The sequence below is a fragment of the Asticcacaulis sp. P2_B1 genome (genome assembly GCF_056404915.1).
Genome location: NZ_JBFUDD010000014.1, coordinates 57,672 through 113,582, shown reverse-complemented (window position 1 = coordinate 113,582; position 55,911 = coordinate 57,672). Strand labels below are relative to the sequence as shown.

Here is a 55,911-nt window from a genome sequence, read left to right as displayed (position 1 = left end):
ATAAGGCCAGGATGCGACGGGCGCAACCTGGAATTACCGCGTTATTGCGCCGATAGGCGTACCGAGGCGCCATCGGAACGTGCGTTGGCGTTACAGGCCGGAGGGTGTCGCCAGGGCCTTGGCGTAGAGCTTGCCGCCATTGCCCTGAATGACGCAGACGGGTTGCTCGTTCCTGGCCAGGCAGGTGGGTGTCGAACCGGCGATAACGAAGCCGCCCTCGTTTTTCCAGCCGCCGGTAAAGCCTGCCGAATAATCGTAGAGAGTCCGCGCCAGCGTTCCCTTGTTCGTGCGCATGACGATCGCTATGCGACCCGACTTCAATCGCACCAGGGCCGGTTTGCCGGAAAGGCCGTCGGGCATCACGTCCGAAACCGCCGACAGCCAGGTTATGGGGTCGCCCGGCGCTCCGAACTCAACGATATGAACGCGGTTGTCATCGGTTGCGACAGCGCAGACCGAATAGGTCGGGCTGATGGTCAGGCAGCCAGGCGGCGCGGGGACGGCGTCCGGCTTCTTCGTCCAATCCACCCAATCCTTGGTGCGATTGCCGCCGAAGCCTTTGGACTGGTAGGCGACGGTTTCCTGATAAAGCCCTGTCTTTCCGTCCCAGACGACGACGCCGTATTGGGTCAAATACACCCCAGGCCCGACGTAGGCCTCTATGGGGCCGGCAATAATCGTGGGGGCGGCGCCGCCGTTTTCGCCATCAAGATCATCCCAAAGGCCGTTTTGCATGCCATCCACACCCCAATAGGTCAGCGAGACCATGGCATTGCCTGTTGCGCCCAGGAAGCCGCAACGCGAGACGCCCGACTTGATAAAGTCGCCTTTATCGTAGTCCTTTGTGGGAACATAGACGCAGCTGGGCTCGGAGGTCGCGCCATTGTTCAACAGCGTCCACGCGCCGGAATCAATCACTGCGAGCTGACCGGGATCAAAGGGTGCGATATAGATGCCGTTATCGCCGCCGCGGGTAATAATATATGATCCGTTGTCGGTCTCGACCATCGAAGCGCCGCCCTTGGACGCGCCATTGGTAATCGGCATCCATCCCGTCATGTCGCCGCTGAAGAAGCCGCCCTTGTAGTAGACCAGCGGTTTTTTAACCAAGACCAGCGGCGGCATCTGCCAGGGTTTCACGGCGCGCACCTTGACGACGGGCTTTTGGGCCGCCCGGGCGCCCGCGGTTTGCGGCCTGCTGTTTTCGAATGCCGCCGCCGGTTGGGCAGCCAGAACGAACAGGCCCATGGTCAAGGCCATGGCGGCACATTTCAGAGGCTTCATGATATCGTCTCCCCGGGTCCGGCAGGCAGGCAAGGCGCGCGCGGCGGACAGGGTCGATATTAGGGCAAAACGGCGTTATCACAAGTGGATTTGGCCACAGGTGTCATGGCACCGGAGACCAGCCCCATATCTAGCCTTCCAGACTTTACGACGGCAGATCGGAGTGCGCCAGACGGGCGAAGACCGTCAGAGCCAGGGCCCAGGCGCCGACGAGCCACAGGCTGTGCAAACCCATGGCATGATAAAGCAAGGCGCCGACAATGCCGCCGACGATCAGGCCCAGCCACAGAACGAGATACGGCATCCAGGCGAACGGCGCGCCGCCGCCGACCACGGCCAGGGCAAGGCGCTGGCCGATCTTGACCAGGGTGCCGGTCATATAGGTCAGGCCGATGACTACGTCGCCGTCGCGCTGGAAAGAGGCGTTTTCGGCCCCCATGGCCAGGGTCAGCAGGCCCATGGCGGTCAGCGGCCGGCCCAGGGCCGATGCACCGGCTGCGGCGGTCAGCAAAAGTGTTACGAGGCTGAGGACGAAGGTGACGCGCAACTTCGGCGGGGCGAAGTGGCCCACCAGCGTGCCCACCACGGTGCCGGTGACGAACAGGGCCAGCAGACCACCCAGTTGCAGCATGCGCGCGCCTTCGCCCGTCATGACGGCAACGGCGAATTGGGTAGAATTGCCGCTCATGAAGGAGACAAAATAGCCGCCCAATTGCAGGAAGCCGATGGCATCGACGCAACCGGCCATGGCCGACAGGCAGACCGCCAGGCCGATGGCGCGACGGCCCAGCGTGTTCACGCCAGCATGTTGCGCTTGTGGGCCGGCAGCGGCTTCTTGCCGCCCGTGGGGGCGGGCGCCGGCGGTGGTGGTGGTGGCGTTTCGGGCGGCGGAGGTTCCGTCGCCGCGGGCGCGGGCGCGATGACCGGGGCGGAGCCAGCCTTGTCGGCGTCGTTCAGGGCCCCGGCGACAATGGCCTCGACCTTGGACTTTTTCTCAGGTGCGCGCTGCTGCCACGGCCACAAGTCCGCTGAGTCTTTTGCCTCACGCGGCGGACGGGTCGACAGCTCGATCTGGGCGGCCTCGATCAGTTGCTTGACCTCGGCCTCGTTGGCCCAGAAGACGCTCAGGTCCTGGAGGGCGTTCCATACGCCGACGAGATGGGCCTCGGTCGGCAGCGCGACCTTGACCTTGGCCACGGGCGGCGTGACGACGGGCTTGGGCTTGTCGCCCTTGATCGATTTGCGGATCTCCTCGACCATCTTGCCCGGCTTTGCGTCGAGCGCCAGGACGAAGCCGAGGCGCGATTCCAGCATGTCGGCGACTTCGCGGCCGCGTTCCAGAATCATCCCGCCGGACGACTTCAAGGCCTTGTCGAGCAGGTATTTGACGCTTTTATAGATGTAGTCGGCCGACGCCTTGCGGCTGTCCAACAGGCCGCGGCGGGCGCGTTGCCGGCCGATATACCAGGCGGCAGCCATCAGGATGCCGAGGACCACGCCCATGACGACGAGGCCGCCCAGGACATAGGGGTCGAACAGGCCGAGGCCGTGGCCATGGTCGTAATAGCCTTCGGGCGGACCGCCGAAGTTTTCGTCGAAATCCTGTTGTTGCAGCAGGGTTATGGCGCGGAAAAAAGTCATGATGGTTTGCGCCCCGTCCGTTGCGGCATGTCAGGCGGCGGTGGCGGTTCCCAGAACGGCGAATCGAGCAGCTGCTGCTGGGCCGCGGTGAAGGCCGTGGTGACGGCGGTACGGTTTTTCCAGTAGTTGAACAGCTTGTGGATCGCTTTCCAGATGGCTTCGCTCTGTTCGAAGGGCGACATTTTTTCCTTAGCCGGCGGGGCATCGGCGGGCGTGGGCGCGGCCGAGGCATAAGGGCCTGGCATGGCCGCCGCGGGATCGGCGGCGCCGGGCAAGACGGGTTGGCCATTATTGACAGCGATGTTGATGACGGTGCCGCCGGCCATGACATTGCCGCCATTCATCATACCGCCGGGCTTGGCATCCTCTTCCTTGACGCCGTCCAGGGCCTTGTACAAGGGCGCCATGGCGTCGTTGAGCTTCTTGCTGAGGGCCAGGCTGGCGGCGAAATTGGCGTCGATGACGGCAAGGGCGTTTTCGGCTTTTTGCATCTGGTCGTCGCGCGCGCCGGCAGAGGCGATCTTCAGCGCCTTGTCGACCTTGGCGACGCGTTCCTTGATGGCGTCCTCGCGCTCCAACCGTGAATATTGGGCATAGGCGCGGCGGAACGCCATGATGATGGCGGCGGCGAACAGCAGCAGCAACAGGAGGCCGAGCCCCCAGGCGAGGAAGTGAAAGTGATACACCGGATCGCTGGGGAAATCGGAAGGAAGTCCGTGTCCGTCGTTCTGATAATCCAACTGCAAGCCCCCTTCCTCCCCCGTGAAGACATCCGTTACACCACGTGCAACAGCTAACCATAAAGGTTAACAGATTGCCAGAGACTGCGCCATCCCGCACACCGTTTTTTGGGAATTGTGTGGCGGGAAGGTCTATGGTGGGGACCTGGAAAGTGACCCCTCCGTCGCCGACAAGCGGCGCCACCTCCCCATTTGGGAGATGGGGAGGAGAGTTTTTAGGTGTTGTTTTGGGCCTGGAGGGCGGCGTCTTCGACGCGGCGCAGCAACTTCTTGAAGGTGTCCACCTCGTCGGTAGTGAAGCCGGCCAGCATGACCTTTTCATATTCGATAGCTGCCGGCGCGACGTCGGCGAACAGGCGCTCGCCTTCCGCGGTCAGAATCAGGTGGTGCGAGCGGCCGTCGTGTTCGTGCGGCGCGCGGGTGATCAGGCGACGCTTGGCGAGGGCCTGGGCGGCGCGCGAAATCGTCACCTTGTCCATGCCGGCGCGCTTGACCAGGGCCTGCTGGGTCGACGGGCCGTCCTCACGCAGAATCGTAATCAAACGCCATTCCGGAATTTTCAGGCCATACAGGCTGTCATAGGCCGTCGCGATCAGTCCGCTGACGGCGTTCGACGCCACAGCCAGCCGATACGGCATATATTCGTCCAGGGTCAGCGAATTATGAGGCATTGAACACGATTCCTTCGTAGGGAGGCTACAAGATGCACGGCTTTCCGCCAATGACAAATCAGTAATAGTTAAGACATTGACTATCTGAACTAACTTGGCATACGAAACTCTACGTAGGGGCGGAAGAATCGGCTTTTTTTATTGCACCGCAAGGTGGCAGGCGACAAGCTGGCGCGAGCCTGTTACACGGGTTTTGAACCTCACCTGGAAAAGTCGTCAAACGTGCTGCGTAAACTCTATAATTCACTCATCAAACTGGCCGCCGGCCGCCATGCCGAGGCGGCGTTGGCGGCCGTATCTTTCGCCGAAGCCTCCTTCTTTCCGCTGCCGCCGGACATCATGCTGATTCCGATGGTTTTGGCGCGCCCCGAACGAGCCTGGCGCACGGCGGCGATCTGTTCGCTGGCCTCGGTGGTCGGCGGATTTCTCGGTTATGCCATCGGCTATTATTTTCAGCCCCTGGGGCATTGGATCCTCACTCTGTTCGGTCACCCGAACGGCCTGGAGGAATTTCGCGCCTTTTTCGCCAAGTGGGGCGTCGCCGTCATTTTCATCAAGGGATTGACGCCGATTCCGTACAAGCTGGTGACCATCGCCGCCGGCCTGGCGCAGTTTTCGCTGTTGTGGTTCTTCGTGGCTTCGGCGGTGACACGGTCCTTGCGCTTCTTCGTCGTGGCCGGACTGGTCAAGCACTTCGGGCCGGAGATCACCGAAATGATGGAAAAGCGCTTCTATCTTGTCTCCTCTATTGTTGTCGGTGTAGTCGTGGTAGGCTTCGTAGCCGCCAAGCTGTTGCTGAAATAAGACAAAGAAACTTCTCCATCGATGACGACGCATAAACCGCACAAATTGGGCCTGAAGCTGCAACTGGCGTTCAGCCGCTGGTGGAGCATCACCGCCCTGGTCATGGCCCTCGCCATGTTGGGGACGGCGTGGTCGTTCCAATTGTTCGGCCACCTCAACCCGTGCCATCTGTGCCTGAAACAGCGCGACGTCTACTGGATCGCCGTCGGCGTCTCCCTGGTCGCCAGCGTGTGGGCCATCTTTACCGGCGCCAAGGGCCCGCCGCGGGTGTTTTCCTTCGTCCTGTTCGCCATCTTCGGCACCGGCGCCGCCATCGCTCTGTTTCACGCCGGCGTCGAGCTGAAATGGTGGCCGGGGCCGGAAAGCTGCACGGCATCGGGCGGCGAGATCAGTATCGACCAGATGGTCGCCTTTTTGAACGGTGCGACAACCAGCGCGCCCCAGTGCGACATCGCGGCATGGCGCATGTGGGGGATAAGTATGGCAGGATATAATGCCATCGCTTCCGGCATTCTCGCCCTGCTCAGCCTGATCGCTTCCCTGCGCTTCCGTCCGAAGCGCAAGATCAGGAAAGAGCCGTAATTTAAGGTTTCTGTCATGACCGCCCAGACCTCGACAGCCAAGACACCTCCCCGCCCCGGCTATGGCGAATCGCGCACCCGGCTCGAGGAAATCCTGCGCGTCGACCACGCCGGCGAGCTGGCGGCCGTGCATATCTATCGCGGCCAGAACGCGGTCTTTGCCGGTACGAAACACGGCGGTTTGGCCGACCAGTTCAAATCCATGGAAGGCGAAGAGCAGACGCATCTCGATGCCTTCGAGACCCTGTTGCGCGACAATCAGGTCCGCCCGACCGTGATGACGCCGGTATGGCGGCTGGCGGCTTTGGGCCTGGGCGTGTCGACGGCGCTTTTGGGGGAAAAGGCGGCCCATGCTTGCACCGAAGCGGTCGAAAGCGTTATCGAAGAGCACTATGCCGAACAGATCGCCGAGGTCCAGGCGTCGGATCCTGAACTGGCGGCGCGGCTGACCCAGTTCCGCGACGATGAAATCGGCCACCATGACCGCGCTGTCGATCACGGTGCGCGCGAGGCGCCGGCCTATCCGTTCTTGTCGGCGATCATCAAGACGGGCTGCCGGCTGGCCATCAGGATCAGCGAAAAAATCTAATATTTCCAGGGGCTGCCATGAGCGACGACAAAGCGGATGGCGACAAGCCCAAGGGCCTGAAAGCCCTGTGGAAACTGCTGGGGCCCGGCCTGATCACCGGCGCCAGCGACGACGATCCGTCCGGCATCGCCACCTATAGCCAGGCCGGCGCGCAATATGGCCTGACAACCCTGTGGACGGCGCTGATCACCTTCCCGCTGATGGCCGCGGTCCAGGAAATGTGCGCCCGCATCGGTGTGGTGACCGCCCAGGGCCTGACCGGCATTCTCAAGACCAGCTATCCGCGTCCCGTCCTGTGGCTGATGGTGCTGTTCAGCTTTCCGGCGATCGTGCTGAATATCGGCGCCGATATCGCCGGCATGGGGGCGGTGTCGAACCTGATCTTTCCACAGATGCCGGCGATCGGTTTCAGCGTCCTGTTCACCGCCTTGCTCCTACTGGCCATCATCTGGCTGCCCTACAGCAAGTTCGCCGCCGTGTTGAAATGGCTGTGCGCTGTCCTGCTCGTCTATCTGGTCGTGCCGTTCCTGGCCAAGACCGACTGGATGAGCGTGCTGAAACATACGGTTATCCCGACGATCGAGCTCAATAAGGACTATATCAATGTCCTTGTCGCCATTTTGGGCACAACGATTTCGCCCTACCTGTTCTTCTGGCAGACGACCATGGAGGTCGAAAACGTCAAGCATGGCAAGGGCGTCCTGATCGACAAGCGCTATATCGACGATGTCGGCTTCGACGTCGATATGGGCATGCTGTTTTCCAATATCGTCATGTTCTTCATTATCCTGACGACCGGCACGGTGCTGTTTAACGCCGGCGTCCATCAGATCGACACCGTCGCCGAAGCCGCCCAGGCGCTGAAGCCGCTGGCCGGCGACGCGGCCTATTATTTGTTTGCCATCGGCATTATCGGCACGGGTTTCCTGGCTATTCCGGTGCTGAGCGGGTCCTTGTCCTATATCCTGTGTGAGGCTTTCGGCTGGCAGGAGGGGCTGGACAAAAAGCTCCACGAGGCGCCGGCATTTTATGCGGTGATCGTGGTGTCGCTTCTGGTGGGGCTGGGCATCAACTATGTCGGCATTTCGCCGATCCAGGCGCTCATCTATTCGGCCATTTTGTACGGCCTGACGTCGCCGGTGATTATCGCCATCGTGCTGCATATTTCGAACAACAAGAAGGTGATGGGAAAGTTCACCAACGGCTTCTGGTCGAACCTGCTGGGCGGGTTAGCGTTCGTACTGATGACGGTAGCGGCCGGGTTTTTGCTGTATTATCAGTTTGTTGGATGATCGGCATGGCGGTTGCGGCCGAGAGGTGAAGGTTTTTATCCGCAGATTTACGCAGATTTCTGCGGCGCTACCGCGCCTTTTCCGGGCTTGACCGGCCGGAATAGGCAACTGACGGAATAATGCGCTTCGCGCGAAGCGCCTTCGATAGGGTCGTTAGCCGCGCCGTCGACCATACAAAGAAGAGGCGCGGTAGCGCCGCAGAAAATCTGCGTAAATCTGCGGATAAAAACCTTAGCGGCCGTCGAAATCGTGGCTGGTGCGCATGTGTTCGAGGATGGTTTCGCGGACCTCGTCGTCGATATGGCCGAGGTCGAGGCAGGCATTGCCGTTTTCCAGCACGCGGACGCGCACCTTTTCGCCCATGAACATGAAGGTCGGGACTTTCGGGCCGAACAGGCGCTCGCGTTTCATCTCGACGTGAACGCCGAGGCAGATGCCGAGGGCCTGTTGCAGGGGTTCGAGCGGCAGGCGTGTCTTGCCAGCGCCACGCGGAAAATGGACGACGCCGAACGATCGCTTGTCGGTTTCGAAGCGCACAGGCGCGAATGCGGACAGTCCGGACCTTCTGGACGACATATTCTATGCCAAACCCTAGCTGCTTACCCCTACGCTTCCAGAAGCGTATCCCAATACAGGTAGTCTATCCAACTTTCGTGAAGATAGTTAGGGGGAAAACGCCGGCCGAGCTCCTGCAACTGATACATTGTCGGGCGGTGTGGATTTTTTGTCGGCATCATACGCGCCTGCTGGGGAGTTTTTCCCCCTTTGCGCAAGTTACACGGCGCGCAGGCGGTCAGAATGTTCTGCCAGGTGCTCTTGCCGCCCTGGCTGACCGGCACGACGTGATCGAAGGTCAGGTCCTGCGGGCTACCGCAGTACTGGCACGAGAAGCGGTCACGCAGGAACACATTGTAGCGCGTGAAGGCCGGCGGCCGGTTTTGGTCGATATAGGTTTTCAGCGACACGACGCTGGGCAGCAGCATCTTCATCGACGGCGAATGGATTTCGATGTCGTAGGTCGAGACCACATCGACGCGGCCTTCGAAGACGGCCTTGACGACTTCCTGCCACGGCTTGGTCGACAAGGGGTAATAGGACAACGGGCGGAAATCGGCGTTCAACACCAGCGCGCGCCAGTCGGACGGGGGACTTTTCAAAACCTGCATGCCGGCCTCCGGCATTTCGGTTGATACGGTATTCGACACTGTTTGAAGACGAGTCTCCTTATCCAGATAGCCACCTGTGGATAGATTGACTCCGATTCCACCAAAAAGGAACGTCAATTTTTCATGACGGTCGTGATTGCGGAAGGTATGTAACAACAATGACCTATCGCACGCGGTTCGCCCCCTCCCCCACCGGCTATCTCCACCTCGGTCACGCATTCAGCGCATTGACGGCGTTCGAAGCGGCGCGGGCGAACGATGGCGCGTTCGTGCTACGTATCGAAGATATCGACCATACGCGCTGCCGGCCGCCGTTCGAGGCGGCGATTTACGAGGATCTGGCGTGGTTGGGACTGAGGTGGGAAACGCCGGTTCTGCGTCAAAGCGAGCATCTGGCGGACTATCAGGGTGCGTTGGACCGGCTGAAGGCCATGGGCGTCCTCTACGCCGATCACAGGACGCGCAGCGGGCAGGTTGAAGCGGCCTTGAGCGCGCCGCAGGAAGGCGATGTCGAGGTCGGGGGCGCCATGGGTAATCCGGCGTGGCGGTTGTCGGTGACGGCGGCTTTGGAGCATTTGGGGCGGCCCGAGTTGCGGTTCAACGATCTTCATGCCGGGCAGCAGGTGGCGCGGCCGGAGATCAATGGCGATGTCATTTTGGGCCGCAAGGATATCGGCGTGGCCTATCATCTGGCGGTGGTGATCGACGATGCGCGCCAGGGCATCAGCCATATCCATCGCGGTACGGACCTGTTCGACGCCCCCCATACCCAGGTCCTGTTGCAGGCGCTGCTGGGACTACCGACACCGGTCTATGCCCATCATCCGTTGTTGTTGGATAGCGAAGGCCGGCGATTGGCCAAACGCAAGGGTTCGAAAGCGTTGCGCGACTATCGCGGCGATGGGATGACGGCGGAGGATGTCCAAGCGATGATCGCGACGGCGCCTAAGGCGTAAAAAAGCCCAATAAAAAAGCGCGGTCCGCTCATCGCGGACCGCGCTTTTCAACTCATATCCTGGCAGGTGCTTAGAGAACCCGGAGATCGACCGCTGCGGTCTTGCCGCGTTCGTTCTGCAGTTCGTAAGCCACCTTCTGACCGTCGGCGAGGCTTTGCAGGCCCGCACGCTGTACAGCGGAAATGTGGACGAAGACGTCGTTGCCGCCTTCGGAGGGCTGGATGAAACCATAGCCCTTTGTTGTGTTAAACCATTTGACCGTACCTTCGGCCATGTGCGCTCTCCTATGGTCTCGAGCTGTTATCGAGGCGTGAGGCTTTGAACCCTCACAAATACAATCAGGTATCTCGGTAGCAGCAGGTCAGGACCAAAGCGCCGGAGGGTACCCCGAACCCTTCAATCCCTTTAGCATAGGCAGCCAGACTAACGGATTGTGGCGGCATTAAGCCGCACGATCCGGATTTGGTCAAACAAAAATACAGCCCGGGAGGCGAATCCGTGCCCGATTTGTCGAAGATTCTGGCTAAAATGTCCCACTTTTCGGAGTTTTTCCGGATTTTATCCGAAAATCCGGCAAGGGCGACCGGCCGTCGAGGGGGGCGCCTAGCCCCTTGCGAGGTAGCCCGCGCCGCGATTGAGCGCTTACTAAAACGCATTTTATCCGATATATCGGCATGAATGTCCGGCATTTCACGTCCCCTGAGGCTGCATGCAATCGTCTACCCTACGTCTCTGGCTGCTGAAAAAGGTGCTGTCCCTGCCCGTTCCGGTGCTGCGTTCGCTGGCGGGCAGCGGTGTCGTCCATGTCGCCGGCCGAACCCTGGATGCCCAGATTCAGTTCCTGTGGCGGACCTGGTTCAACACCACGCCCGGACGGGTGCCGCTGGCCTTAAGCGACAAGAGTCTGGAAGCGGCTCGCCAGGACTGGCAGGATACGGCCGCCTTCCTGGGTCAGCCGTCCGGCGTCAAGGTCAGATACGAGACAATCGGCGACGGGGCGACCTCGACGGTCGGTGGCGGTGCGCCCGTACCCGGCCTGCTCATCCGTCCGGTCCGGATCGCGCCCGACGCCCCTCTTCTGGTCTTCTTTCATCAGGGCGGCGGCGTTCTCGGCGGGGCGCAGCTCAGCCGGGCCTTTTGCAGCGTCTTCGCCCATGAGGCGCGCTGTCCGGTATTTATCCCGGAATACCGGCTGGCGCCGGCTCACCGCTTTCCGGCGGCCCTGGACGATGCCCGCACCGCTTTGGAATGGGCGCAGGCCCATGCCTCACGCCTGGGCGCCACGTCGGGCGAGATCGCGATCGGCGGCATATTGACGGGCGCCAGCCTGGCCGCCCGGTTGTGCCTCGATCTCAAGCGCGACTTCAAACCCCTGCCGGTGGCGCAATTGCTGGTGACGCCCCTGCTCGATTTCAGCGATGCCGGCATCAAGGCGCATGCCAATCTCGGTTTGTGGCCGATGACGGCCGGCGATCTCGATATCATGATCGCCCATTATGCCGGCGCCGGCACCGATTTGACCGATCCGCGGATATCGCCGGCGCGCGAGAGCCTGATTATCGGTCAGCCGCGCACCTTTATCGTGTCCGCTGGTCTCGATCCGCTGGCCGACCAGGCCGAGGCCTTCGTCCATCGTTTGCTAGCGGCACGCACCCGCGTACTGTATCGCCGTTACGATACCCTGCCACTCGGCTTCGACCTGTTTGCCGGTGTCGTTCACGAGGCTCGCGCCGCCGTCATGGACATGGCGCAGAACTGGGTCGAGCTACTGCGCAGCGGTCATGCCGAGCCCGATCTCGTCCAGGACGTGGCGTGACAGATCTGACGCGCCTTTACAGCGACGCGGGCGGCCAGGCCGGCAAGCTTCCGCCGGTCGAAACCTGGCATCCGGCCTTCTGCGGCGATATCGACATGCGCATCGCCCAGGACGGCGCCTGGTTTTACAACGGCAGCCCGATCGTACGCCCGGCCATGGTGCAGTTGTTCGCCCGTATCCTGCGTAAGGAGGACGGGAGCTATTTCCTGGTCACGCCGGTCGAAAAGGTCGGCATTACGGTCGAGGATGTACCCTTTATCGCCGTGGAGATGACGGTTTCCGGCGACGTGCTGACCTTTCGCACCAATGTCGGCGACGTGGTCGAGGCCGATGGCGATCATCCCCTGCGATTCGATGTGACGGAAGGTTTCCGCCCTTACCTGCATGTCCGGCAGGGTCTGGAAGCGCGTTTGAGCCGGCAACTGGCGCAAGACCTGGCGGGCGTGGCCGAAGACGATGGCGCGGGTCTTTATATCCGCTCGGGCGCGGCGATTTTCCGCCTGCCTTCCTTATAAAGCGCGCCGGATATGACGGGCTTGTTCACAGCAGGTTCATAGCCACCATCGTATGGTTGTATCACTGGGGCAATCAAACCAAAGGATTAGCACTGTGAAACATCTTCTCAAAACGGCGGCTATCGCCGTTATCGCCGGGACATTCGCGCTGGGCAGCGCCGCCTCGGCGCAATCGTGGCAAGGCGGTCATCACGACCGTGGTGGCCAGGACAATGGCTACCACCGCGGTCATGACAACGGTCATCGCGGCGGCGACCGGGATAACCGTCGCGACAACGACCGTCACGGCGGCGGCTGGGGCGGAAATGGCGGTTACGAACACCGCCGTTATGATCGCGACGATAATCGTGGCTATAATCGCGGTTATGGTCATCAACAGTCCTACCGCAATTCCGGCTGGCACGACCGTTCGGACTGGCGCCGCGGCGGCTATGTCGCCCGTTATGACTGGGATCGCGGCTATCGCGTCGACTACCGCGGCCACCGCCGCCTCTACAGCCCGCCCTATGGCTATGAATGGCGCCAGGTCGATGACAACTACGTCCTGGCAGCGATCGCCAGCGGTCTGATCGCTTCGATCATTATCAACGACGGATATTAGGACCGAGGCCGGAGCAATCCGGCCTCTTTCTTGTTCCCACTGCGCGACCTCGGTCGATACTTTTTTGAATTTCAGTCTCGCGAGGTATTTAGGCGTGACTTTCCAAAGGTCGCTGTTATCTTTCGCTGCATTTGGAGGGTAATATAATGATCGACAGACGCATTTTTATCGCGGGCCTTACGGCCTGCCTGGCTGGTCCGGCGGTGGCTGAGGACACGACTGAGACGGTCGCCGTCATTCAGTCGCAAGTGGAAGATATTGTTGCTCAATTCATGATCAGTGCCGGGGACCTCGTCAAAGGCTTCGCAACACCGAAGGTCGTGTTGGGCTTTACGCCCGAGTTATCCTGGATCAAGCCTGACGGCAGCGAAGTGCATACGGCGGCATGGGTCCAATGCCCGCCGGAGTTTCAGGGTTTTATCGCATCCCTGCTGGGCGATACTCCACCGATGGCGCCCGGCGTCTTCTTTGGTGAAGTCTTCAATGCTTTTTTGGTGCCGCACGAAATGTCCCATTTCGTCGACGCCAAGCGGGACAATCTGCGCAATGGCGGCCGGCTTTATGACGGCGAAGTCCACGCCAATCGGGTGGCGGTCGCCTTCTGGCTGACTCAACCCGACGGCAAGGCGCGCATGGAGCGCTTGATGTCGGCGGTCGAGGTTGTGGAATCCCATCTCCCCAGCCCCGTACCCGAGGGGCAGGACCGCATCGCCTATTTTGAGGCTAATTATGAAAAGCTGGGCAGCGATCCGGCGGCCTATGGCTGGTACCAGTTTCGCATGTTCCTCGACGCCTGGGCCCTGCGCGACGAACACGATTTTCAAACCCTGCTGGCGGCCGGCGCGTAAGGCAAAACTCACTTCGCTCAGAATCATAGCCGCAACGAAAATTGAAGACGGCGCCGCCTTATGGGGCGCCGTTTTTCGTCGACGATCCTTATAAAATCCTTATGTAAACCTGACAGTGGTGTTCATGGCACGTTCATGGTGAGACTCATAAAATACGCTTCATTGGGGCAATCAAAGTGAAGGATTATCGCCATGAAACATCTTCTGAAAGCAGCGGCTGTCGCCGTCATTGCCGGGACCTTCGCCCTTGGTGGCGCGGCTTCGGCGCAATCCTGGCACGGTCATCACGACCGCGGCCATTACGATAACGGTTACCACCGTGGCGACCGGGATCATTACCGTGACCATGACAACCGCCGTTATGAACACCGCGGTTACGATCGCGGCTATTATCGCAGCTATCAGCCCACTTATCGTTATTCGGGCTGGCACGATCGTTCGGACTGGCGCCGCGGCGGCTATGTCGCCCGCTATGACTGGGACCGCGGCTATCGCGTCGACTACCGCCACTATCACCGCCTCTATGCCCCGCCCTATGGCTATGAATGGCGCCGGGTCGACAACAATTACGTCCTGGCGGCGATTGCGACCGGCCTGATCGCGTCGGTCATCATCAACGACGGATATTAAGACTGAAAACGGCGCTTCCTTTCGGGGGCGCCGTTTTCTTGTTATAAGACGGGATGAACAAGGATCGCCCCACCATTAATATGCCGCCGGCCGAAAAGAAGCGACTGAGCTATGCCAAGGATTGCCGGAATTCTTACGGCAACAACGACAAGGCTGCGCGTAAGGCCATGCCCCTGCGCAAGGCTCTTGAAAACCGGCGTCAACGGCATAAAGGTGATGCCGCACTGGCGCGGATATCGTCAGTAGATGATCGAGTCGCGGACGTGCTTGAAAGCTCAGTGCGGCAGAATGCTTTCCGTGTCGGCGGCTGGACGAAATGTCCTGACACGCCACTGGGCGTAGGCGTCAAAAATAAAAAGGAAGTCATCCTTAGCCGGTATAATGCCAAGGCAGCACGCCGCCTGAAACAGGCTGCCTTTTATGCGATCCTAAAGGGCAAAGGTCTTTAGAAGTCGTCGTATCAAAGACAGAAAGAAAGTACCCCTCATCCGGCAGGCTGAAGCCCGCCACGACACCAGCCGCTCGGCCTCTCCCTTTGAATGGGGAGAAGGAAACCTCAACGCGTCACGGCCTTGGCGATTGTCGCGTCGTCGAGGCCGAGCGCCTGTAACGCCGTCAGGGTGATTCCGGCAGCATCCAGTCCGGCGTCGGCATATTGGTTGGCCTGGCTGTCGTGGTCCTGATAGCGGTCGGGCAGAACAAGCGTTCGGATCTTTAGCCCTGAGTCGAGAGCGCCCTCGCCCGCCAGATAATGCAGCACGAAGGCGCCGAAGCCGCCCATGGCGCCCTCTTCCACCGTGATCAGGCATTCGTGGTGCCGCGCCAGTTGCAAGACCAGTTCACGGTCCAGCGGCTTGGCAAAGCGGGCATCGGCCACCGTCGTCGACAGGCCACGCGCCGCCAGCATATCCGCCGCCTTCATGGCGTCGCCCAAACGCGTGCCGAGCGACAGGATGGCGACCTTGGAGCCTTCGCGCAGGATGCGGCCCTTGCCGATGGCCAGCAGCTGCGCCTGTTCCGGCACGCCGATGCCGGTGGCTTCGCCGCGCGGATAGCGGAAGGCGCACGGACCGTCGTCATAATCGGTGGCGGTGGCGATCATGGCCGCCAGTTCGGCTTCGTCGGCGGCCGCCATGATCATCATTTGCGGCAAGGCGCCGAGATAGCCAATATCGAAGGCGCCGGCATGGGTCGCTCCGTCGGCACCGACCAGGCCCGCGCGATCGATGGCGAAGCGCACCGGTAGGTTTTGCAGGCTGACATCGTGCGCCACTTGGTCGTAGCCGCGTTGCAGGAAGGTCGAATAGAGGGCGCAGAACGGCTTGATGCCCTCGGCGGCCAGGCCGGCGGCGAAGGTGACGGCGTGCTGTTCGGCGATACCGACGTCATAGACGCGGTCCGGGAAGACTTCGCCGAAGCGGTCGAGGCCGGTACCCGACGGCATGGCGGCGGTAATGGCGACGATTTTCGGGTCGCGCCGGGCCTGTTTGATCAGTTCCGAGGCGAAGACATCCGTATAGCTGGGGGCATTGGCCTTGGGTTTGGCCTGTTCGCCGGTGACGACGTCGAACTTGGCGACGCCGTGATATTTATCGGCGGCGGTTTCGGCCGGAGCATAGCCCTTGCCTTTTTGCGTCACGACGTGAACCAGGACCGGGCGGTCATTGATGTCGCGGACGCGCTTCAGCACGGTCAGCAGGTGGTCCATGTTGTGACCGTCGATGGGGCCGACATAGTAGAAGCCGAGTTCTTCGAAAAAGGTGCCGCCGGTGACCCAGGTGCGCGACAGCTCTTCGGATTTGCGCACCATTTCGAACAGGCCGCGCGGCAGGCGTTCGGCGACGCTCTTGCCCCAGCGGCGGACCGCCTGATAGGCGCCGCCGGAAACCAGGTTGGCAAGATAGGCGCTCATGCCGCCCACCGGGGGGGCGATCGACATGTCGTTGTCGTTGAGGATGACCGTCAGATTACGCGTCGTTTCGGCGGCATTGTTCATGGCTTCATAGGCCATGCCGGCCGACATGCTGCCGTCGCCGATAACGGCGATGACCTTGTTGCTTTCGCCCTTCAGGTCGCGGGCGGCGCAGAAACCGAGGGCGGCGGAAATGGACGTCGCCGCGTGGGCGGCGCCGAACGGATCATAGGGGCTTTCGGAACGCTTGGTAAAGCCCGACAGGCCTCCGCCCTGGCGCAAGGTGCGCATGCGGTCGCGGCGCCCGGTCAATATCTTGTGCGGATAGCATTGGTGGCCGACGTCCCAGATCAGGATATCCTTCGGCGTCTCAAATACGTGGTGAATAGCCACCGTGAGTTCGACGACGCCGAGCGCCGAGCCCAGATGTCCGCCGGTCTTCGATACGACATCGATCGTTTCGGCGCGGACCTCTTCCGCCAAGGCGCGGACCTGGGTCGGGCTGAGGTCGCGGATATGGGTGGGGTCGGACAATGTGTCCAATATAGGCGTCTGAGGCATACACACTAACCAGTAACTGGCGGAACTAAGTTTAGCCCTAGGTCAGTTGCGCCGATTGAGAACGAAGTCAACACTATCACGCAAGTATCGCGCTTTTCCGCCGAAAATATCAAGCCGTGACTTGGCCTGGTCGCTGAGAATCTTGACGCGRCCCTTGGCTTCTTCGAGGCCCAGCAGGGTGACGAAATTGGTCTTGCCCTTGGCGGCGTCCTTGCCGCCCGACGCCTTGCCGAGCAAGTCCGGGTCGCCTTCGACATCGAGCAGGTCGTCGGCGATCTGATAGGCCAGGCCGAGATCCTGGGCGAAGTGCATCAGGGCCATGCCATCGCGCTCCGACGCATCGGCGACGATCAGCGGAATTTGAAAGGCATAGACGATGAGCGCGCCGGTCTTGAGGCGCTGCATGCGGGCGACGCCGCCGAGATCGTCATGGACGCCCAGGAGGTCGATCATCTGGCCGCCGGCCATGCCCTGCGCGCCCGAGGCCTGGGCCAGCAGACGCACCAGTTCGCAGCGGACATTGGCATCTTCGTGGGTGTCCTCGTGCGCCATGATCTCGAAAGCCACGCTTTGCAGGGCGTCACCGGCCAGGATGGCGGTGGCTTCGTCATAGGCGCGGTGGACGGTCAGTTGGCCGCGGCGGATGTCGTCGTCGTCCATGCACGGCAGGTCGTCGTGGATCAGGCTATAGGCATGGATGCATTCGAGAGCGCAGGCGGCGCGCAGGACGGAGTTTTCGTCGGCGTCGAACATGCGGGCCGCTTCGAGGGCGAAGAAGGGGCGCAGGCGTTTGCCGGGTCCAAGCGCGGCATAGCGCATGGCTTCGGTCAGGCGCGATTCCGGGCCTTCGCCGCGCGGCAGGAGTTGGTCCAGCGCCATGGTAACCAGGTCGGCCGTCTCGGCCATGCGCGTGTGCAAGGGCGGCAGGTCGGAATTGGCGGCGACTGGGGTCAATTGCGTTCCTATTCGTTTCCAAATTTCAATGAAATTTGGCAAGGGCGACTGCCCGCCCGAGCATATACGAGGTACTCTTAACTAAACTCGGTTGGATTAACGCTTTCGACGGCGCCGGTCTTGGACAGCGATATTTTTTCGACCTGCAAACGCGCGGCTTCGAGTCGCGCTTCGCACAGGGCCTTCAACTCAGCGCCTTTTTGATAAAGTTCCAATGACTTTTCCAGCGGCGCGCTGCCGGATTCCAGTTCGGTGACGATCTTTTCCAGTTGCGCCAGGGCCGCTTCGAAGGACAATTCAGTGGTTTCGGTCATCGGCGTTTCCTCAATTCGTAGCGGCGGCAACCCCAGTATTTAAAGCCCTGCTCGAGAGTCTTTATAAAGCCCATTTTCTTCAGTTCAAGGCTGATCATCAGGTTGAAATAGCCGTGGGCCAGAACGAGGACATCGCCGCCCTCCTCCGCCTTGGTCACGAGGAAATCGGCCATTTCGCGGGCGCGGACGACGGCCTGAGCTCTGGTCTCGCCGGCGCCGTGGCCGTTGAAATACCACCACCAGACCCGGGCGACGAATCCCCAGCCCCAGCTGTTGGGCGACATCTTGATAAAAGACGGCAGGTGCGGCGGCGGCAGGGGTGCTTCGATCAGTTGTGGCATCTCGACGAAACCGCGCCCCTGACAGACGGCGCGGGCGGTTTCGACCGAACGCAGCAGGGTCGAAGAATAGATATAGCGCGCCTCACGGGCAAAGACGTGCAGGATCGGCGGGGGCGTCTGGCCTTCCAGCAAGCCGACGGTTTCGTATTTCGCCCACCAGTCGCGATAACCGCGCCAGTCGAGTTTCACGCGCCGCGACAAGGCCGGCTCGCCGTGGCGCACCAGGGTAATGGCTCCCACGGCGCGCGAGGCGGCGTCAGCGGGACTTTTGCCCTGGTCGATAGAATTTGCGTCGTGCACCCGGCCCCCAAATCATCGAAGCCGCAGGCGGATTCGGTGTTGGCGTGAAAACAGACGCCGTTGGTAACGTCCTTAATCCCGGCAGACAAGTTTTTTATAGTAATAGAATTGTGACCCGCCGGTAGGGTTAGTCCGCGCGTTGCAGTTCCAGATGCACGACGCTGGTGCGCTCGGTGCGGAAGCCGGCCTCGCAATAGGCCAGATAGAACAGCCACAATTTGCGGAAGTTGGCGTCAAATCCCTTGATCCGGCCTTCCTTCCAGGCGTCTTCGAAGCGCTGACCCCACTGTTTCAGCGTTTCGGCATAGTCGTGGCCGAACTTGAAATTGGACATCAGTTTCAAACCGGCGCCCTGAGTTTGCTCGACCAGTTTTTGCGCGGATGGCAGCATGCCGCCCGGGAAGACGTATTTCTGAATGAAGTCGGCACGTTTGCGATAGTCGTCGAAGACCTCATCGGCGATGGTGATGATCTGCAGGCCCGCCTTCCCGCCCTTTTTCAAGACGTCGTGGAGCTTGTTGAAATAGACGCCCCAATAGGTCTCGCCGACGGCCTCGAACATCTCGATCGACACCACCGCGTCATATTCGCCGGTGATGTCGCGATAGTCCATAATCTTGATATCGACCTTGTCGGACAGGCCCAGGCGCTCCATGCGTTCGATGGCGTAATCGGCCTGGGCCTGGCTGATCGTCACACCGGTGACGCGGGCGCCGATGACCTCGGCGGCATATTGGGCGAAACCGCCCCAGCCGCAGCCGATCTCCAGTACATGCTGGCCCGGTTGCAGGTCGACCAGCTTGGCGAGCTTGGCGTATTTGGCGTTCTGGGCGGCCCCAAGGTCCTTGTGCTCCTTGAAGCGCTCGCCGGAAAACAGGGCCGATGAATAGGTCATGCTCTGATCGAGCCACTGATCGTAGAAACTGTTGCCGAGGTCGTAATGGGCGAAGATGTTGCGCTTGCTGCCCTCTTTCGTATTTTTGCGCAGGGCGTGCATGATATTGTTGATCGTGCGCATGACAAAATTGCCGGTGAACAATTGGCCGAGGCGCTCGGAATTGAGAGTCAGGACCTCCAGCAGAGTGGCCAGGTCCGGCGTATCCCATTCGCCTTCGCGATAGCCGTCGCAAAAGCCGATATCGCCCGACGCCATGACCCGTTTCATGAAGTTGAAGTCCTTGACCAGCAGGGTCGCTTCGGGCCCGGGCTCCGGTCCGACCAGCGTCATGTGCTCACCGGACGGAAAGATCACGTCCATGGTGCCGAATTGCCAGACCCGGCGCAGGGTTTCAACGCCCTTGCGCACGGTCATGGGTTGTTTTTGCAGATCGATTTGATTGTCGGACTGGGTGTGCGGCATGAACGGTAACCTTTGGCTGAAGGAACTACGCTCTTATACGACCCGCCGCGTGTGTTGGACGCCGGCGGCACCCATCAAATATGGCTCAGATTTACGATATGACAAGCATAAATGACAAAGGCCGGCGTTACCGCCGGCCTTTTCACAAGGACTTGATTATTATCAGCGTTTGACGACGACGGCGGTGCCGTTATAGGCGATTTCCTTGTCGTAATCGTCGAAACTGGCTGAGCTGGAGGTGCCCGGCGTGATGAAACGCACGCGGAAGACCCGGTTGGCGACCATGCCGTCATAACTGCCGGAACGCGCGCCGATCGTCAGTTCGCCGGTCTTGTCGTTATAGGCCAGCGGAATGCGGGTAAAGCCGCCCTTGACATAGGCATTGGACACGCCGTCGTCTTCATAGAGGCTGAACGTGCCGTCGGCGCCGGTATAGACATTGATGGTCAGGGGCGCGTCGGGCTTTTCATCGACATATTGCGTCACCGGACCGGTCGGGATGAGCGACCCAGCTTTGATGAACAGCGGGATCTGCGTTACGGGGGCTTCGACATCGATGGTCTTGCCGCCGGTCGATGTCTCACCGGTATAGTAGTTGTACCAGGAGGCGCCGGCCGGCAGGTAGACGCTGCGCGAGCGCGCGCCGTAGGTATAGACCGGAGCGACCATGATGGCGTGGCCGAACAGGTACTGGTCCTTGATATCCTTGACCTTCGGATCGGTGAAATCCATGACCAGACCGCGCATGATGGTGCCGGAATTGAAATAGGTGTCGGACGCCGTGGTGTAGATATAGGGCATCAGGCGGTAGCGCAGCTTGTCGTACCACACCATGGCGTCGCGCATGTCGCTGCCGTCGGGCGAGATGTTGAAGATTTCGCGCTTGACCACTTCGCCGTGGCTGCGGAACAGCGGCGAGAAGGCGCCGAATTCGAACCAGCGGAGGTTCAGTTCCTGCCATTCCTTGACGTCGGCCGGCGTCGATACCGAATTGCCGACCGAACGGTTCTCCTGGGCATCGCCGACATCGCCGACCTGGAAGCGGTTTTCCTGGGCATAGCCGCCGATATCGTGGGTCCAGTTCGGAATGCCCGACATGGAGAAGCTGACGCCGGCTGAAATCTGATCGTAGAGATTGTTCCATTCGCCGGCCGTATCGCCCGACCATACGGCCGCTGCATTGCGTTGCACGCCGGCAAAGCCCGAGCGTGTCAGGATGAATTGGCGCTTGTCCGGCTGGTCGCGCTTAAGGCCGTCATACATGGCCTTGGTGTTCATCAGGGCATAGGCATTGTGAACGATGGCGCCCGGCCCCATCTGGGTCGGCGTGATCAGCTTGGCGAAATCGGCCGGGCGCTCGTTGGAATTGACGTCCGGTTCGGTATTGTCCATCCACCAGGCGTCGAAGCCCTTGTCGATCAGCTTGTCCTTCAGCTGACGATAATAGATGTCGCGCGCGTCCTGATTATAGGGCGAATAGTGCGAATTGAGATAGCCCGGCCCGACCCAGTCCAGAGTGCCGTTCTTGACGTTCTGGGTGAACATATAGCCCTTGGACTCGAACTCTTTGTAATTGTCGGTATTGGCGTAGAACTTGCCCCAGATCGAAATCATGATGTGCGCGTGTTCGGCGTGGACGGCGTCGACCATGCCTTTCGGATCGGGGAACCGCTTCGGATCGAAATCGTGCGAGCCCCACTGGTCCTGCGGCCAGTAGAACCAGTCCTGGACCATATTGTCGATCGGCCAGCCGCGGGCACGGTAATCCTTGAGGACGCCCAGCAATTGATCCTGGGTCTCGTAGCGCTGACGCGATTGCCAAAAGCCAAAGGCCCATTTCGGCATCATCGGCGCCTGACCGGTCAGGTAGCGATAGCCGGCGATGGCGCCGTCGATATTGTCGGCACCGACGAAATAGTAGTTCAGGCCGGTGCCGGCTTCGGAGCTCAGGGTCAGGGCATGGGCGTCGGCTGCCGGCAGCGGATTGTCGTGGGTCACCGCGACCATGCCGCCGGAGGGCTGCCATTCGAGATGGAAGCTGACCGGCTTGCCCTTGGTGAAGCTTTGTTCAAAATTGTGGTACCAGGGGTTCCAGCCCTGGCGCCAAACGCTCATGACCTTCTTGCCGCCAATCGTCAGGTCGGCATAATCCGATGAATAGAGCTGCATCTTGTGGACGCCGGAGATGTCCGAGGTCATGGTGCCGTCCCAGACGACCTTGACCTTCTTGCCCTGGGTGGCGGTCTTGCTGAGCGCCGGGTCGGTGGGCCAAAATTCCTTGATATCCTTCAGGTACTGATACTTGATGTCGTCTTCGGTGCGCGTCAAAACCAGCTTGTCGTCGACATAGTAGCGCGCGGTCAGGCCGGGTTTTCCGCCTTCGTCGGCCAGTTTCAAATCGCGGCTGAACAGGGCATAGGGCGTCGGATTGCCCCAACGCGTGATCGAATTATTGTCCCACAACAGGCCGTAATTCTTGTCCGAGACGACGAACGGAATGGCGACGTCCATATTGTGTTGCGACAACAGCAGGTCTTCGCCGTTGAGGTTCATCTGGGCGTTCTGATGCTGACCCAGGCCGTAAAAGCCTTCGGTCGTGCCGGGATTGAACTGGGCATAGGTGGCGACATAGGGTTTGTCTTCGACCGTGACCGGGGTAATGGCGGCCTTGGTCTCGTTGAGGACGGCGACGCCCTTGTCGTTATAGAAGGTGATCAGGCCGGTTTTCAGGTCGATCTTGGCCGAGGCCTTGGGCGCCTTCAGGGTGACGAATCCCTTGGCTTCGGTAACGGGATAGTCGCCGGCTTGCGGCGTGGCGACGGTCATCAGGGACGGAATCTGTTCGCGGCCGGCGTCGTCGAGGGCCAGGACGTGGATGATCGAGTCGTTCATGACCTCGAGCCGGATTTCCTTGGCCGAGCCGGTGTCGGGATGGACGACGACGCCGGTCGCCGTTTTTTCATAGGTGCCGGCATGGGCAGCGCCTGCGAGTAGCGCGGTGGCCGATACCGTGGCCAAAATCCAAGTCATCTTCATCTCATCACTCCGTGATTATCGTTGCTTTTAACTCAGTCGGCCCACCCCACCAGCGGGGAGGTTCAGATATTCTTGATCCTCCCCGCTTGCCGGGGAGGGGGACCGCGCCCGAAGGGCGTGGTGGTGGGGCGCCTTTCTTACACCTAAATCTTACTTGTCGTAGGTGCCGAGGCGGACCTTCAGCACCACTGGCTTGCCGGTGAAGTTCAGGCCGTAGTCGGTTTCATCGCCATTCCACACGCGCTCGAACACCCAGACGCCATTGTTATAGTGGCCTTCTTCGACGCGGTCGAGCACCATGCCTTTATTGTCCTGGCCCTTGGCGAGGCCGAAGGAGATGCGGGCGTTGAGGCCGGTGACGAGGAATTCGTTGTCGGACAGTTTGGCGACCGCGACGCCGCCGCTCGGGACCTCGGAACCTTCCGGATAGCCGTTTTTGTGCTCCGGATCCCATTCCGGCATGCCGAACTGCCACTGGCGATAGGTCACCTTGGCCGACCATTTGGCGCCGAGGTCGAGGTCCTGGGCGGCATGGTCGTCGGGTTCCGAGACGCCCCAGACCTGGCTCTCGAAGCTCAGCTTCGCCCATTCGCGCGCCATCGGGGCGAACACGCCGTAGACACGGGCGAACGGCGCCACCATGGTCTCGTCCGTCGCCTTGGAGCCCAGCGGATAATTCGAATAGCCGGTATAGTCGAAACCGAACGGGTCGAAGCCGATCGCCTGCTGCCCGAGGACCGTATAGATATAACGGGAATAGATGGCGCTATTGCCGCTTTCGGCGACAAACAACGCATTGTCCGGGCGATGATAGAGTTTGAGCGTCGCTTCATAGGACGCTGAGGACGGCGAATAGTGGTCAGGCGCCAGGAGATCGATATGCGGCGCCGCCACCTTATAAATGTCGAGCATATTGTAGGTCGGGCCGCCCGAGGCATAGGAACCGGCCGGCTGTGCCGGGTTCAGCGGATCTTTCAGCGCGTCGTTCATATAGGTCGGTAGCGGATAGACCGCCTTGCCGGCCGCGGCGATGTCGTCGACATAGGTTGCGATCGACCAGGCATGAAAGCTTTCGTCGGCGTCGGCGCCGAAAACCTCATGCCAGTTACCCGGCTGCTTGCCGAGCTTGGCGACCAGGGCGGCCGGAACCGGCTGGTTCATCAGGGCGTCGGCCTTGGGCGAATAGTCGCGAGCGGCGCCATAAACCCCCACCTCGTTTTCGGGCTGCAGGATGATGACTGTGTGTTGTTCGCCGTCGATCGCCTTGATGTGCTTGACCAACTCGACATAGGCCTTCTTATCGGCCTCACGCGTCGAGTCGTAGAGGGGCGACAGCGAATATGACGTCGTGCCGTCCTTATTGGTCAGGCGGGGAAAACGCTTATTGTCGAGCTTGACCCAGGACGGCGTATAGTTGGGGCCGGTGTTTTTCCACGTGCCGAACCACAGGATATCGAGGCGTACATTATGCTGGCGCGCCTGAGTAATGAGGGCATCGACGAAGCTGAAATCGAAATGGCCTTCGGTCGGTTCGATCTGCTCCCACGCCACCGGCATGACCAGGGTATTGGCCTTCATATCGGCGATGGCTGGCCATACCTTGGGCAGCATGGCGGGATAATTGCTGGAATTGTTGGCCTGGCCCGCCAGCATGAGGAACGGCGCGCCATCGACCATCAGGGCGAACTTGCCGTTCTTTTGCACGAGTTGGGGCATGGGTTTGGCGGCCTTGGGGGCCGCGCCGGCCGCCGTGGCCAAGCCAGCCAATGATAGCGCTATCATCGCGCCGCCGAGATATTTCATTGTGAAACTGGCCATCGATCCTCCCAAATGATTATCGCCGCGCGTTCATATATGACACGCTTACTTTACTTGTAAAAATTGTCATACAATAGGTCCGCACCCGGCGACAAGCCACAAATGACGAATCTTGTTTTGTCATATCATTTTTGTGTAAGCTCAGGCCAAGCGTGCGCGAATCCCTCGCCGGCGCGACCAGAAAGCCTCATTCATGCGCTCCGAACACGGCGTCAGCCTGGCCTATGGGCTCCTTAAGACGCTTGGGCAATCGATCGTCACCGGCGAATTCGAGGGCCAGCAGTTTCCCACGGAAGCCGAGCTTTGCGTCCGTTACGGCGCCAGCCGCACCGTCATGCGCGAGGCCGTCAAGATGTTGTCCGCCAAGGGTTTGCTGAGTTCACGCCAGCGCCAGGGCACACGTATCGAGCCGGTCGACAACTGGAACCTGCTCGATCCCGACGTCCTGTTGTGGCTGATGGAGCGCCCCTACTCCAACAAGATCTTCCTTGAATTCACCCAGATGCGTTTGGCCATCGAACCGACGGCCGCGGCCCTGGCGGCCGTTGTGCAGAACCGCAAAGCCATCGCCAATATCCGTGAGGGCCTGGAGGCCATGGTCGCCACAGCCGGCGACGCCGAAGCCGCTTTGCAGGCCGACATCGATTTCCACGTCGCCATCCTGATGGCCTCGGGTAATCCGTTCTTCTGGCGCCTGAAACCCTTGATCGTCAACGCACTCAACCTATCGATCCAGCTGACCAACAAGATATCGGGCCACACCGCCAATATCGCCTCACATGAGGCTATCCTGGTCGCCATAGAAAAGGGTGATTCCGAGAGCGCGAAAAAAGCGTCCGAAGCCATCCTGCTCGAATCACTGAAACTGATCGAGGCGGCCCAGCCCTGAGCCGCCTCTCTGGCCGTTATGCCTTGGGCGTTAGACCTTCGGTGTGACCCGGACCATGACGACGCCATGCGACGGCACGGTGGCTTCGAACTTGCCCTTGACGCCCTTGCTGACCGTCTTCGACCACAGATCCTTGACATCGGCCTTCATGGCCGCCGGCAGGTGCAGGGCGTCCCAATCGACCGACATGGCGTGGCTGTCCGCCGAACGGTTGAGCAGGATGACGGCCTGATCGCCGCCCTTGAGCGGCCGCGCCCAGACTTCGAAATCGCCGTCGTCGGCAATCTTGCGGCCTTCGACGCCCAACGCGTCCTGGTCGATGGCGATGACGTCCTTATTGGTCAGGATGGCGACGGTTTCCGGCGACATGGCCGCCAGATCATTGCCGGAAATCAGCGGCGCCGCCAGCATGGCCCACAGCGAAAAGTGAGCTTGATATTCGGTATTGCTCATGCCGCCATTGCCGACTTCGAGCATGTCGGGGTCATTCCAATGGCCCGGTCCGGCGAAGCTGTCGAGGCCGACCTGCATGTCCAGGATGTCGAGCACGCCGTGCTCCCATTCCTTGCTCTTTTCGTTCTTGATCCAGGCGTCGCTGATGTCGCCGGTGGTGCGCCACATGTGGCCGGTCTCGGCCGCCCACAGCCAGGGCTTCGCCGTGCCCCACTCGCACATCGAAAACAGGATGTCGCGGCCTGATTGGCGCAAAGCATTGGCCATGATGGTATAGCTGGTCTGGGCGTTGGCCGAACCGGTGAAACACCAGTCGTATTTGAGGTAGTCGACACCCCAGGCGGCGTATTGCTTGGCGTCCTGATATTCGTGCCCCATGCTGCCCGGACGGCCGCCGCAGGTCTTTTCGCCGGCATCGGAATAGATGCCGAACTTCAGGCCCTTGGAATGGATGTAGTCGGCCAGGGCCTTGATCCCCGAGGGAAATTTCACCACGTCGGCAATGATATTGCCGGCGTCGTCGCGGCCGGTCTGCCAGCAATCGTCGATGACGACATATTGATAGCCGGCGTCCTTCATGCCCGACGATACCATGGCGTCGGCAACGCCACGAACCTTGGCCTCATCGATCGAGCAGTTGAAGCGATTCCACGAGTTCCAGCCCATGGGCGGCGTGGCGGCCAAGGCGGGTTTGGCGGCCAGGGTCAGGGCGCCGTCGGCATGGGCCGCCATCGGCAGGGCCACGGCGGTAATGCCGCTCAACAGGCACCCGATGAGAAGGCCTGGGGCCTTTAATTTCAATGATTTGAACGCCAACATCAGCCGTCTCCCATAATGTTTGTTTTCGCTAATAAATAATACAATAGGCGGGGACGCAAGGTTTAATGCTGAATGGCCGATTAAATATTTTAATTTGCATTATTCATAAACATGGGTTATTGTATTTTTGAAAACGAGTCTTTGCGGCTTTCCCAAGATTTGTGATCCTCTGATTTAGAGTCCTCCCCTGTCCTTGACTTTGCCCCTCGACCGTTTCGGTCCGAGGGGTTTATTTTTGCTCATACGGCAAAAGACCCGGCTGTTGTAACACAGCCGGGCATAATCAGCTTATTGGCGGGCGATCAGCCTACTGGAAGTCGTCCATCAGGCGCGGCGCCGTCAGACCGACCGGTCCAAGATAGGCGTGCGGCGCCATCGACGATATCAGCGACGGACCATAGCTCAGGGCATCGATATGGATCATGGCGTGGTTAAGAGGCGGCACAACGGGTGCGGCGTCATGGGTGACGGATTCCGGTGCAGCCGCGGCGGAAAAGACCAGGGAATCCAGTGCGGACATATCCGCGTGCGATCTCACATTATGTGTGGCAATGGCGTCGACGATCGCAGCCGTATCGACATGACGGGCCGGCGACCCCAGACTGCTCGCGGCGTTCGATGCCGCGGCATGGTGCGTAAACGAGGTCTGGTGAAATTGCGGTACAATAAACTCGGACAGGCTGCTTTGCCGCGCTTGGACCACGTCCTGCCGCGTCGGGTTCCAATCCAGGATAAATCTGCCAGCAACGCGCAACATGAGCCCCTCCGCCGTAATATGACGTCAATCCTGAAATAATAGGCCAACAATGTTTAAACACAAGTGAAAATTGCAGCCCACATAACGCCGGTCGCGCCCCTAAATACGGCACATATGGTACAGAACGATGCCGCTGGTCGTCGCCACATTCAGGCTGTCGAAACCGCCGCTCATGGGGATTTGCACCGTGGTGCAGGCGGCCATGATGTCCGCCGAGAGTCCTGCCCCTTCGGCGCCGAAAATGCAGGCCAAGCGCTCAGCCGGCACGACAGCATCGAGTGTGGTGCTGCCGGACGGGCTGAGGGCATAGGGCGTCAGATCGTGACGGCGCAGGACATCGACGAGATTCTCGTCCTTGCCCACACGAAAATGCGGGACCTGGAAGACGCCGCCGACGCTGACGCGAATGGCCTTGCGATAGAGCGGATCGCAGCAGGTTGTGTCGAGAATGACGGCGTCGATACCGAAAGCCGCGGCATTGCGCATCAGCCCGCCCATATTGTCGGTATTGGCGATGGCCGACAAAGCCAGGACCCTGATGCGCTTTTTGGCCGTTAACACATCCGTCAAACCCTGCGAGAGTTGGTAACGGCCAAGCGCCAGATAGCCGCGGTGGACGGCAAAACCAGCGACGCTATCCATCACGGTCTGATCGACTACATAGACCGGCGCCCCAGCATCGAGGTCTGAAATATCGAGATTTTTCAAGCGCTCAGGTGTCGTTAATACGCTCGTACACACGCATAGTGGCGAGTGAAAAAGCCGTTCCAGCACGACCTTGCCTTCCGCCATGAACAAGCCTTCCCGCCCCGTCAAGTCGCGATCCTTGACGTCACGATAGAGCGCCAGGCGATCGTCTGACGCGTCCGTGATGGTGATGATGTCTGCCATGGCTTGCCTTTGCCGCGCCTTTGCAATATTGTGATCACAATTCGTCACGATACCCCGGCAGCTTGATCGCTGCGGACCCTGGGTCGCATTTCCTAAATGCTCTGGCTGGTGTCATGATCCAAAGTCAAGTCTCAAACCGATTCCCGCAAAAGAGCCCCGTCATGTCCCACGACAGCTATATGAAGTCCAAGAACAAACGCCACAAGATGGTCTTCGCCAAGCGTGGCGCCAAGGATCTCGAGGAAGCCACGGCGTGGCTGGCCAGCCAGAACATCGAGGAAATCGAGTGCATGGTGCCGGACCTCGCCGGCGTGGCGCGCGGCAAGATCATGCCGTCGAAGAAATTCCTCAACGCCCCCTATATGAACCTGCCTTTGGCGGTGTTTTATCAAACCATTACAGGCGATTATCCGGACCTTGAAGGCATTGTCGGCACGGTCCAGTCCGATACCGACATCTTCCTCAAGCCCGATTTTGCAACGCTCGCCGCCGTGCCGTGGGCCCACGATCCGACGGCCCAGGTCATCCACGACGCCTATCATCCCGACGGCCGCCCCGTCGAGGAAAGCCCGCGTCAGGTGCTGCGTCGCGTGCTCGGCTACTATGAAGCCAAGGGATGGAAGCCGGTCATCGCGCCCGAGCTCGAATTCTACCTCGTCGAAAAGAATATCGACCCCGACTATCCGTTGAAGCCGCCGATCGGGCGTTCGGGCCGGCCAGAGACGGGCCGACAGGGCTATTCGATCTCGGCGGTCAACGAATTCGACGCCCTGTTCGAGGACATGTACGAATATTCCGAGAGCCAAGGGCTGGAAATCGACACCCTGATCCACGAATCGGGCGTCGCCCAGATGGAAATCAACCTGCGCCACGGCGATCCGCTTGAGCTGGCCGACCAGGTTCTGATGTTCAAACGCACCATCAAGGAAACGGCGCTGGAACACGACATCTACGCGACCTTCATGGCCAAGCCGATGGCCAATGAGCCGGGTTCGGCCATGCATATCCACCAGTCGATCTGCGACGCCAAGACCGGCCAGAACCTGTTTTCCAACGCGAAGACCGGCGAGCCGACCGACGCCTTTTTCGCCTTTATCGCCGGCCAGCAGAAATACATGCCGGCCATCACCTCACTGCTGGCGCCCTATGTCAATTCCTATCGCCGCCTGGCCAAGGGCTCGGGTGCGCCGGTCAATACGCAGTGGGGTTATGATAACCGCACGGCCGGCCTGCGCGTGCCGCCGTCGGACGCCGCTAACCGCCGCCTGGAAAACCGCATCCCGTCATCCGACGCCAATCCATATCTCGCCATCGCCGCCGTCCTGGCTTCGGGCTATCTCGGCATGGTCGACAATTTGAAGCCCTCCGATCCGGTCGAACAGGATGCGGCTTCGCTGCCGTCGGGCGACCTGCCCTACTCGCTGGTCCAGGCGGTCATCAAGCTGGAGCGCTCGCAGCCGATCATCGATATTCTGGGGCCGGCGTTCGTGACGGCCTATACGCGCGTCAAGCTCTACGAATATGAGACCTTTATGCAGACGATCAGCCCGTGGGAACGCGAATTCCTGCTGCTCAACGTCTGATATCGGGTGTCATGAAGAACCCAGGTCACTCCGCGGATTCGTGGTACGTCGCCACGACCGAGATCCCCGCCTATCCGGCGCTGAACGGGCGCCACGTCACTGACGTCGCCATTATCGGCGGCGGCTATACCGGTCTGGGTGCCGCGATCGAGCTGGCGCGTCAGGGCGTGCATGTGACCGTGCTCGACAGTGCGCAGATCGGTTCGGGCGCCTCCGGCCGCAATGGCGGTCAGATCCATACCGGCCAGCGCCTCGCTCCGCAGCACCTGGAGACTCTGCTGGGCGCCGATGCCGCCCGGCAGTTATGGGACATGTCGCAGGACGCGCGTGCCAGTCTGAGCGATCTGATCGCGATGCGCGCCATCGACTGCGATTTGAAGGACGGTCTGATCCACAGCTGGCATAAGCCCGGCTTCGCCGATGACGACCGCGCCTATGCCGACTTCGTCCGCGAACGCTATGGCTATGACAAGATTAGGCTGCTCGACAGGGCTGAGGTCGCCGCCGAACTGGGCACGGACGTCTACCATGGCGGCATATTCGACGGCGGCGGCGGACATCTTCATCCGCTGAAACTGGCGGTCGGCATGGGCCGCGCCGCCGCCGCCCATGGCGCCAGGCTGTTCGAAAACAGCCACGTCACGTCCTATGGGCAACGCAGCGACGGCATACACCTTACCCTGGCCAACGGCGCCACGGTCGTCGCCCAGCGGCTGCTGATCTGCGGCAACGGCTATATGGAAGGTCTGAATGAGGCGGTCGACGCCCACGTCATGCCGATCAACAATTTCATCCTGACGACCGAGCCGCTCGACGATCCGAACATCCTGCCGCATGATTATGCCGCGGCGGATTCGCGTTTCGTCGTCAACTATTGGCGCAAGACGCCCGACAATCGGCTGTTGTTCGGCGGCGGCGAGAATTACACGCCGTGGTTCCCCAAGGACCTGAAGGCCTTTGTCCGCAACAATATGCTGAAAGTCTATCCGCAACTGGCCGGCATGAAGATTAGCCATGCCTGGGGCGGCACCCTGGCCATTACCTTGTCGCGTGCGCCGTTCGTGCGGCAGTTGGCGTCTAATATCTTTGTCAGTGCCGGCTACAGCGGCCAGGGGGTGGTCCTGGCGCCCTATTTCGGACGGTTGCTGGCCCGCGCGATCACTGGTGACGCGAAAGATGTCGAGCTCTTGGCGCAACTGCCGACGCCGGCCTTTTTCGGCGGGCGACTGCTGCGCTGGCCAGCCCTGGTCGCGGGACTGAGCTATTATGCGCTGCGCGACAGGCTGTAGCGCAGGATAAGATCAACTGCGGATGCGTGATGAAGCCTGAGTAAAGGTTTGATCCACAGATAAGCCAGATAAGACCAGATGGCGCTGCGCGCCTGAAAATGGCCTGCGGCGCAAAGAAATTGCCCCCAAATCTGGCTTATCTGGCTTATCTGTGGATCAAAACCTTGCATGTTTCCCCACGAATCTCGCCGTTGACGTTGAGACTTTAACGCCAGAATTGGAAGCGATCGAAAGCGAGCCACACCGGTCGCATATCGATATCGAGCGGCCGGATAATCAAGGCCATCAACGGCACGATCACCTTGTAGCCGAAGAAAAAGATCAGGGCGAACAAGGCGAGATTGATCACGCCCATGAACTTGCTGGTCAGCACAGCCTGGAGGCGTCGCGGCAAAAACGGTTGGATAGCGCCGAAGCCGTCCAGGCCCGGGACAGGCAGGATATTGAGCACGAACGCCATCAGCTCGAAAAAGAACAGCAACATCAAGGCGTCGCCGGCAACGCTGCCGTGGGTCATCTGAGCCAGGATCAGCACAATGACGGCAATGAGCAGGGTCGAGGCTGGGCCTGCCAGGGCGACCAGGGACTGCTGCCAGCGGTGGGTGATGAAATCATTGCGGATCATGACCGCGGCGCCCGGCAAGGCGACGCCGCCCATGACCAGGGCGATGATTGGGAAGATCAGGCTGGTCGGGCCATTGATATATTTGACCGGGTCGAGCGTCAGATAGCCGCTTTCGGCGATGGTTGTGTCGCCGAAGGCTGACGCCGTCGCGGCGTGGCTATATTCGTGGACGCAGACGCTGATGATCCAAGCCAGGAGGACGAAGACAAAAGTTTCGATGGCGGCCATTTGGGGCCAGACGACAAGCGCCAGCCACGCAGCGAGACACGCCGCTGCGAGGCCGAGGAAATTCCAGCTGATATCGGTTTTCATGGCCGACACATGGCCACTATCCAACCAAAAGGCAAGCGGTGTTACAATGCCCGCAGGATCGGCTCGGCCTCGTTCAACGATTTTTCGATGGTGTCGACAAGTTGGTCGATTTCGGCTTCCGTGACGATCAGGGGCGGACACATGACGATGCTGTCGCGGATACCGCGCACCATCAGTCCGTTTTTGATGCACAGATCGCGGACAACCGGACCGGCCTTGCCTTCGGAACCGGTGAAGCGCTTGTTCGTGCCCTTTTCCGCCACGATCTCGACGGCGCCGATCAGGCCCAGCGAACGCGCTTCACCAACCAGAGGATGGCTATCGAGACGGCGCAGGGCCTTGGCGAGATAAGGTCCCGTGACCGTACGCGTACGTTCAATAAGGTCTTCGTTTTCCATGATTTCAATATTGGCCAGGGCAACCGCTGCACAGGTCGGGTGCCCCGAGTAGGTGAAGCCGTGGACAAAATCGCCGCCCTTGTCGATCAGGACGTCGACGATCTTCTTAGAGACGCCAACGGCCGAGATCGGCAGGTAGCCCGAGGACAGGCCCTTGGCCATGGCAATAATGTCGGGCTTGATGCCGTAATGCTGATGGCCGAACCAGTAGCCGAGACGGCCGAAACCGCAGATGACTTCGTCGCAGATCAACAGGATGCTGTATTTGCGGCAGATGGCTTCGACCTTCGGCCAGTAGGATTCGGGCGGAATGATCACGCCGCCGGCGCCCTGAACCGGTTCGCCGATAAAGGCGGCGATCTTTTCCGGACCGACGCTCAGGATACGATCCTCAATCGATTGCGCGACACGGGTCGCGAAAGCGTCGGGGTCTTCGCCAAAGCCTTCACCGAAGGGATAAGGTTGCAACACATGTTCGACGCCAGGAATTGGCAGGTCGCCCTGTTCGTGCATAAACTTCATGCCGCCCAACGAGGCGCCGGCGACGGTCGAGCCGTGATAGGCATTATGCCGGGAAATAAAGACCTTGCGATCGGGCTCGCCCTTCAGGTCCCAGTAATAGCGGACCAGGCGGAAGACCGTATCATTGGCCTCGGAGCCCGAGGAATTGAAGAAGACGTGGGTAAGATCGGGATTTGACAGCGCCATCTTTTCGGCAATCTTGGCGGCCAATCGTACGGGCGGTGGCGTCGCCGTCTTGAAGAATGTGTTGTAATAGGGCAGTTCCAACATCTGTTCATAGGCGACGCGGGCCAGTTCTTCACGGCCGTAACCGACATTGACGCACCACAGACCGGCCATGCCGTCGAGCAGGGAATGGCCTTCGGCATCGGTGATCGTGCAACCCTGGGCGCGCGTGATAATTCGCGATCCGCCCAGTTCGTGCTGCAGCTTGTAGTCCGTCTGCGCCGGCAGGTGGTGGGCCAGGTCGAGGGCTTTCAACTCGGCCATGTCGTAATTGCGCAGGGGTGGTTTGACGGGGATGGTCATGGGCGGCCTCAAGATCAAAATTTGACGCCAATCTGCGGGAAAGTATCGCTTAAGTCAAATATTGTGATCACAATTTTGCGTGTGCTGTTTCCGCTCCCGGCGCCACCGTCTCGCCACGCAGAGCCTGCCCCATCAGATGAAAAAAGGTTTGACTGTCGGGATAGTCCTGACAGTTCCATTCCGGATGCCATTGCACAGCAAGGACCTGAGCGCCACTGATATTGGCGCTGAAGGCTTCCACCAGCCCGTCGGGCGCCACGGCCTCGACGGTCAGACCTTCGCCGAGGCGATCAATACCTTGATAGTGGACGGAATTGACGCGCAAGTGATCACGACTATAGGCCTGATTTAACCACCCGCCGCGCGTCAGTTCGACATCATGGTAATGCTCGAACATATCGCGGAAAGACGTGCCATCGGGAGCATGATGATCGATCCGATTACCGAGTTTTGAGTAAGACGCCTTTTCTTCACGCGAAGTGGGAGACACTTCGCTCGAAAAGGCTGGGGCTCTGCTCCCAAATCCCACATCCCGGCGCAATGACCCGCCCAGGACGACATTGATCTCCTGGAAACCGCGGCAGATGCCGAAGACCGGTTTGCCCATGGTCAGCATGGATTCGATCATGGCCAGTGAAACAGCGTCACGGCCTTCGTCGAACGGCCCCTCCCCGCCTTCGCTGCCGTAGAGGCCCGACTGGATATTGGACGGCGAGCCGGTCAGCATTAATCCGTCGAGACGACTTGTGACATCGGATGCCGAAAAGCCATCGGCCAGCGGCGGTATCAGCAGGGCCGTGCAATCGCCATAGGTCATGGCGGCGCGGACATAACGCTCCATGACGGCGTGGGCGTTTTCCTCGCCCACCGTCCGGTTGCACGCCATGATGCCGACGACGGGCTTCATCAGGACAGCAGGACCGCCGGCGAACAGGCGTGGAAAGACAGCCAGACCTTCTCCCCGACAACGAAGTCTTCCTGATCCCAACGCGTCAGATTGGGGCGCACGACCTTGATCAGCCGGCCGCCATTGATCTCGACTTCGTAATTGGTTTCAGAGCCGAGATAGACCATGTGCTTCACCTCGCCGGCGATGACATTATAGCCTTCCGGCGCGTCTTCGACCTTCGGCGGCTTGTCGGTGCGTTTGGCCAGCTCGATCTTCTCCGGCCGCACCGCCGCCCACACCGTCGTACCGGTGGCGCCGGTGACGCCGTGGTCGAGATAGACGGGACCGACCTCCTTGGTGGCGATGATGGCGTGGTCCGGTTCGTCGACATCGAGCGTGCCTTCGAACATGTTGACGCTGCCGATAAAGTCGGCGACGAAGCGCGAATTGGGAAATTCGTAGAGGTCCGATGGCGTCGCCACCTGTTGCAACAGACCTCGGTTCATGACGGCGCAGCGCGTCGCCATGGCCAGGGCTTCGTCCTGGTCATGGGTGACCATGATGAAGGTGATACCGACCTTTTGTTGCAGGCTGGTCAGTTCCGAGCGCATCTGGTCGCGCAGCTTGGCGTCCAGCGCCGACAACGGTTCATCCAGCAACAGGACGCGCGGCTTTTTGACCAAGGCGCGCGCCAGGGCGACACGTTGCCTCTGACCGCCGGAGAGCTGATCGGGCTTGCGCACGCCGTAACCGCCCAACTGCACGAGTTTCAGGGCTTCTTCTGCGCGGTCGCGGCGTTCCGAGGACGATACACCGTCCATCTTGAGGCCATAGGCGACATTGTCGAGCACAGTCATGTGCGGAAAGACGGCATAGGATTGGAACACCATATTCACCGGCCGCTGGTTCGGCGAAACCATCGACACGTCTTTGCCGTCGATCAGGACGTGGCCTTCGGTCGGCATCTCGAACCCGGCCAGCATGCGCAGGAGGGTCGTCTTGCCGCAGCCCGAGGGGCCGAGCAGGGAAAAGAATTCGCCTTCCATAATGTCGAGCGAAACATTGTCGACCGCCGCCACCTTGCCGAAGCGTTTGGTGACGTTCTGGAAGCTGATAATGGGTTTGGCGCCGGGCGCCGGGCTATCGGTCATTGTGCGCTCGTTCATTGCGGATCGCCGTGGCCGGCGGTCAGGGCGGAAGATCCCTGGAATTTCAGGGCGAGGAAGGTGAGCAGGACGGTGACCACGATCAATATGGTCGAGGCGGCATTGACTTCGGGCGTCACCGAGAAACGCACCATGGAATAGATCTTGACCGGGAAGGTGATGGTTTCCGGGCCGGCGGTAAAGAAGGTAATGACGAAGTCGTCGAGGCTGAGGGTAAAGGCCAGCAGCGCCCCGGCGATCAGGGACGGCTGGATGTGGGGGATGACGACGTCCATCATGGCGCGGTAGTCTGTGGCGCCCAAATCCTTGGCGGCCTCTTCGAGCTCACGGTTGAACGAGGCAAGGCGCGCCCGCACGACGACGGTGACGAAGGGGAAGGAAAAGGAGACGTGGGCGATGATGATCGAACCGAGATCCAACGGCCACGGCAAGCCGTGCGGCCACGGAAACACCTTGGCGAAGAAGACCAGCATGCCGACGCCCATGCAGATTTCCGGCACGACGATCGGGATGGCCAGGCCGGCATTGAAGGCCGTCTTGCCACCGAACCGGAACCGCCACAGGACCAGAGCGGCCATGGCGCCAATGACCACGGAAATCAGCGTGGAAAAGAAGGCGATGACCATGGAATTGGTGAAAGCCTGGATCAGGCTGTCGTCGGTCAGCGCTTTTTTGTAGTAGTCGAGCGTGAAGCCGCGCCAGACGATATTGCGCTTCGAATTGTTGAAACTGAAGACCATCAGGGTGATCAGCGGCGCGTAGAGGAACACCGTCACCATGATCAGCCAGGCGCGCAAGGGCCAGCGGCGCAGATATTCCAGCGGACCAGGCGGCGTCTTGCGAACTTTTGCGATAGCCTGGGTCATGCCGCCTTCCCCTTGTCATTGCGTTCGAGGAAGCCCTGCAAGGCGATGCCGATAAAGGTCATATAGACCAGGATAAACGACAGAGCGGCGCCAAACGGCCAGTTATTGGCGCGCTTGAATTGCGATTCGATGACATTGGCGATCATTTGCGAATCCGGCCCGCCCAACAGGTCGGGTGTCAGATAGGAGCCGAGCGCCGGGATGAAGGTGATCAAAATCCCGGACATAATCCCTGCCCCCGCCATCGGCACCACGACGTGCCACAGGGTCTGGATATGGCCGGCCCCAAGATCGAGCGAGGCCTCGAGCAGGGAGCGGTCCATGCGGTCGAGCGTCGAATAGAGCGGCAGGACCATGAAGGGCAGGTTGACGAAAACAAGCCCGAAAATGACGGCGAAATTGTTGTGCAGCAAGGCCATGGGCTGGAAATCCCCCATACTCCCGCCCGCCATCTTGTTGGCGATGTCGAACAGCCAATGATAGGTCATGTTGACGTAGCCCTCGGTCCGCAGGACGGCGATCAGGGCATAGGTGCGGATCAGCAGGTTGGTCCAAAACGGCAGCATGATCAGCAGGAGCAGCCACGACTTGGCCTTGTCGGGCGCGAAGGTGATAGCCAGGGCCACCGGAAAGCCGAGGACCAGGCAGAGGAAGGTCGTGATCGCGGCGATGACGATCGACTTCCAGAAGATGCCGAGATAGAGCGGCTCCAGGGTATGGGCGTAGTTCGACCAGGTACCGGTGAAGGCGATGTCGATCAGGCCGCGGTTTTCACCGAAGCTGTAGAGCCAGACAATGCCCAGTGGTATGAAGAAGAAAAAGACCAGCCAGAACAACGGCGCGCTGAGCAGGCCGAAGAACATGCCCTTCGCCTGTCGCCAACTTTGCTCCATATTCGCCCCTCCAGGAAGTAAAAACGCGCCGCGGGTCGTTCCCGCGGCGCGTTGGATTTAGGATGCTTTCACGGCCGTCATGGCTTCTTCGTAAAGCTGGGCTTTTTCGGGGCCTTCGAAGGCGGCGTATTCGCATTTGGCGAGCGCGGCCGCCGGCGGGAAGATGACCGGATTGTTCTTGTAGCTGTCAGGCATCAAGGCCTTGGCCGCGGCGTTCGGTGTCGGATAGAGGATGGTCTTGTAGATTTCGGCGCCGGCCTTGGCGTCCATCATATAGTTGATGAACTTGTGGGCATTGTCGGGACGCGGCGAATCCTTGGGGATACACCAGGTGTCGGAATTGAACTGGCTGCCTTCCTTGGGGATGACGAAGTCGAGATCGGCGTCTTCGGTCATGACCTGGGCGATGTCGCCATTATATTCGATGACGATATCGACTTCCTTGGACAGGAGCATGTCCTGGCCGTCGTCATTGTGGAAGGCGTGGACATTGGGCTTCTGCTTGATCAGCATGTCCTTGACCTGGTTGACCAGCTCCGGCGTGATGCCGTTGACGCTGTGGCCGAGATATTTGGCGCCGAGGCGGACCAGATCGCCCGATTCCGACAGGAGGGCGATCTTGCCCTTGTACAGGTTGGAATCGAAGACCCACTTCCATGAGTCGGGGATCTTGGAGCCGCCCATGTCCTTCATCTTCGACTTGCGATAACCGATCCCCAGCACCAGCCAGGTATAGGGCACCGACCACTTGCGGCCGGGGTCGTAATCGGGGTTCAGGAAGGCCGGATCGATATTGGCGAGGTTCGGCAGCTTGGCGTGGTCGAGCGGCAGCAGCAGGTCGGCCTGGCTGAGGCGCGTCACGAAATCGTTGGACGGCACGATGACGTCGAAGCCGGAATTGCCGGTCTTCATCTTGGCGAACAGTTCGTCATTGGTGGCGAACAGGCTCATACTGACGTCGATGCCCGAGGCGGCCTTGAAATCGGCCAGAGTGGTTTCGCCGATATAGGTGTCCCAGTTGTAAAAGTTGAGCGTGTTGCCTTCTGGCGCGGCTGACGATGCTCCGCCGGACGCGGCCGGCTTCGAGCATCCGGCCAAACCGCCGAAGCTGATACCGACGGCGGCGGCCCCCAGGGCCGTTAACAGCGAACGTCTTGATGTTCCTGAACTCATATGCCTGTCTCCTGTGGATAGGTGGCGGTGGCGCCCCGGAGTGTCAGAGGATAACGCCACGGCTCACCTGTCAATCCCAAATGTGATCACAAGCGCGCACCAGCGTTAATTTTTTCGCGCTTGCGGTATATCGATCCTCATACGGACCATCGATCAGGCGTTGCGGAGGTACCAGTCATAGTCGAGCTCGGTGATCTCCTCATAGAAACGCGCCTGTTCGGTGCGCTTGACCTTGACATACATGTCGACGAAACGGTCACCGAGATAGTCGCGCAGAACTTTGGACTTATCGAGATAGTCGACGGCGGCGAACCAGTTGGTCGGCAGGACGGCGCCGCTTTCGGCCGCCGCGGCATAGCCGTTACCGACGACCGCCGGCCCCGGATTGGTCTTGTGGGCGATGCCATGGTGGGCACAGGCCAGGATGGCGGCAAGGACAAGGTAAGGATTGGCGTCGGCGCCGGCGACGCGGTGTTCGACGTGACGGGTATGGGCCGGACCGGCCGTGACGCGCAAACTGACCGTGCGGTTATTAACACCCCAGGTCAGGCCGACCGGCGCATAGCTGTTATGCTTGAAGCGCTTGAAGCTGTTGGCGCCGGGCGCCAGTATGCCCATGCAGTCGGCCAGGTGGTCCTTCATGCCACCGATCATATTGTGCAACAATTTCGAGCCCTGGGGGTCGGCCGAGGCACAGAGATTGTTGCCGTCCTTGTCCGCCACCGAGATATGGACATGGAAACCCGAGCCGGCGCGGTCCGACCACGGCTTGGCCATGAAGGTGGCCTCGCAACCGAGCGCCAAGGCGACGCCCTTGGCCAGGCGTTTGTACATGACGGCGTCATCGGCCGCGCGCAGGGCATCAGGCTTATGTTTTAACGTCAGTTCAACCTGGCCCGGCGCGAACTCGGAGATGGCGCCTTCGAGCGGGATATTCTGCTCGTCGGCGGTTTCCCACAATGTGCGGAAAAAGGCGCCGTGGGCTTCGATTTCCGGCAATCCGTAGACCTGAATGCCTTTCGGATTTTCACCCGTGTTGAACGAAGTCGCCGGCATCAGTCCCCCGTCGTGGCCGCGTTCGATATCGACGAGATAATATTCCAGTTCGCAGGCGACGACGGGAGTCAAACCGTCCTTGGCATAGCGATCCAACACACGTTGCAACACATGACGGGGATCGAGATCATTGGGCGTGCCGTCCAGTTCGTAGAGCGACAACATGACCTGGCCGACATCGTCACCCAGCCATGGCGCGGGTACAAGCGTCCCCGGCACCGGGCGTGCGACACGGTCGGCGTCGCCGTCTTCCCACACGAGGCCCGTGTCTTCGCAGTCGGCGCCGAGCGTATCGACGACCAGGATCGAGCCCGGCAGGAAGCGACCATATTCATAGATCGGCAGCAGCTCGTGACGGCGCAGGCGCTTGCCGCGCGGCACGCCGGTCATCGAGGTGAAAAGGATTTCGAAATAGACGATATGCGGGTTGGCGTCGAGAAAGGCCTGAGCCTCTTCGACGGTGGCGACCCGCGGCGACGGCGGCAGGGAGCGATCCGATTTCGCCTGTGACTTGCCGAATGTGCTCATAATAATTCCCCTGCCAGCTCTTTAGCGAATGCCGCGACTGCCGCGACAAGCCGGTCGATGGCTTGTGATTCCGTTTGCGGTGAGATCAGCATCATATTGTGAAACGGCGCGATCAGCACGCCTTGATTGATCAGATAAAGATGAAAAGCTTCGAGGCGCTCATGATCCAGCACGCGCCGCATGGCTTCGGCGTCGCGTGGCGGTTCCGGCGCGAAGATCAGCTCGGCTCGGGCCCCGACATGAACGACGCACCACGGCAATTTATGGCGCGCGATAACGGCGCGCAAACCCTTCACCAAATGGTCTGTGCCAGCCAGCATATGGGCATAGGCGCTGTCGGTGATGAGCTCGGTCAGCATGGTGTGGATGGCGCGCACGACCAGGGCATTGCCGGAAAGCGTCGTGCCGATACCCGACTGGCCCTCGCCGGTTTCTGCCGCCGCGCTGTCCATGCGCGCGGCGGTCTCGGCGGTGACACCCCAAACGGCGGCGGGAATGCCGCCGGCGATGGCCTTGCCGACGACGAACATGTCGGGCTCCAGGCCGTGCAGGCCGGTATAGCCGGATGGCCCTGACGACAGGGTATGGGTTTCGTCCAGAGCTAGGAGGGTGCCGTGCTTTCGCGTCAGCTCGCGTAAGGCGGTATGGAAGCCGTCGTCCGGCAGGATCATGCCGCAATTGGTCATGACCGGCTCGGCCAGGACACAGGCGACATCGCCGTCTTTCAGCGCGGCTTCCAGGGCCGGTAGGTCATTGAACGGGACGATCTTGGTGTGCTCGGTGAGGTCGCGGACCTGGCCCAACAGGCCCTTCTTGTTGCGCGCTACGCCGTCGTAGAGAGCGACGAAACAGTCGTCGACCATGCCGTGATAGCAGCCGTCGAAGACCAGGATCTTGTCGCGTTTGGTGACGGCGCGCGCCCAGCGGATGACGGCGCGATTGGCGTCGGACGCGGTCGTCGCCACCTGCCATTGGTCCATGCCGAAGCGCGTTTTCAGCAGATCGCCGACCTCGACGGCCAAAGGCGTCGGCAGCATGAAACCGATGCCCTCCCCCATCTGGCTGGCAACGGCCTTGGCCAGTTCCGGCCGGGCATGGCCGAACATGGACGGCGTGTCGCCGAGGCAAAAATCGTCATAGGTCAGCCCGTCGACATCGCTCAAAGTCGCCCGTTTGGCAAATTTCACAAATATCGGAAATGGCGTCGCCCAGTCGCGCATCCAGTGCATAGGCACGCCGCCGCGCCATGCCAAAGCCTTGGTAGACAAGGCTTGGCTTTGCGGATGCGCCGCCGCAAATACTTCTCGCTGTTCGGAAATGAAGGTATGGAGCGTGGTCAAATGTCCCCCAGCCCGCCATAGGAGATGTATTTGACGCTGAGATATTCTTCGAGACCTTCGACAGCGCCTTCGCGGCCGATACCGGATTCCTTGACGCCGCCAAACGGCGTCACCTCGGTCGAGATCAGGCCGTCATTCATCCCCACCATGCCGTATTGCAGCTTGCTGGCGACGCGCATGGCGCGGCCGATATCGCGCGTATAGGCGTAGGCCGCCAGGCCGAACGGCGTGTCATTGGCCATCTGGATAGCTTCGGCCTCGGTTTCGAACTTGAACAAAGGCGCGACGGGACCGAAGATTTCCGTCGAGAAGATATCCATGTCGGCCGTGACATTGGTGAGCACGCTGCCCTGATAGAAGAGCGGCCCTTGCGCGTCGACATGACCGCCGACCTCGATATGGGCACCATGCTTGACCGCGTCCTCGACCAGGCCGACGACCTTGTCGATGGCCTTTTGGTTGATCAGGGGGCCCAACTGCGAATCCTCGAGCCAGCCAGGTTCCAACTTCATCGCCTTGACCTTGGCGACCAAGGCCGCGGCGAAGCGATCATAGATGCCGGCCTGGACCAGAATGCGGTTGGCACAGACGCAGGTCTGGCCCGAATTGCGATATTTCGACGCCATGACGCCTTCGATGGCGGCGTCGAGCTCGGCGTCGTCGAAGACGATGAACGGCGCATTGCCACCCAGTTCCATCGATACCTTTTTCATGGTGGGCGCACAGGCAGCGTAGAGGAACTTGCCGACCGGGGTCGAGCCGGTGAAAGACAGTTTCTTGACGCGCGGGTCCGAGGTCATGGCCTCGCCGACGTCCTTGGCATGGATCGAGGTGATGATCGACATGACACCTTCGGGAATGCCGGCCTGGCGCGCCAGGGTGTAGAGGGCGAGCGCCGACAAAGGCGTTTCTTCCGACGGTTTGATGACCACGGTGCAGCCGGCGGCCAGGGCCGGCGCCACCTTGCGGGTGATCATCGAAATCGGGAAGTTCCACGGTGTAATGGCGGCGCAGACACCGACCGGCTGCTTGATGGTTTGCAAGTGCTTGCCGGGCGCGGTGGCCGGGATGGTGCGGCCATAGGCGCGCTTGCCCTCTTCCGAAAACCATTCGAGGAACGACGCGCCATAGGCGACTTCGCCGCGGGTTTCCTTGATCGGCCTGCCCTGTTCCAGGGTGACCAGCATGGCCATGTCTTCGCTGTGGGCGAGGACGAGATCGTTCCATTTGCGCAGGATCTGGCAGCGCGCCTTGGCGGTCATGCCGGCCCAGGCGGCAAACGCTGCGTCGGCCGCGCCAATCGCGGCGGCGGTCTCGGCGGCCCCATGGGCGGCGACATAACACAGGACCGAGCCGTCAGCGGGATTGGTGACGGCGAAGCGATCCGCGGCGGCACCGTCGAAAATCAGCCCCGTAAGCAGGGTGCGTTGCGTAGTCGAAAGTTGCATGGTCTTAGGCCTTAAAGCTGATGGAGACCGCCTTGAGGTCCGCATATTTGTAGAGGGCGTGCAAGCTGCGATCGCGGCCAAAGCCCGATTGTTTGACGCCGCCGAACGGCGAGGTGATATCGCAGGCGTCCCAGCCATTGACCCACACCAGGCCGGCCTTCAGCGCCTTGGCGGCGCGCATGGCCTTACCGACATTGGCGGTCCATACGCCCGAAGCCAGGCCGTAGATGGTGTCGTTGGCGATGCGGTAGGCGTCCGCCTCGTCCTTGAAGGTCAGGACCGACAACACCGGGCCGAAAACCTCTTCCTGGGCCAGGACATTGTCGGGACCGATATTGTCGAGCAGGCTGGGCTGGACATAATAGCCGCCGCTGTCGGCACGGACACGCTCGCCGCCCATCAGCAGCCGGCCACCGCCGGCCTGGCCCTTTTCGATATAGTCGAGCGCCGTGTTCATCTGGCGCTCGGAGATCATGGCGCCGAACTGGGTGGCTGGATCGAAAGGATCGCCGACCTTGATGGTCTTGGCGACGGCGACGACCTTGGCGACAAAGGCGTCCTTGATCGACTCTTCGACCAGCAGGCGCGAGGCCGCTGTGCACACCTGACCCTGATTATAGAAGACGCCCCAGGCGGCATTGGCGGCGGCGCCGTCAAGGTCGTCGCTGTCGGCAAAGACGATCTGCGGCGACTTGCCGCCCAGTTCGAGCGAGACGCGCTTGAGGTTGCTGTCGGCCGAGGCGCGCATCAATTGCCGTCCGACCGGACCCGAGCCGGTAAAGGCGATCATGTCGACATCCATGTGTCGCGACAAAGCATCGCCCGCCTCGATGCCGAGGCCGGTGACCACGTTCCATACCCCGGCGGGCAGACCCGCTTCGAGGGCCAGTTGCGCCGTATAAAGCGCGGTCATGGATGATAGTTCCGCGGGTTTCAAAACGATGCTGTTGCCCATGGCGAGCGCCGGCGCCACCTTCCACATCGCCATGTGCAGCGGAAAATTCCACGGCACGATGGCGCCGATAACGCCGAGCGGCTCATGGGTGACATAGGACAGCCGGTCTTCCGGCGTCGGCGCCACCTCGCCATAGATCTTGTCGATGGCTTCGGCATAGTAGCGCGTGCTTTGGATGGAGAGCGGAATGTCGACATTGCGCGCGTCGCTGATTGGCTTGCCGGTGTCGAGGCTTTCCAGCAGGGCCAGGTTCTCGGCATGCGCTTCCATCAGGTCGGCCAGGCGATGCAGTATCTTTTTCTTGGCCTTGGGCGCCAGGGCGCGCCAGCGGCCGTCCTCGAAAGCCGCCCGCGCGGAGGCGACCGCGTCATCGACATCGGCGGCGTCGCAAGCCACGATCTTATTGATCAGCTTGCCGTCGCGCGACGAAAAATTATCGAAGGTCCGACCGGATTCCGAAGCCACTTCCCTGCCCTCGATGATGGCCATGGACGGCAGATCGAGCGCCTTGACGGATTTCAGGACGCCGGCCAGCGATTCGGATCGGTTTTGTGGAGACGACAACGGCATGGAGATGTCCTATATTGTGATCACAATTAGACACCGCCGCCCTTGACCAAGTCAAGAGCCACATCGCTCACGTCTGTGGTATCAGGACGTTATCCGCGCCGGCGGCGTTTGGGTTCCGGCTCGACCTGGGCCTTGAGTGCGTCCAGCATCAGTTCCATGCCTTCGTGGATATCGGCAGCCATCGAGCGGCGCACCGTTTCCGCATCGCCGGTCTCGAACGCCCGGATCATCTCCTGATGATAATCCTTGGGCAGATGCACCGTGCCGAGACGGCCGAAGACCACGCGCATGAACGGCCCGGCCTGCAACCACAGGGTCCGCGCCATGTCGTAAAACAAATCGGCGTCGGCCAGTTTGTAGATGGTGAAATGGAAGTCGTGATTGCCCTGCATATAGCCGGAAACATCGCCCGATTTCAGCGCCGCCATCAGCTTTTCGTCGTCATCGCGCAAGCGGCGGATGGTGTCCTTCGTCACATGCGGCGTGGCGAGGTAAGCCAGCTCCGGCTCGACCCACTGCCGCGCCGTCATCAATTGCAGCAGGCGGTGTTCGCTCAAGTGCGGCACGCGCAGGCGTTTGTTCGACGGTTGCAGTTCCAGCGCTTTTTCGGCGATCAGGCGGCGCACCGCCTCACGCACCGGCATGGGGGAGACGTTCAGGCTCTGGGCCAGGCTGCGCAAGGACACCGATTTCAACGGCGGAATCTGGCCCTGGATCAACGCTTCGCTTAGCGCCTCATAGACCTGGTCATGGATCTTGCCGTCGCCTTCGCCGGTCAGTGATTCCAGATTTGCCACCATTCTAACACGTCACCTGTAACTGGACTCATCAGCCCGATTGTTTTGGCCTCTTGCGTCATGTGAGCGCTTGTGATCACAGTATAGACGCATTATTCCCCAACGACAAAACACGAGTCCTTGTATGAACACGCCGAGCCTGGATAATTTCTGGATGCCATTTACGCCCAATCGCGCGTTCAAGGCAAAGCCAAAGCTGCTGGTGGCCGCGCGGGACATGCATTACACGTCGCACGACGGCCGTCAGATCCTCGACATGACGTCGGGCCTGTGGTGTGTCAATGCCGGCCACGGCCGCGCCAAGATCACCGAGGCGATCCAGAAACAGGCGGCGGAAATGGACTTCGCCCCGACCTTCAACATGTCGCACCCCCTGGCGTTCGAATTCGCCACCAAACTGGCGGGCATGTTGCCGGGCGACTTGAAACGCATCTTCTTCACCAATTCCGGCTCGGAATCGGCTGACACGGCGCTGAAGATTGCGCTCGCCTATCAACGGACGCGCGGTCACGGCACCAAGACGCGGCTGATCGGGCGTGAACGCGCCTATCACGGCGTCGGTTTCGGCGGCATTTCGGTCGGCGGTATGGTGCGCAACCGCATGTATTTCGGCAGTCTGCTGACCGGCGTCGACCATTTGCCGCATACCCACGACCCGAAGCTCAACGGCTTTTCCAAAGGTATTCCGGAACATGGCGCCGACCTGGCCGACAATCTAGAGCGGCTAGTGGCCTTGCATGATGCCTCGACGATCGCGGCCGTGATCGTCGAACCGGTGGCGGGCTCTACCGGCGTCCTCGTGCCGCCCAAGGGCTATCTGCAACGCCTGCGCGCCCTGTGCGACAAGCATGATATCCTGCTGATCTTCGACGAAGTCATTACCGGTTTCGGCCGATTGGGCGCGGCGTTCGGCGCCGACTATTTCGGTGTTCAACCCGATATTTTGTGCATGGCCAAGGGCATCACCAATGCCTGCGTGCCCATGGGCGCCGTCGCCTGCTCGACGCGCATCTACGATACCTTTATGCAGACCTCGGACACGCCGATCGAGCTGTTCCACGGCTATACCTATACCGGCCATCCCCTCGCCTGCGCCGCCGGCATCGCGACGCTCGATGTCTATGACGAAGAAGGTTTGTTCGCCCGCGCCAACGATCTGGCGCCCTATTGGCAGGAGGCGGTGCATTCGTTGCGCGACGCTAAGCATGTGATCGATATCCGCAATCTCGGCCTGATCGGCGGCATCGAGCTCGAATCAAGGCCGGGTGCGGCGACGGCGCGCGCCATGGAGGTGTTCGACGCTTGTTACGATCGTGGCTTATTGGTTCGGGTGACGGGAGATATCATCGCCCTGTCGCCGCCGCTGATCGTCGAAAAGGCCCAGATCGACCAGGCCGTGGATATCCTGCGCACGGCCTTGCAGGAAACGGCTTAGCATCAGTAAGGTTTCTCCACAGATTACACCGATTACGCAGATTTTTCAGAGCGTTATCGTTCCTCAACGATATTGCCAGGGATAGCGCGATGAAAAATCTGCATAATTTGCGGATAGATCTTCTTGCTTCTACCCGTGCCCAACCGCACCGAGATAGCCCGTCACATAGCCGGCGACCAGCATGAAGACCAGGAACACCCCGCAGCCCAGGACATAACCCTGGGCCGGTGACACCAAACGCCGGTTGATCAACAAGCCGCGGCCGGCGAAGACACCGAGAACACAGGCGAAACAGCCCCATGCCCAACGCGGCTCGCTGCCCAGCTGAGCGAAGCCTGCCCACACGAAACAGACCATCAGCAGCCAGTACAGGGCCACCGATATTACCTTGACCGAATGCCACATCGCTTGAAGAAAAATCATGTCGTTCCCTATCACAAGCCTTGGTCGGTCACCAACATGGGCTTAATCATATTGTGTCTTTATTTGCTTCTGCCTTGTATAAAGGCATTCTAACGACCAGGGCTGTTCCATGTTTAATTTCTCCCACCAGATCGATTCCATCAAAGCGACGATTATCGGCCTCACCCTCATCCTCGCCACCGCCATCATCGGCCTGATCTGGCTGAGCATCGGACTCTATTCCTTCGCCGTCCAACTTGTTGGACCGCTGTGGGGCCCCATGGCACTGGGGGTCTTATGCTTCCTGCCCCTGATCGTCTATGTCGCTGTCCGGGTCCTGAACCCCAAGGACAAGCGTTCGAAGCAACAGCGCATGTACGACGCGGCGTTTGCCAATACCTCGGTGGGCAGCGTCTCGCGCATGATCGAAACCATGTCGATGCACTCACCCTTCATGGCGGCCATCGTCGCCGTGGTCGGCGGCTTTATCGCCTCGCGCTTCCCCCAATTCCTGCAGATGTTTGCCGAACTGGTCACCGCCTATGGCGACGAACTGACCCGCCACAAGGCGCGCAAGGCCGAGGACAATGTCCGCAGGGCGCGCGACGAAGAACGCCGCGGATCCACCCCGCCGCCCCCCGATGTCGAGCCCGTCGTCAAGCGCCGCGGCAAGGCCAAGGTCGATATGTATTAGGCCTGAATCAAAAACCCCGCCGGACCGGCGGGGTTTTTCAGTTCTAAAGGTCTTCCTTCAGGATGGCCATTTCGAAAAGGTAGGAGCCTTCCTCGTCTTCGTCGACATAGACGACGCCGACAAATTCCTCGCCGATAAACACTTCGGCGGAATCCTTTTGCTTGCGGGGCTTGATCTCAAGGCCCTTGGTCTGAAAGGTTTTGAACAGATAGTCCTGCACCTTGGTGATTTCGCTGGGAGTCATGGCTGGCCTCTTGAGTTTCGCGGAGGTCTATCCACCTTTATCGCCCCCGGATTGGCCGGAAGTTTAAGCACAATTCAAAGGGCAAGGGGATAAACTTTATGTGTGGCGCCTCCATAAGGCCTGCGGCGCAAGGCCGCAAACCCTTATCCGGCTTATCCACACTGTTTAGCTCAAACAGCTGGGCGCCCCCGCCGATGGCTCCTCGCATCGGCTCGGGCGGGCGCTTGCCCGCTGCCAAGGGCGAATGAGTCAACGTCATTTTGCCCTTGGAATTAGATCGAATAGTCCATGTCGATGTCGGGCATGGTGTGATCCATCTGACGGGCCGGATCTTCGCAGGTCTTGCAATTGACCAGCCGCGCCGGGACGCCGGCGGCCGTGCAGTGGGCCGGCACTGGCTTCAACACCACCGAACCCGAAGCGATCTTGGCATAATCGCCGATGGTGATATTGCCGAGCACATTGGCGCCGGCGCCCAGGAGCACGCCCTTGCCGATCTTGGGGTGACGATCGCCGCGTTCGGCGCCGGTCCCGCCCAGAGTCACACCTTGCAGGATCGAGCAATCGTCGCCGACCACCGCGGTTTCACCGATAACGATGCCGGTGCCGTGGTCGAGGAAGACGCCCTTGCCGATTCGCGCCGCCGGATTGATGTCGATCTGGAAAAGCTCCGACACGCGGCTTTGCAGGAAGTGCGCCATGGTCTGACGGCCTTCGTGCCACAGGTGGTGCGACACGCGGTAGATTTGCAGGCTGAGGAAGCCCTTGAAGAACATGAAGGCCTGGAGATAGCCCTTGGCGGCCGGATCGCGCTCATAGACGGCCTGCAGATCGGCCTCGGCCGACTTCACCAAACTCGAATCGGCGGAATAAGCCTTGGTCACCATTTCACGCAAGGTCATGCCGCGCAGGGTATCGTCGCTCATCTTGCGGGCGATGTGATAGGAAAGCGCGCTGGCCAGGTCGTCGTGCGACAGGATGGTCGAATGCAGCAGCGACGCCAAGCCGGGCTCGGCCTGGATGGTGTCCGACGCTTCCTGACGCAGGTTGAGCCAGATCGGTTTGTCGTCTGGACTGATGACTTCGAAAACCTGTGCCATGCACCGCACTCCGCATTAGTTCTTCAGTATAGCATCTCGCAGATGCGGGAGCAATTCGCCTGTCATAGCCATATGGTAGACACGCAAGACCGCCGCAACGGTGAGGCCGTCGCGAATCTGACCTTTTGTCACGGCGTTCAACACCTCCATGAACGGCACGCGGGCATAATCGAAGACTTCGGTCTCGTCGGGCGCGCGTTCGCCCTGGCTCAGATCCGTGGCCAGATAGATGACGGCGACTTCATCGGTCACTGAATTGGACATGTCGAATTGCAGGATATCCTGCCAATTGGCGGCTTCCAGGCCGGTCTCCTCACGCAGTTCACGCTTGGCGCCATCGAGCGAATCCTCGCCATAGGGCACGCCGCCTTCGGGCATTTCCCAACTGAAAGTGCCGAGCGCAAAGCGCGATTGACCGACCAGCGACACCGTGCCGTCGTCGAATAACGGCAGGACGCCGACCGCCTTGTTGGCGAAGCGAACCACGCCATATTTCGCCGGATGACCGGTCGGCGCCAGGACGTCGCAGGTTTCGATGCGAATCCACGGGTTTTCGAACACCACCACATCCTGGCCGGTCCGCGTCCAGGTTTTGCGTTTGGCGGCGCGGTCGGCGTCGTCCCACGGCGGCAAATTGTCAGTCATTCAGTCACCTGTAGAATTGCAGTGCGCGATCTATATATTGGCACAGACTCATTGCGAAAGCCAAAACATGCCCCTCCCCGATTTCGACACCACGCCTATCGAATTTGGCCAGCCGGTCGAACAGAAACCGTCGGCTGAAGTACTCGACCGGCTGTTCCATCGCCGCAGCGCCCCGGCTCCGACCCTGGGCCTTCCGGCGCCGTCGGCCGAGGAGATGGACTTGCTGATCCAGATCGGCTTTCGCGTGCCCGATCACGGCAAGTTGGGGCCGTGGCGGATCGTGCGCTTTACGCCGGAGAGCAAGGCAGTATTGCTTGCCAAACTGCATGCCTTGGCTGAAAGCCGCGATGACAAGAAGGCGGTCGGCGCCCTGATGAAGATGTCGATCCCGCCGGAAGCCCTGCTGGTGATTTCCAGCCCGGTCTTTCCTTACAAGAAACCCTTGTGGGAGCAGCAGTTGTCGGCCGCCGCCGTGTGCCAGACCCTGTTGATCGCCGCCGGCGCCATGGGGTACGGCGCCAACTGGATCACCGATTGGTATAGCTATGACGACGAAGCCAAGGCAATCCTCGGTCTGACCGAAGGCGAAAATGTCGCCGGCTGGGTGTTTCTCGGCACGCCGTCGGAGCCGCCCCTGGAACGCGAACGGCCGGACTATGCGACGCGGGTCAGCTATTGGCAGGGCTAACTGGACGGTATATCGAGGTATCATGAGGGGGACGAAATGACGACAGGATCGATGACCACGGCGACGGACAAGGATAGCTTCGTCAAAGCCGTACTGGCGCGTTTCGCAGCGCGCGGATGGATGGACAAGCTCGATTACCGTGCCGACACCTTTTCGATCGATCTTGGCAAGGGCGGCACGGCCTTCCTCGACCATCTTTATCAGGACTGGCAGCACGCCCAAGACGACGCCGGGCGCGATCGCGTGGTGAACGCCCTGGTGACAATGGCCTTCGACACCGTAAAGCGCGGCGAAGCGAGCGGATTCGACGACGTCAAAGCCGACATCCTGCCGGCCATCCGTAATCGCGAATATATCGACGATCTTTGGATGACGATGCCGTCCCTGGGCAAGGATCTGGTGCAAAACGCCGAGCGTCCGTTTTGCGATAGTATGACGATTGTTTTGACGGTCAATGCCGCGGCCRGTATCGGCTCGGTCTTCAAGCCTCAGTTAACGGACTGGGGCAAAAGCTTTGATGACGTTCTGACGACGGCGATGTCGAACCTGCGGACGTTCAAAAAGGCCGATTTCCAAAAACACGACGACGGTTTCTTTTTTCTCAATTCCGAAGATTATTACGACCCGTCAGCCCTGCTGCTGCCCGAGTTTTTTGCCAATCTGACGGTGAAAGGTGACCCAGTGGCCGTGGCCGTATCGCGGACCCTGCTGCTTGTCACGGGATCGCAGGACATGGCGGCGCTGAAGGCCATGGCGGACCTGGCAGAGCAAACATTCAACGAAGACTCGCGGCCCATTTCGCTGGCGCCGATCATTCTTAGGAGCGGGAGTTGGCAGCCTTTTGCGCCGGTCGCCGGCAGCTATCCAATGGTCGATCGGCTACGCACGATCAACGCACTCCGTAATTATGGCAGCCAGCTTCAGGCCGTAAACAGCTATAACAAGTCAGTCGATCGCGAAGTCTATGTCGGGCAGTTGGAGGCGATCGAGATCGAACACGGCCTGATGACCTGGGCCAGTCTGGCCGACGGCATTGAGACCTGGTTGCCTGTCTGCGACGCCGTCATCATGGCGCCTGCCGATCTGAAAAATCCTTTTGTCCGGCGCTTCGAGGACGTCCTGGCGGTATGCGGCGATGTCGCGACCGTACCGGATACCTGGCCGCCGCTGTACATCTTCAAGACCGGCTTGTCGCACGAGCAGTCGGAGAGCCTGCGCAAGAGTTACAAGCCGCCGGAGGGTTTTCCTGAGATTGGGAAGCCGACTTAGCCCTCCCGACCCCTTGCCTATTTAAAATACCAGCGAAGCGTCCTGTTCGGCGCGCACCTTTTTCAACCAACGCCTGATTAAGGGCTGGACCACCAATACCGCTAAACCAACCGCCACGAAATACATGACGCCGGCCTGAATCCATACCGGTATGGACTGCCACGGAATCGCGGAGTAGCCGAAGCGTCCATTCAACTGAATGCTCAAGACGAACATGAAGGCGAAAGCCGCGAGGAACAGCGCGGCAATACCGGGAGGAAGCGGACGACGACGACTCCGATTTGACACTTCCAAGCCGATCCAGATCGGAATGGCGCTGGCGAGTTCGATCAGCGCCATGGGCAACCAAACCTCAACACCCGGAAAAAGCAGATTGGGTTTCAGTTCGTTGAAATGGAAGGTGGCGACAGCGAACACGAAGCCTGCGGCAATCGCGGCGATCGTCATGACGAAAGGCGTCATGACGATTCCGATGATCAGGCGGATCCACCATTTTTTCCATAATGCAGGCATCCATTCCCCCCGAAATACGGCTAAAAGACATCCGGTGCGAACTGCGAGGCCGTGCGTTTTCGGTGCCAAAGCCACCAGAAAGCGGCACCCGCAAGCAGTCCGGCGAGATTGGCAAGGCAATAACCGATCACCCACTGATCTTGCATGCCGCCCATGCTCTGTGCGATCACCGCTACACCCATTGCGAACCAGAAAACACCCAGGAACAACACGTAACTCCAGGCAGGAAAAGGCCTCTTCCTCAGCCATGCGGACAGTTCCACGATGAGCCACGCCGGCAGGACCAGACTTTGCGCCCACCAGACATTGGTCTTGACGATGGTCTGGCCGATGACTTCCAGCGTGCCGTCACCGGCCCAAAAGGCGCCCGTGGCAAAATGGAAAGCGAAAACAAACACGCTAGCGGCCGTGGCGGCCAAGGATGTGGCGATGACGACGAGGAGACGAACCAAGAGATTGTTCCACGTCACCGCCATGACCTATCCCCGCCCGCGATAGCTGGGGACGCCGAAGTCCGGGACATAGACGCCCTTCGGCGCTTCACTGGTCTGCCAGAAGACATCGATCGGAATGCCGCCGCGAGGATACCAAAAGCCGCCGATCCTGAGCCAGCGCGGTTCCAGCAAATCGCGCAGGCGCTTGGCGATATAGATGGTGCAGTCTTCGTGGAAGGCGCCGTGATTGCGAAATGACGTCATGAACATTTTCAACGACTTCGATTCGACCAGCCACTCGCCCGGGACATAGTCGATGACCAGGTGGGCAAAGTCGGGTTGGCCCGTCACCGGGCACAGCGAGGTAAATTCCGGCACGGTAAAGCGCGCGACATAGTCAACATCGCTGTGCGGATTTGCGACGCGTTCGAGAACGGACTGGGCGGGATCCTGGCTTTGGACGACGTGGCCGCCCAGTTGCGTCAGGTTATCGGTGTAATGGCTCATGGCCTGGATATAGACGGTTGGGAGCGCAGTTTCAACTTTACGTTCGCGTCAATTTCTGTGTAAGTTCGATGCAAAGATAAAAACTCCAAATGCGTTTATGCATTTGGCAAGGCCGAGTGGCCGCCCGAGCTTATGCGAGGAGCCGGGCGGCGCTTGAGCCGAAAAAAGAGGAAATCATATGGTCCCCGCCTCCATCGCCAAGAATCTTCGCTTCCCCGCCATTGCCGCGCCGATGTTCCTGGTCTCCGGGCCGGAGCTAGTCATAGCCACCTGTAAGGCCGGCATGATCGGTACCTTCCCTGCCCTCAATCAGCGCACCTCAGAAGGCTATGCCGAGTGGCTGGATGAGATCAAGGCGGCGCTGGGGCCGGATGACGCGGCCTACGGCGTCAACCTGATCGTTCACGGCACCAATACCCGGTTGATGGCGGACATCCAATTGACGGTGCAACACAAGGTGCCGTTGGTGATCACCAGCCTGGGCGCGGTCAAGGACGTGGTCGATGCCGTCCATTCCTACGGCGGCGTGGTCTTTCACGATATCATCAATGCCCGCCATGCCCGCAAGGCGATGGAGGCCGGGGTCGACGGCCTGATCCTGGTCTCGGCCGGCGCCGGCGGCCATGCCGGCAACCAGCATCCGTTCGCCCTGATCAACGAGATCCGCGAATTCTTCAATGGCACCATCATCCTGTCGGGCGCCATGTCGAAGGGCAGCGATGTCGCRGCCGCCTTGATGGCCGGCGCCGATCTCGGCTATCTCGGCACACGCTTTATCGCCACGACGGAGGCCCGCGCCGGCGACGATTACAAACAGATGCTCGTCGACACCACCGCCAAGGACATCACCTATACCGATGCCATTTCGGGCATTAACGCCAACTTCCTGACGCCGTCCCTGATCAATAACGGCCTGGACCCGGCCGCGGCCAAGGATCCGCACCACAAGATCGACATGGCCGAAGAACTGGATACCGAAGCCAAGGCCTGGAAAACCATTTGGTCGGCCGGTCACGGCGTCGGCTCGATCCATGACATAATACCGGTCGCCACCCTAGTCGAACGTCTACAAAATGAACTTACCGCAGCCGCCAAGAGCTTCGAGACAAAACGAAAAATCTATGATCTATAGCGCTTATGCGTGCCACATTCCTGCCTTTATTATTGTTGCCGCTCGCCACGCCGGTGGCGGCAGCCTCCGACCTGCCTTTGCCAGATCTGCATTTATCCGCGTCGGTCAACGCCTCGACCTCGACGGTCATTAACGGCATCGTCTTTAATCGCCCGCAATTCGGCGCCAATCTGGAAGGTCATCACGGCGACCTCCATTTCGGCGCCAATATCGCCTCGGCCTATTCCGGCGGCAATAACGGCACCGACCATCAGGACAAATATGTCGTCGCCTATGATCAACGGCTAAAACCGTTCAATCTCAAATATCAGGTCATGCTGAAAACCTATCCCGGCACGCGGGATGGCTTGAATGACCACGGTATCGACTATGCCGTGACAGCGTCGCACTCGGTCAAGGGCGTCAATTTCGGGCTGGGCCTCGACTATACCGACAAGGACTATTCGACGACGCGCAAGTCCTACGGCATCAACCTCTCGCTGGGCCACAGCTTCATGTCAAAACTGTCGGGCTGGCTCAGTGTATCTCATCACCATCAGTTCGGCAGCGTCGATTACACCAATACCAATATGGGTTTGTACTACCAGCTGTCCTCGAAGTTCGGCGTGGCGACCAGCCTCAATAACTGGCACGCCTATGCCGATTGGGCGCACGACCGGCCGACCTTGTCGATCTCGCTGAGCCGGAAGTTATAGGGGACACGGGGAAAGGTTCTGACCTGGGGCCGGCTCAAAGGAAGGTTTGAACACAGATAAGAAGGGATAAGAAGGCGATAAGAGGTCCGCTACCGCGGCCCTGCCGTCGCACCACCAACGCCAGCCTTCGACGCAAAGCGTCCGTCACGAATTGTCGAACCGACGCGATGCGTCAAAAAAGTGATGAACGATGTCGCATCGGGAACGCGGTAGCGTTCCTCTTATCGCCTTCTTATCCCTTCTTATCTGTGTTCAAATCTTTTTAAGACTGGCGCGACTCCGATCGCCCCGGACCTACGCGAAAACCGTGAAAGCCTGTTCGATATCGGCCTGGAGATCGCCGGCGTCTTCCAACCCGATATAGAAGCGGATCGCCGAGCCTTCAAGCTTCGTCGCCTCGCTGCCTTTCAGCTTGGGCCGTGCCTCGATCTGCGGCTCGCAATAGACGGCCAGAGATTCATAACCGCCCCAGCTGAAACCCAAACCGAACAAGGTCAGCTTGTTGAGGAAGGCCTGCGATTTGGCAGTATCCCCCCCTTTGAACAACACCATGAACAAGCCATTGGCCGCCGTGAAATCGCGGGCAAAGACATCGTGCCCCGGATGGCTTTCCAGACCCGGATGCAGCACCCTGGCGACTTCCGGGCGGGTTTCCAGCCATTGCGCTATGGCGAGC

59 protein-coding genes (1 of these 59 cut by a window edge) are annotated in these 55,911 nt (G+C 60.2%); 20 read left to right on the top strand and 39 right to left on the bottom strand.

All coding sequences use genetic code 11. The annotated features are described in order from the left end of the window. Positions 1–90: 90 nt before the first annotated feature. From AC1DX3_RS20940 to AC1DX3_RS20920, 5 genes are all read right to left on the bottom strand, one after another. A complete protein-coding gene (locus tag AC1DX3_RS20940) occupies positions 91–1,284 on the bottom strand; it encodes a hypothetical protein (protein WP_476991285.1) in 1,194 nt (397 codons plus the stop codon). 145 nt (positions 1,285–1,429) lie between these two features. Continuing rightward, positions 1,430–2,083 carry a YoaK family protein gene (locus tag AC1DX3_RS20935; RefSeq protein ID WP_476991284.1) on the bottom strand — a complete coding sequence of 218 codons (654 nt, stop codon included), beginning with the start codon at positions 2,081–2,083 and terminating at the stop codon, positions 1,430–1,432. Then, positions 2,080–2,925, bottom strand: coding sequence for a hypothetical protein (locus AC1DX3_RS20930; RefSeq protein WP_476991283.1), 846 nt, complete (start codon positions 2,923–2,925; stop codon positions 2,080–2,082). Before AC1DX3_RS20930 ends, AC1DX3_RS20935 begins: the two co-directional genes overlap by 4 nt. Further along, positions 2,922–3,671 carry a hypothetical protein gene (locus AC1DX3_RS20925; protein WP_476991282.1) on the bottom strand — a complete coding sequence of 250 codons (750 nt, stop codon included), beginning with the start codon at positions 3,669–3,671 and terminating at the stop codon, positions 2,922–2,924. The genes AC1DX3_RS20930 and AC1DX3_RS20925 overlap by 4 nt, the downstream gene beginning before the upstream one ends. Positions 3,672–3,880: 209 nt before the next feature. Beyond that, entirely contained in the window at positions 3,881–4,336 is a 456-nt protein-coding gene (locus AC1DX3_RS20920) for a MarR family winged helix-turn-helix transcriptional regulator (RefSeq protein WP_476991281.1), read from the bottom strand. Between the two features lie 222 nt (positions 4,337–4,558). Here AC1DX3_RS20920 and AC1DX3_RS20915 point away from each other — a divergent pair, with 222 nt between their 5' ends. The 4 genes from AC1DX3_RS20915 to AC1DX3_RS20900 are packed head-to-tail and all read left to right on the top strand — an operon-like array spanning position 4,559 to position 7,602. Next, on the top strand, positions 4,559–5,140 hold the full coding sequence (locus tag AC1DX3_RS20915; protein WP_476991280.1) for a YqaA family protein: 582 nt from the start codon (positions 4,559–4,561) through the stop codon (positions 5,138–5,140). Between the two features lie 21 nt (positions 5,141–5,161). Beyond that, positions 5,162–5,722, top strand: coding sequence for a disulfide bond formation protein B (locus AC1DX3_RS20910; protein WP_476991279.1), 561 nt, complete (start codon positions 5,162–5,164; stop codon positions 5,720–5,722). A gap of 15 nt (positions 5,723–5,737) precedes the next feature. Further along, the gene (locus AC1DX3_RS20905) at positions 5,738–6,310 is read left to right on the top strand and encodes a demethoxyubiquinone hydroxylase family protein (RefSeq protein WP_476991278.1); all 573 of its coding nucleotides are present in this window, start codon (positions 5,738–5,740) and stop codon (positions 6,308–6,310) included. 17 nt (positions 6,311–6,327) lie between these two features. After that, on the top strand, positions 6,328–7,602 hold the full coding sequence (locus AC1DX3_RS20900; protein ID WP_476991277.1) for an NRAMP family divalent metal transporter: 1,275 nt from the start codon (positions 6,328–6,330) through the stop codon (positions 7,600–7,602). Between the two features lie 231 nt (positions 7,603–7,833). Here the strand turns inward: AC1DX3_RS20900 and AC1DX3_RS20895 are convergent, their stop codons facing one another. Next, positions 7,834–8,178: a hypothetical protein gene (locus tag AC1DX3_RS20895; protein ID WP_476991276.1), complete on the bottom strand. Its 345-nt coding sequence runs from the start codon at positions 8,176–8,178 to the stop codon at positions 7,834–7,836. Between the two features lie 29 nt (positions 8,179–8,207). Beyond that, positions 8,208–8,768: an HNH endonuclease gene (locus AC1DX3_RS20890; protein WP_476991275.1), complete on the bottom strand. Its 561-nt coding sequence runs from the start codon at positions 8,766–8,768 to the stop codon at positions 8,208–8,210. A gap of 158 nt (positions 8,769–8,926) precedes the next feature. Here AC1DX3_RS20890 and gluQRS point away from each other — a divergent pair, with 158 nt between their 5' ends. Further along, complete coding sequence (gluQRS, locus tag AC1DX3_RS20885; RefSeq protein ID WP_476991274.1) at positions 8,927–9,724, top strand: tRNA glutamyl-Q(34) synthetase GluQRS; 798 nt, start codon at positions 8,927–8,929, stop codon at positions 9,722–9,724. Between the two features lie 70 nt (positions 9,725–9,794). Here the strand turns inward: gluQRS and AC1DX3_RS20880 are convergent, their stop codons facing one another. Beyond that, positions 9,795–9,998, bottom strand: coding sequence for a cold-shock protein (locus tag AC1DX3_RS20880; protein WP_476991273.1), 204 nt, complete (start codon positions 9,996–9,998; stop codon positions 9,795–9,797). Positions 9,999–10,433: 435 nt separating this feature from the next. On the opposite strand from AC1DX3_RS20880, the gene AC1DX3_RS20875 reads away from it, so the two are divergent. From AC1DX3_RS20875 to AC1DX3_RS20850, 6 genes are all read left to right on the top strand, one after another. Further along, on the top strand, positions 10,434–11,540 hold the full coding sequence (locus AC1DX3_RS20875; protein WP_476991272.1) for an alpha/beta hydrolase: 1,107 nt from the start codon (positions 10,434–10,436) through the stop codon (positions 11,538–11,540). Continuing rightward, a complete protein-coding gene (locus AC1DX3_RS20870) occupies positions 11,537–12,055 on the top strand; it encodes a DUF1285 domain-containing protein (RefSeq protein WP_476991271.1) in 519 nt (172 codons plus the stop codon). The genes AC1DX3_RS20875 and AC1DX3_RS20870 overlap by 4 nt, the downstream gene beginning before the upstream one ends. A 94-nt stretch (positions 12,056–12,149) precedes the next feature. Next, on the top strand, positions 12,150–12,656 hold the full coding sequence (locus AC1DX3_RS20865; RefSeq protein WP_476991270.1) for an RcnB family protein: 507 nt from the start codon (positions 12,150–12,152) through the stop codon (positions 12,654–12,656). Between the two features lie 146 nt (positions 12,657–12,802). After that, entirely contained in the window at positions 12,803–13,504 is a 702-nt protein-coding gene (locus AC1DX3_RS20860; RefSeq protein ID WP_476991269.1) for a hypothetical protein, read from the top strand. A 192-nt stretch (positions 13,505–13,696) separates the two neighbouring features. Continuing rightward, positions 13,697–14,134, top strand: coding sequence for an RcnB family protein (locus tag AC1DX3_RS20855; protein WP_476991268.1), 438 nt, complete (start codon positions 13,697–13,699; stop codon positions 14,132–14,134). A 53-nt stretch (positions 14,135–14,187) separates the two neighbouring features. Beyond that, positions 14,188–14,583, top strand: a complete 396-nt coding sequence (locus AC1DX3_RS20850) for a hypothetical protein (protein WP_476991267.1) — start codon at positions 14,188–14,190, stop codon at positions 14,581–14,583. Positions 14,584–14,690: 107 nt separating this feature from the next. Here AC1DX3_RS20850 and dxs read toward each other — a convergent pair whose 3' ends face one another. The 7 genes from dxs to AC1DX3_RS20815 form a co-directional block, all read right to left on the bottom strand. Then, on the bottom strand, positions 14,691–16,607 hold the full coding sequence (gene dxs / locus AC1DX3_RS20845) for a 1-deoxy-D-xylulose-5-phosphate synthase (RefSeq protein ID WP_476991266.1): 1,917 nt from the start codon (positions 16,605–16,607) through the stop codon (positions 14,691–14,693). A gap of 42 nt (positions 16,608–16,649) precedes the next feature. Then, the gene (locus AC1DX3_RS20840) at positions 16,650–17,513 is read right to left on the bottom strand and encodes a polyprenyl synthetase family protein (protein WP_476991366.1); all 864 of its coding nucleotides are present in this window, start codon (positions 17,511–17,513) and stop codon (positions 16,650–16,652) included. Between the two features lie 125 nt (positions 17,514–17,638). Continuing rightward, positions 17,639–17,875: an exodeoxyribonuclease VII small subunit gene (locus tag AC1DX3_RS20835; RefSeq protein WP_476991265.1), complete on the bottom strand. Its 237-nt coding sequence runs from the start codon at positions 17,873–17,875 to the stop codon at positions 17,639–17,641. Next, complete coding sequence (locus AC1DX3_RS20830) at positions 17,872–18,516, bottom strand: histidine phosphatase family protein (RefSeq protein ID WP_476991264.1); 645 nt, start codon at positions 18,514–18,516, stop codon at positions 17,872–17,874. The genes AC1DX3_RS20835 and AC1DX3_RS20830 overlap by 4 nt, the downstream gene beginning before the upstream one ends. Before the next feature lie 127 nt (positions 18,517–18,643). Next, on the bottom strand, positions 18,644–19,876 hold the full coding sequence (locus tag AC1DX3_RS20825; RefSeq protein WP_476991263.1) for a class I SAM-dependent methyltransferase: 1,233 nt from the start codon (positions 19,874–19,876) through the stop codon (positions 18,644–18,646). 162 nt (positions 19,877–20,038) lie between these two features. Further along, on the bottom strand, positions 20,039–22,906 hold the full coding sequence (locus AC1DX3_RS20820) for a glycoside hydrolase family 31 protein (protein ID WP_476991262.1): 2,868 nt from the start codon (positions 22,904–22,906) through the stop codon (positions 20,039–20,041). A 156-nt stretch (positions 22,907–23,062) separates the two neighbouring features. Next, positions 23,063–24,730 carry a DUF5597 domain-containing protein gene (locus tag AC1DX3_RS20815; RefSeq protein WP_476991261.1) on the bottom strand — a complete coding sequence of 556 codons (1,668 nt, stop codon included), beginning with the start codon at positions 24,728–24,730 and terminating at the stop codon, positions 23,063–23,065. 193 nt (positions 24,731–24,923) lie between these two features. Between AC1DX3_RS20815 and AC1DX3_RS20810 the strand changes: the two genes are divergently transcribed. Then, entirely contained in the window at positions 24,924–25,619 is a 696-nt protein-coding gene (locus AC1DX3_RS20810; RefSeq protein ID WP_476991260.1) for a FadR/GntR family transcriptional regulator, read from the top strand. A 30-nt stretch (positions 25,620–25,649) separates the two neighbouring features. On the opposite strand, the gene AC1DX3_RS20805 is transcribed toward AC1DX3_RS20810, so the two are convergent. The 3 genes from AC1DX3_RS20805 to AC1DX3_RS20795 form a co-directional block, all read right to left on the bottom strand. Further along, positions 25,650–26,891 (bottom strand): glycoside hydrolase family 27 protein, encoded by a 1,242-nt coding sequence (locus tag AC1DX3_RS20805; RefSeq protein ID WP_476991259.1) that lies wholly within the window; start codon positions 26,889–26,891, stop codon positions 25,650–25,652. Between the two features lie 307 nt (positions 26,892–27,198). Further along, entirely contained in the window at positions 27,199–27,648 is a 450-nt protein-coding gene (locus AC1DX3_RS20800; RefSeq protein ID WP_476991258.1) for a hypothetical protein, read from the bottom strand. Positions 27,649–27,747: 99 nt separating this feature from the next. Then, positions 27,748–28,539: a TrmH family RNA methyltransferase gene (locus AC1DX3_RS20795; protein ID WP_476991257.1), complete on the bottom strand. Its 792-nt coding sequence runs from the start codon at positions 28,537–28,539 to the stop codon at positions 27,748–27,750. Positions 28,540–28,718: 179 nt separating this feature from the next. Here AC1DX3_RS20795 and AC1DX3_RS20790 point away from each other — a divergent pair, with 179 nt between their 5' ends. Both AC1DX3_RS20790 and AC1DX3_RS20785 read left to right on the top strand, forming a co-directional pair. Further along, positions 28,719–30,122, top strand: coding sequence for a glutamine synthetase family protein (locus tag AC1DX3_RS20790; protein WP_476991365.1), 1,404 nt, complete (start codon positions 28,719–28,721; stop codon positions 30,120–30,122). Positions 30,123–30,133: 11 nt separating this feature from the next. Further along, the gene (locus AC1DX3_RS20785; protein ID WP_476991256.1) at positions 30,134–31,411 is read left to right on the top strand and encodes an NAD(P)/FAD-dependent oxidoreductase; all 1,278 of its coding nucleotides are present in this window, start codon (positions 30,134–30,136) and stop codon (positions 31,409–31,411) included. Here the strand turns inward: AC1DX3_RS20785 and AC1DX3_RS20780 are convergent. The 13 genes from AC1DX3_RS20780 to AC1DX3_RS20720 form a co-directional block, all read right to left on the bottom strand. After that, positions 31,387–31,581, bottom strand: coding sequence for a hypothetical protein (locus tag AC1DX3_RS20780; protein WP_476991255.1), 195 nt, complete (start codon positions 31,579–31,581; stop codon positions 31,387–31,389). The genes AC1DX3_RS20785 and AC1DX3_RS20780 overlap by 25 nt on opposite strands. Before the next feature lie 35 nt (positions 31,582–31,616). Beyond that, positions 31,617–32,348 (bottom strand): site-2 protease family protein, encoded by a 732-nt coding sequence (locus AC1DX3_RS20775; RefSeq protein WP_476991254.1) that lies wholly within the window; start codon positions 32,346–32,348, stop codon positions 31,617–31,619. Positions 32,349–32,389: 41 nt separating this feature from the next. Continuing rightward, positions 32,390–33,796 carry an aspartate aminotransferase family protein gene (locus AC1DX3_RS20770; protein WP_476991253.1) on the bottom strand — a complete coding sequence of 469 codons (1,407 nt, stop codon included), beginning with the start codon at positions 33,794–33,796 and terminating at the stop codon, positions 32,390–32,392. A 67-nt stretch (positions 33,797–33,863) separates the two neighbouring features. After that, positions 33,864–34,703 (bottom strand): gamma-glutamyl-gamma-aminobutyrate hydrolase family protein, encoded by an 840-nt coding sequence (locus tag AC1DX3_RS20765; protein ID WP_476991252.1) that lies wholly within the window; start codon positions 34,701–34,703, stop codon positions 33,864–33,866. Further along, complete coding sequence (locus AC1DX3_RS20760) at positions 34,703–35,836, bottom strand: ABC transporter ATP-binding protein (RefSeq protein WP_476991364.1); 1,134 nt, start codon at positions 35,834–35,836, stop codon at positions 34,703–34,705. The genes AC1DX3_RS20765 and AC1DX3_RS20760 overlap by 1 nt, the downstream gene beginning before the upstream one ends. A gap of 11 nt (positions 35,837–35,847) precedes the next feature. Further along, positions 35,848–36,717: an ABC transporter permease gene (locus AC1DX3_RS20755; protein ID WP_476991251.1), complete on the bottom strand. Its 870-nt coding sequence runs from the start codon at positions 36,715–36,717 to the stop codon at positions 35,848–35,850. Next, a complete protein-coding gene (locus tag AC1DX3_RS20750; protein WP_476991250.1) occupies positions 36,714–37,610 on the bottom strand; it encodes an ABC transporter permease in 897 nt (298 codons plus the stop codon). Before AC1DX3_RS20750 ends, AC1DX3_RS20755 begins: the two co-directional genes overlap by 4 nt. Before the next feature lie 57 nt (positions 37,611–37,667). After that, a complete protein-coding gene (locus AC1DX3_RS20745) occupies positions 37,668–38,783 on the bottom strand; it encodes an ABC transporter substrate-binding protein (RefSeq protein WP_476991249.1) in 1,116 nt (371 codons plus the stop codon). A gap of 153 nt (positions 38,784–38,936) precedes the next feature. Then, on the bottom strand, positions 38,937–40,367 hold the full coding sequence (locus AC1DX3_RS20740) for a glutamine synthetase family protein (protein WP_476991248.1): 1,431 nt from the start codon (positions 40,365–40,367) through the stop codon (positions 38,937–38,939). Beyond that, positions 40,364–41,707, bottom strand: coding sequence for an aspartate aminotransferase family protein (locus tag AC1DX3_RS20735; protein WP_476991247.1), 1,344 nt, complete (start codon positions 41,705–41,707; stop codon positions 40,364–40,366). Before AC1DX3_RS20735 ends, AC1DX3_RS20740 begins: the two co-directional genes overlap by 4 nt. Then, positions 41,704–43,155 (bottom strand): NAD-dependent succinate-semialdehyde dehydrogenase, encoded by a 1,452-nt coding sequence (locus tag AC1DX3_RS20730; RefSeq protein WP_476991246.1) that lies wholly within the window; start codon positions 43,153–43,155, stop codon positions 41,704–41,706. Before AC1DX3_RS20730 ends, AC1DX3_RS20735 begins: the two co-directional genes overlap by 4 nt. A 4-nt stretch (positions 43,156–43,159) precedes the next feature. Further along, positions 43,160–44,680 (bottom strand): aldehyde dehydrogenase, encoded by a 1,521-nt coding sequence (locus tag AC1DX3_RS20725; protein WP_476991245.1) that lies wholly within the window; start codon positions 44,678–44,680, stop codon positions 43,160–43,162. A gap of 89 nt (positions 44,681–44,769) precedes the next feature. Further along, a complete protein-coding gene (locus tag AC1DX3_RS20720; protein ID WP_476991244.1) occupies positions 44,770–45,480 on the bottom strand; it encodes a GntR family transcriptional regulator in 711 nt (236 codons plus the stop codon). Between the two features lie 121 nt (positions 45,481–45,601). Between AC1DX3_RS20720 and aptA the strand changes: the two genes are divergently transcribed. Beyond that, on the top strand, positions 45,602–46,912 hold the full coding sequence (gene aptA, locus AC1DX3_RS20715) for an omega-aminotransferase AptA (protein ID WP_476991243.1): 1,311 nt from the start codon (positions 45,602–45,604) through the stop codon (positions 46,910–46,912). Between the two features lie 129 nt (positions 46,913–47,041). Here aptA and AC1DX3_RS20710 read toward each other — a convergent pair whose 3' ends face one another. After that, a complete protein-coding gene (locus AC1DX3_RS20710; RefSeq protein ID WP_476991242.1) occupies positions 47,042–47,335 on the bottom strand; it encodes a hypothetical protein in 294 nt (97 codons plus the stop codon). A gap of 109 nt (positions 47,336–47,444) precedes the next feature. On the opposite strand from AC1DX3_RS20710, the gene AC1DX3_RS20705 reads away from it, so the two are divergent. After that, entirely contained in the window at positions 47,445–48,008 is a 564-nt protein-coding gene (locus AC1DX3_RS20705) for a hypothetical protein (protein ID WP_476991241.1), read from the top strand. 43 nt (positions 48,009–48,051) lie between these two features. Here AC1DX3_RS20705 and AC1DX3_RS20700 read toward each other — a convergent pair whose 3' ends face one another. The 3 genes from AC1DX3_RS20700 to AC1DX3_RS20690 form a co-directional block, all read right to left on the bottom strand. Beyond that, positions 48,052–48,252, bottom strand: coding sequence for a DUF3126 family protein (locus AC1DX3_RS20700; RefSeq protein ID WP_476991240.1), 201 nt, complete (start codon positions 48,250–48,252; stop codon positions 48,052–48,054). A gap of 272 nt (positions 48,253–48,524) precedes the next feature. Continuing rightward, the gene (gene cysE / locus AC1DX3_RS20695; protein ID WP_476991239.1) at positions 48,525–49,352 is read right to left on the bottom strand and encodes a serine O-acetyltransferase; all 828 of its coding nucleotides are present in this window, start codon (positions 49,350–49,352) and stop codon (positions 48,525–48,527) included. A 15-nt stretch (positions 49,353–49,367) separates the two neighbouring features. After that, positions 49,368–49,997 carry an NUDIX domain-containing protein gene (locus tag AC1DX3_RS20690; RefSeq protein ID WP_476991238.1) on the bottom strand — a complete coding sequence of 210 codons (630 nt, stop codon included), beginning with the start codon at positions 49,995–49,997 and terminating at the stop codon, positions 49,368–49,370. Between the two features lie 67 nt (positions 49,998–50,064). Between AC1DX3_RS20690 and AC1DX3_RS20685 the strand changes: the two genes are divergently transcribed. Both AC1DX3_RS20685 and AC1DX3_RS20680 read left to right on the top strand, forming a co-directional pair. Further along, positions 50,065–50,685, top strand: a complete 621-nt coding sequence (locus AC1DX3_RS20685) for a nitroreductase family protein (RefSeq protein WP_476991237.1) — start codon at positions 50,065–50,067, stop codon at positions 50,683–50,685. A gap of 36 nt (positions 50,686–50,721) precedes the next feature. Beyond that, positions 50,722–51,954, top strand: a complete 1,233-nt coding sequence (locus tag AC1DX3_RS20680) for a DUF1444 domain-containing protein (protein WP_476991236.1) — start codon at positions 50,722–50,724, stop codon at positions 51,952–51,954. 21 nt (positions 51,955–51,975) lie between these two features. Here AC1DX3_RS20680 and AC1DX3_RS20675 read toward each other — a convergent pair whose 3' ends face one another. The 3 genes from AC1DX3_RS20675 to queF are packed head-to-tail and all read right to left on the bottom strand — an operon-like array spanning position 51,976 to position 53,408. Continuing rightward, positions 51,976–52,467 (bottom strand): hypothetical protein, encoded by a 492-nt coding sequence (locus AC1DX3_RS20675; RefSeq protein WP_476991235.1) that lies wholly within the window; start codon positions 52,465–52,467, stop codon positions 51,976–51,978. Between the two features lie 20 nt (positions 52,468–52,487). Continuing rightward, on the bottom strand, positions 52,488–52,943 hold the full coding sequence (locus tag AC1DX3_RS20670) for a hypothetical protein (RefSeq protein WP_476991234.1): 456 nt from the start codon (positions 52,941–52,943) through the stop codon (positions 52,488–52,490). Positions 52,944–52,946: 3 nt separating this feature from the next. Next, positions 52,947–53,408 carry a preQ(1) synthase gene (queF, locus tag AC1DX3_RS20665; protein ID WP_476991233.1) on the bottom strand — a complete coding sequence of 154 codons (462 nt, stop codon included), beginning with the start codon at positions 53,406–53,408 and terminating at the stop codon, positions 52,947–52,949. Positions 53,409–53,586: 178 nt separating this feature from the next. Here queF and AC1DX3_RS20660 point away from each other — a divergent pair, with 178 nt between their 5' ends. Further along, positions 53,587–54,540 carry an NAD(P)H-dependent flavin oxidoreductase gene (locus AC1DX3_RS20660; protein WP_476991232.1) on the top strand — a complete coding sequence of 318 codons (954 nt, stop codon included), beginning with the start codon at positions 53,587–53,589 and terminating at the stop codon, positions 54,538–54,540. Positions 54,541–54,545: 5 nt separating this feature from the next. Further along, positions 54,546–55,235: a hypothetical protein gene (locus AC1DX3_RS20655; RefSeq protein ID WP_476991231.1), complete on the top strand. Its 690-nt coding sequence runs from the start codon at positions 54,546–54,548 to the stop codon at positions 55,233–55,235. A 294-nt stretch (positions 55,236–55,529) separates the two neighbouring features. Here AC1DX3_RS20655 and metC read toward each other — a convergent pair whose 3' ends face one another. After that, a protein-coding gene (metC, locus tag AC1DX3_RS20650) for a cystathionine beta-lyase (RefSeq protein WP_476991230.1) crosses the window boundary here: on the bottom strand, positions 55,530–55,911 show its 3' portion. The gene runs 785 nt beyond the window's last position; only the last 382 of its 1,167 coding nucleotides appear in the window; its start codon lies beyond the right edge, outside the window — the gene reads right to left on this strand; its stop codon occupies positions 55,530–55,532.

Excerpts from the sequence above, each read along its gene's own strand:
- AC1DX3_RS20940 (WP_476991285.1), bottom strand. The coding sequence starts at position 1,284 with ATGAAGCCTCTGAAATGTGCCGCCATGGCCTTGACCATGGGCCTGTTC.
- AC1DX3_RS20930 (WP_476991283.1), bottom strand. The coding sequence starts at position 2,925 with ATGACTTTTTTCCGCGCCATAACCCTGCTGCAACAACAGGATTTCGAC.
- AC1DX3_RS20920 (WP_476991281.1), bottom strand. The coding sequence starts at position 4,336 with ATGCCTCATAATTCGCTGACCCTGGACGAATATATGCCGTATCGGCTG.
- AC1DX3_RS20910 (WP_476991279.1), top strand. The coding sequence starts at position 5,162 with ATGACGACGCATAAACCGCACAAATTGGGCCTGAAGCTGCAACTGGCG.
- AC1DX3_RS20905 (WP_476991278.1), top strand. The coding sequence starts at position 5,738 with ATGACCGCCCAGACCTCGACAGCCAAGACACCTCCCCGCCCCGGCTAT.
- AC1DX3_RS20900 (WP_476991277.1), top strand. The coding sequence starts at position 6,328 with ATGAGCGACGACAAAGCGGATGGCGACAAGCCCAAGGGCCTGAAAGCC.
- AC1DX3_RS20895 (WP_476991276.1), bottom strand. The coding sequence starts at position 8,178 with ATGTCGTCCAGAAGGTCCGGACTGTCCGCATTCGCGCCTGTGCGCTTC.
- AC1DX3_RS20890 (WP_476991275.1), bottom strand. The coding sequence starts at position 8,768 with ATGCAGGTTTTGAAAAGTCCCCCGTCCGACTGGCGCGCGCTGGTGTTG.
- gluQRS (WP_476991274.1), top strand. The coding sequence starts at position 8,927 with ATGACCTATCGCACGCGGTTCGCCCCCTCCCCCACCGGCTATCTCCAC.
- AC1DX3_RS20880 (WP_476991273.1), bottom strand. The coding sequence starts at position 9,998 with ATGGCCGAAGGTACGGTCAAATGGTTTAACACAACAAAGGGCTATGGT.
- AC1DX3_RS20875 (WP_476991272.1), top strand. The coding sequence starts at position 10,434 with ATGCAATCGTCTACCCTACGTCTCTGGCTGCTGAAAAAGGTGCTGTCC.
- AC1DX3_RS20860 (WP_476991269.1), top strand. The coding sequence starts at position 12,803 with ATGATCGACAGACGCATTTTTATCGCGGGCCTTACGGCCTGCCTGGCT.
- AC1DX3_RS20855 (WP_476991268.1), top strand. The coding sequence starts at position 13,697 with ATGAAACATCTTCTGAAAGCAGCGGCTGTCGCCGTCATTGCCGGGACC.
- AC1DX3_RS20850 (WP_476991267.1), top strand. The coding sequence starts at position 14,188 with ATGAACAAGGATCGCCCCACCATTAATATGCCGCCGGCCGAAAAGAAG.
- dxs (WP_476991266.1), bottom strand. The coding sequence starts at position 16,607 with ATGCCTCAGACGCCTATATTGGACACATTGTCCGACCCCACCCATATC.
- AC1DX3_RS20835 (WP_476991265.1), bottom strand. The coding sequence starts at position 17,875 with ATGACCGAAACCACTGAATTGTCCTTCGAAGCGGCCCTGGCGCAACTG.
- AC1DX3_RS20825 (WP_476991263.1), bottom strand. The coding sequence starts at position 19,876 with ATGCCGCACACCCAGTCCGACAATCAAATCGATCTGCAAAAACAACCC.
- AC1DX3_RS20820 (WP_476991262.1), bottom strand. The coding sequence starts at position 22,906 with ATGACTTGGATTTTGGCCACGGTATCGGCCACCGCGCTACTCGCAGGC.
- AC1DX3_RS20815 (WP_476991261.1), bottom strand. The coding sequence starts at position 24,730 with ATGGCCAGTTTCACAATGAAATATCTCGGCGGCGCGATGATAGCGCTA.
- AC1DX3_RS20810 (WP_476991260.1), top strand. The coding sequence starts at position 24,924 with ATGCGCTCCGAACACGGCGTCAGCCTGGCCTATGGGCTCCTTAAGACG.
- AC1DX3_RS20805 (WP_476991259.1), bottom strand. The coding sequence starts at position 26,891 with ATGTTGGCGTTCAAATCATTGAAATTAAAGGCCCCAGGCCTTCTCATC.
- AC1DX3_RS20800 (WP_476991258.1), bottom strand. The coding sequence starts at position 27,648 with ATGTTGCGCGTTGCTGGCAGATTTATCCTGGATTGGAACCCGACGCGG.
- AC1DX3_RS20795 (WP_476991257.1), bottom strand. The coding sequence starts at position 28,539 with ATGGCAGACATCATCACCATCACGGACGCGTCAGACGATCGCCTGGCG.
- AC1DX3_RS20790 (WP_476991365.1), top strand. The coding sequence starts at position 28,719 with ATGAAGTCCAAGAACAAACGCCACAAGATGGTCTTCGCCAAGCGTGGC.
- AC1DX3_RS20785 (WP_476991256.1), top strand. The coding sequence starts at position 30,134 with ATGAAGAACCCAGGTCACTCCGCGGATTCGTGGTACGTCGCCACGACC.
- AC1DX3_RS20780 (WP_476991255.1), bottom strand. The coding sequence starts at position 31,581 with ATGCAAGGTTTTGATCCACAGATAAGCCAGATAAGCCAGATTTGGGGG.
- AC1DX3_RS20775 (WP_476991254.1), bottom strand. The coding sequence starts at position 32,348 with ATGAAAACCGATATCAGCTGGAATTTCCTCGGCCTCGCAGCGGCGTGT.
- AC1DX3_RS20770 (WP_476991253.1), bottom strand. The coding sequence starts at position 33,796 with ATGACCATCCCCGTCAAACCACCCCTGCGCAATTACGACATGGCCGAG.
- AC1DX3_RS20765 (WP_476991252.1), bottom strand. The coding sequence starts at position 34,703 with ATGAAGCCCGTCGTCGGCATCATGGCGTGCAACCGGACGGTGGGCGAG.
- AC1DX3_RS20760 (WP_476991364.1), bottom strand. The coding sequence starts at position 35,836 with ATGACCGATAGCCCGGCGCCCGGCGCCAAACCCATTATCAGCTTCCAG.
- AC1DX3_RS20755 (WP_476991251.1), bottom strand. The coding sequence starts at position 36,717 with ATGACCCAGGCTATCGCAAAAGTTCGCAAGACGCCGCCTGGTCCGCTG.
- AC1DX3_RS20750 (WP_476991250.1), bottom strand. The coding sequence starts at position 37,610 with ATGGAGCAAAGTTGGCGACAGGCGAAGGGCATGTTCTTCGGCCTGCTC.
- AC1DX3_RS20745 (WP_476991249.1), bottom strand. The coding sequence starts at position 38,783 with ATGAGTTCAGGAACATCAAGACGTTCGCTGTTAACGGCCCTGGGGGCC.
- AC1DX3_RS20740 (WP_476991248.1), bottom strand. The coding sequence starts at position 40,367 with ATGAGCACATTCGGCAAGTCACAGGCGAAATCGGATCGCTCCCTGCCG.
- AC1DX3_RS20730 (WP_476991246.1), bottom strand. The coding sequence starts at position 43,155 with ATGCAACTTTCGACTACGCAACGCACCCTGCTTACGGGGCTGATTTTC.
- AC1DX3_RS20725 (WP_476991245.1), bottom strand. The coding sequence starts at position 44,680 with ATGCCGTTGTCGTCTCCACAAAACCGATCCGAATCGCTGGCCGGCGTC.
- AC1DX3_RS20720 (WP_476991244.1), bottom strand. The coding sequence starts at position 45,480 with ATGGTGGCAAATCTGGAATCACTGACCGGCGAAGGCGACGGCAAGATC.
- aptA (WP_476991243.1), top strand. The coding sequence starts at position 45,602 with ATGAACACGCCGAGCCTGGATAATTTCTGGATGCCATTTACGCCCAAT.
- AC1DX3_RS20710 (WP_476991242.1), bottom strand. The coding sequence starts at position 47,335 with ATGATTTTTCTTCAAGCGATGTGGCATTCGGTCAAGGTAATATCGGTG.
- AC1DX3_RS20705 (WP_476991241.1), top strand. The coding sequence starts at position 47,445 with ATGTTTAATTTCTCCCACCAGATCGATTCCATCAAAGCGACGATTATC.
- AC1DX3_RS20700 (WP_476991240.1), bottom strand. The coding sequence starts at position 48,252 with ATGACTCCCAGCGAAATCACCAAGGTGCAGGACTATCTGTTCAAAACC.
- cysE (WP_476991239.1), bottom strand. The coding sequence starts at position 49,352 with ATGGCACAGGTTTTCGAAGTCATCAGTCCAGACGACAAACCGATCTGG.
- AC1DX3_RS20690 (WP_476991238.1), bottom strand. The coding sequence starts at position 49,997 with ATGACTGACAATTTGCCGCCGTGGGACGACGCCGACCGCGCCGCCAAA.
- AC1DX3_RS20685 (WP_476991237.1), top strand. The coding sequence starts at position 50,065 with ATGCCCCTCCCCGATTTCGACACCACGCCTATCGAATTTGGCCAGCCG.
- AC1DX3_RS20675 (WP_476991235.1), bottom strand. The coding sequence starts at position 52,467 with ATGCCTGCATTATGGAAAAAATGGTGGATCCGCCTGATCATCGGAATC.
- AC1DX3_RS20670 (WP_476991234.1), bottom strand. The coding sequence starts at position 52,943 with ATGGCGGTGACGTGGAACAATCTCTTGGTTCGTCTCCTCGTCGTCATC.
- queF (WP_476991233.1), bottom strand. The coding sequence starts at position 53,408 with ATGAGCCATTACACCGATAACCTGACGCAACTGGGCGGCCACGTCGTC.
- AC1DX3_RS20655 (WP_476991231.1), top strand. The coding sequence starts at position 54,546 with ATGCGTGCCACATTCCTGCCTTTATTATTGTTGCCGCTCGCCACGCCG.